Origin of the sequence: Arachidicoccus ginsenosidivorans (assembly GCF_007971385.1) — a bacterium.
Lineage (GTDB): Bacteria > Bacteroidota > Bacteroidia > Chitinophagales > Chitinophagaceae > Arachidicoccus > Arachidicoccus ginsenosidivorans.
Genome location: NZ_CP042434.1, coordinates 3,287,272 through 3,344,942, shown reverse-complemented (window position 1 = coordinate 3,344,942; position 57,671 = coordinate 3,287,272). Strand labels below are relative to the sequence as shown.

The 57,671-nt window shown below is 41.0% G+C and carries 41 protein-coding genes and 2 pseudogenes (2 of these 43 only partly in view); 15 read left to right on the top strand and 28 right to left on the bottom strand.

Features of this window, described 5'->3' with window-relative positions; all coding sequences use genetic code 11:
• A protein-coding gene (locus FSB73_RS13360; RefSeq protein ID WP_158639547.1) for a VanZ family protein crosses the window boundary here: on the top strand, nt 1-233 show its 3' portion. 187 nt of this gene lie to the left of the window's left edge; 233 of the gene's 420 nt are visible here — the last part of the coding sequence; the start codon falls outside the window, past its left edge; its stop codon occupies nt 231-233.
• 395 nt (nt 234-628) lie between these two features.
• Nucleotides 629-1,396 (top strand): lipoprotein signal peptidase, encoded by a 768-nt coding sequence (locus FSB73_RS13355; RefSeq protein WP_146783059.1) that lies wholly within the window; start codon nt 629-631, stop codon nt 1,394-1,396.
• Between the two features lie 119 nt (nt 1,397-1,515).
• Here the strand turns inward: FSB73_RS13355 and fumC are convergent, their stop codons facing one another.
• On the bottom strand, nt 1,516-2,916 hold the full coding sequence (gene fumC / locus FSB73_RS13350; protein ID WP_146783056.1) for a class II fumarate hydratase: 1,401 nt from the start codon (nt 2,914-2,916) through the stop codon (nt 1,516-1,518).
• A gap of 455 nt (nt 2,917-3,371) precedes the next feature.
• Between fumC and FSB73_RS13345 the strand changes: the two genes are divergently transcribed.
• The 5 genes from FSB73_RS13345 to FSB73_RS13330 all read left to right on the top strand — a co-directional run bounded on the left by FSB73_RS13345 (nt 3,372) and on the right by FSB73_RS13330 (nt 10,622).
• A complete protein-coding gene (locus tag FSB73_RS13345) occupies nt 3,372-3,794 on the top strand; it encodes a hypothetical protein (RefSeq protein WP_146783053.1) in 423 nt (140 codons plus the stop codon).
• Nucleotides 3,795-3,814: 20 nt separating this feature from the next.
• The gene (locus FSB73_RS23310; RefSeq protein WP_158639546.1) at nt 3,815-3,967 is read left to right on the top strand and encodes a hypothetical protein; all 153 of its coding nucleotides are present in this window, start codon (nt 3,815-3,817) and stop codon (nt 3,965-3,967) included.
• A 74-nt stretch (nt 3,968-4,041) separates the two neighbouring features.
• Nucleotides 4,042-5,175, top strand: coding sequence for a hypothetical protein (locus tag FSB73_RS13340; protein WP_158639545.1), 1,134 nt, complete (start codon nt 4,042-4,044; stop codon nt 5,173-5,175).
• A 12-nt stretch (nt 5,176-5,187) separates the two neighbouring features.
• A complete protein-coding gene (locus FSB73_RS13335; RefSeq protein ID WP_146783047.1) occupies nt 5,188-9,750 on the top strand; it encodes a DUF6443 domain-containing protein in 4,563 nt (1,520 codons plus the stop codon).
• A 614-nt stretch (nt 9,751-10,364) separates the two neighbouring features.
• Nucleotides 10,365-10,622 carry a hypothetical protein gene (locus FSB73_RS13330; RefSeq protein ID WP_146783044.1) on the top strand — a complete coding sequence of 86 codons (258 nt, stop codon included), beginning with the start codon at nt 10,365-10,367 and terminating at the stop codon, nt 10,620-10,622.
• 1,624 nt (nt 10,623-12,246) lie between these two features.
• Here the strand turns inward: FSB73_RS13330 and hutG are convergent.
• From hutG to FSB73_RS13305, 5 genes and pseudogenes are all read right to left on the bottom strand, one after another.
• Nucleotides 12,247-13,269 (bottom strand): formimidoylglutamase, encoded by a 1,023-nt coding sequence (hutG, locus tag FSB73_RS13325; protein ID WP_146783041.1) that lies wholly within the window; start codon nt 13,267-13,269, stop codon nt 12,247-12,249.
• On the bottom strand, nt 13,259-14,572 hold the full coding sequence (gene hutI, locus FSB73_RS13320) for an imidazolonepropionase (protein ID WP_225973994.1): 1,314 nt from the start codon (nt 14,570-14,572) through the stop codon (nt 13,259-13,261). The genes hutG and hutI overlap by 11 nt, the downstream gene beginning before the upstream one ends.
• A gap of 49 nt (nt 14,573-14,621) precedes the next feature.
• Nucleotides 14,622-16,183, bottom strand: a pseudogene (hutU, locus tag FSB73_RS13315) (urocanate hydratase).
• An 85-nt stretch (nt 16,184-16,268) separates the two neighbouring features.
• Nucleotides 16,269-17,849, bottom strand: a complete 1,581-nt coding sequence (gene hutH / locus FSB73_RS13310) for a histidine ammonia-lyase (protein ID WP_146783038.1) — start codon at nt 17,847-17,849, stop codon at nt 16,269-16,271.
• Nucleotides 17,850-18,082: 233 nt separating this feature from the next.
• On the bottom strand, nt 18,083-18,568 hold the full coding sequence (locus FSB73_RS13305) for a MarR family winged helix-turn-helix transcriptional regulator (protein WP_158639544.1): 486 nt from the start codon (nt 18,566-18,568) through the stop codon (nt 18,083-18,085).
• A 342-nt stretch (nt 18,569-18,910) separates the two neighbouring features.
• Between FSB73_RS13305 and FSB73_RS13300 the strand changes: the two genes are divergently transcribed.
• Nucleotides 18,911-19,765, top strand: coding sequence for an NAD(P)-dependent oxidoreductase (locus tag FSB73_RS13300; protein ID WP_146783032.1), 855 nt, complete (start codon nt 18,911-18,913; stop codon nt 19,763-19,765).
• A 35-nt stretch (nt 19,766-19,800) separates the two neighbouring features.
• On the opposite strand, the gene FSB73_RS13295 is transcribed toward FSB73_RS13300, so the two are convergent.
• The 4 genes and pseudogenes from FSB73_RS13295 to FSB73_RS13280 form a co-directional block, all read right to left on the bottom strand.
• Nucleotides 19,801-20,799, bottom strand: a complete 999-nt coding sequence (locus tag FSB73_RS13295) for a YeiH family protein (protein WP_146783029.1) — start codon at nt 20,797-20,799, stop codon at nt 19,801-19,803.
• 68 nt (nt 20,800-20,867) lie between these two features.
• Nucleotides 20,868-21,767 (bottom strand): LysR family transcriptional regulator, encoded by a 900-nt coding sequence (locus tag FSB73_RS13290; protein WP_146783026.1) that lies wholly within the window; start codon nt 21,765-21,767, stop codon nt 20,868-20,870.
• A gap of 83 nt (nt 21,768-21,850) precedes the next feature.
• Nucleotides 21,851-23,286: pseudogene (locus FSB73_RS13285) on the bottom strand (glycoside hydrolase family 125 protein).
• Nucleotides 23,287-23,719: 433 nt separating this feature from the next.
• Nucleotides 23,720-24,346: a WbqC family protein gene (locus FSB73_RS13280; RefSeq protein WP_146783023.1), complete on the bottom strand. Its 627-nt coding sequence runs from the start codon at nt 24,344-24,346 to the stop codon at nt 23,720-23,722.
• A gap of 260 nt (nt 24,347-24,606) precedes the next feature.
• On the opposite strand from FSB73_RS13280, the gene FSB73_RS13275 reads away from it, so the two are divergent.
• The 3 genes from FSB73_RS13275 (at nt 24,607) to FSB73_RS13265 (ending at nt 29,413) form a co-directional block, all read left to right on the top strand.
• A complete protein-coding gene (locus tag FSB73_RS13275) occupies nt 24,607-25,050 on the top strand; it encodes an NDR1/HIN1-like protein (protein WP_158639543.1) in 444 nt (147 codons plus the stop codon).
• A gap of 1,382 nt (nt 25,051-26,432) precedes the next feature.
• The gene (locus tag FSB73_RS13270) at nt 26,433-27,926 is read left to right on the top strand and encodes a magnesium chelatase (protein ID WP_146783017.1); all 1,494 of its coding nucleotides are present in this window, start codon (nt 26,433-26,435) and stop codon (nt 27,924-27,926) included.
• A 128-nt stretch (nt 27,927-28,054) separates the two neighbouring features.
• Nucleotides 28,055-29,413 (top strand): alpha-amylase family glycosyl hydrolase, encoded by a 1,359-nt coding sequence (locus FSB73_RS13265; protein ID WP_146783014.1) that lies wholly within the window; start codon nt 28,055-28,057, stop codon nt 29,411-29,413.
• 184 nt (nt 29,414-29,597) lie between these two features.
• Here the strand turns inward: FSB73_RS13265 and FSB73_RS25005 are convergent, their stop codons facing one another.
• On the bottom strand, nt 29,598-33,002 hold the full coding sequence (locus tag FSB73_RS25005) for a glycosyltransferase family 117 protein (RefSeq protein ID WP_225973993.1): 3,405 nt from the start codon (nt 33,000-33,002) through the stop codon (nt 29,598-29,600).
• A gap of 679 nt (nt 33,003-33,681) precedes the next feature.
• Between FSB73_RS25005 and FSB73_RS13255 the strand changes: the two genes are divergently transcribed.
• Together FSB73_RS13255 and FSB73_RS25000 are read left to right on the top strand one after the other, a co-directional pair.
• On the top strand, nt 33,682-34,545 hold the full coding sequence (locus FSB73_RS13255; protein ID WP_146783011.1) for an SPFH domain-containing protein: 864 nt from the start codon (nt 33,682-33,684) through the stop codon (nt 34,543-34,545).
• A 48-nt stretch (nt 34,546-34,593) separates the two neighbouring features.
• A complete protein-coding gene (locus FSB73_RS25000; RefSeq protein WP_225973992.1) occupies nt 34,594-34,872 on the top strand; it encodes a hypothetical protein in 279 nt (92 codons plus the stop codon).
• A gap of 36 nt (nt 34,873-34,908) precedes the next feature.
• Here the strand turns inward: FSB73_RS25000 and FSB73_RS13245 are convergent, their stop codons facing one another.
• From FSB73_RS13245 to FSB73_RS13170, 16 genes are all read right to left on the bottom strand, one after another.
• Complete coding sequence (locus FSB73_RS13245; RefSeq protein ID WP_146783008.1) at nt 34,909-36,633, bottom strand: sodium:solute symporter; 1,725 nt, start codon at nt 36,631-36,633, stop codon at nt 34,909-34,911.
• Nucleotides 36,633-36,824 carry a hypothetical protein gene (locus tag FSB73_RS13240; protein WP_146783005.1) on the bottom strand — a complete coding sequence of 64 codons (192 nt, stop codon included), beginning with the start codon at nt 36,822-36,824 and terminating at the stop codon, nt 36,633-36,635. Before FSB73_RS13240 ends, FSB73_RS13245 begins: the two co-directional genes overlap by 1 nt.
• 172 nt (nt 36,825-36,996) lie before the next feature.
• Nucleotides 36,997-37,308 (bottom strand): hypothetical protein, encoded by a 312-nt coding sequence (locus FSB73_RS13235; RefSeq protein ID WP_146783002.1) that lies wholly within the window; start codon nt 37,306-37,308, stop codon nt 36,997-36,999.
• Nucleotides 37,305-39,494, bottom strand: a complete 2,190-nt coding sequence (locus FSB73_RS13230) for a PIG-L family deacetylase (RefSeq protein WP_158639542.1) — start codon at nt 39,492-39,494, stop codon at nt 37,305-37,307. Before FSB73_RS13230 ends, FSB73_RS13235 begins: the two co-directional genes overlap by 4 nt.
• Before the next feature lie 283 nt (nt 39,495-39,777).
• Nucleotides 39,778-40,677 carry an alpha/beta hydrolase gene (locus tag FSB73_RS13225; protein ID WP_146782995.1) on the bottom strand — a complete coding sequence of 300 codons (900 nt, stop codon included), beginning with the start codon at nt 40,675-40,677 and terminating at the stop codon, nt 39,778-39,780.
• A 671-nt stretch (nt 40,678-41,348) separates the two neighbouring features.
• Nucleotides 41,349-42,107: a LytR/AlgR family response regulator transcription factor gene (locus tag FSB73_RS13220; RefSeq protein ID WP_146782992.1), complete on the bottom strand. Its 759-nt coding sequence runs from the start codon at nt 42,105-42,107 to the stop codon at nt 41,349-41,351.
• Nucleotides 42,088-43,119: a sensor histidine kinase gene (locus FSB73_RS13215; protein ID WP_146782989.1), complete on the bottom strand. Its 1,032-nt coding sequence runs from the start codon at nt 43,117-43,119 to the stop codon at nt 42,088-42,090. Before FSB73_RS13215 ends, FSB73_RS13220 begins: the two co-directional genes overlap by 20 nt.
• 9 nt (nt 43,120-43,128) lie before the next feature.
• Nucleotides 43,129-43,647: a hypothetical protein gene (locus tag FSB73_RS13210; RefSeq protein ID WP_146782986.1), complete on the bottom strand. Its 519-nt coding sequence runs from the start codon at nt 43,645-43,647 to the stop codon at nt 43,129-43,131.
• A gap of 5 nt (nt 43,648-43,652) precedes the next feature.
• Nucleotides 43,653-43,991 (bottom strand): cytochrome P460 family protein, encoded by a 339-nt coding sequence (locus FSB73_RS13205; protein ID WP_262712639.1) that lies wholly within the window; start codon nt 43,989-43,991, stop codon nt 43,653-43,655.
• A 32-nt stretch (nt 43,992-44,023) separates the two neighbouring features.
• On the bottom strand, nt 44,024-44,824 hold the full coding sequence (locus FSB73_RS13200) for a heme-binding domain-containing protein (RefSeq protein ID WP_146782981.1): 801 nt from the start codon (nt 44,822-44,824) through the stop codon (nt 44,024-44,026).
• A 160-nt stretch (nt 44,825-44,984) separates the two neighbouring features.
• A complete protein-coding gene (locus tag FSB73_RS13195) occupies nt 44,985-48,875 on the bottom strand; it encodes a TIM-barrel domain-containing protein (RefSeq protein ID WP_146782978.1) in 3,891 nt (1,296 codons plus the stop codon).
• Between the two features lie 620 nt (nt 48,876-49,495).
• Nucleotides 49,496-50,314, bottom strand: coding sequence for an ATP-binding protein (locus FSB73_RS13190; RefSeq protein ID WP_146782975.1), 819 nt, complete (start codon nt 50,312-50,314; stop codon nt 49,496-49,498).
• Nucleotides 50,315-50,361: 47 nt separating this feature from the next.
• Nucleotides 50,362-50,784, bottom strand: coding sequence for an AAA family ATPase (locus FSB73_RS13185; protein WP_225973991.1), 423 nt, complete (start codon nt 50,782-50,784; stop codon nt 50,362-50,364).
• Nucleotides 50,785-51,297: 513 nt separating this feature from the next.
• Nucleotides 51,298-51,795 (bottom strand): NADPH-dependent FMN reductase, encoded by a 498-nt coding sequence (locus FSB73_RS13180; RefSeq protein ID WP_146782970.1) that lies wholly within the window; start codon nt 51,793-51,795, stop codon nt 51,298-51,300.
• A gap of 94 nt (nt 51,796-51,889) precedes the next feature.
• Nucleotides 51,890-53,059, bottom strand: a complete 1,170-nt coding sequence (locus FSB73_RS13175; RefSeq protein WP_146782967.1) for an L-dopachrome tautomerase-related protein — start codon at nt 53,057-53,059, stop codon at nt 51,890-51,892.
• A gap of 149 nt (nt 53,060-53,208) precedes the next feature.
• Nucleotides 53,209-53,670 (bottom strand): Lrp/AsnC family transcriptional regulator, encoded by a 462-nt coding sequence (locus FSB73_RS13170; RefSeq protein ID WP_146782964.1) that lies wholly within the window; start codon nt 53,668-53,670, stop codon nt 53,209-53,211.
• Between the two features lie 241 nt (nt 53,671-53,911).
• Between FSB73_RS13170 and metE the strand changes: the two genes are divergently transcribed.
• Complete coding sequence (gene metE, locus FSB73_RS13165) at nt 53,912-56,218, top strand: 5-methyltetrahydropteroyltriglutamate--homocysteine S-methyltransferase (RefSeq protein WP_146782961.1); 2,307 nt, start codon at nt 53,912-53,914, stop codon at nt 56,216-56,218.
• A 101-nt stretch (nt 56,219-56,319) separates the two neighbouring features.
• Entirely contained in the window at nt 56,320-57,294 is a 975-nt protein-coding gene (locus FSB73_RS13160; RefSeq protein WP_225973990.1) for a methylenetetrahydrofolate reductase, read from the top strand.
• Between the two features lie 110 nt (nt 57,295-57,404).
• Here the strand turns inward: FSB73_RS13160 and FSB73_RS13155 are convergent, their stop codons facing one another.
• On the bottom strand, nt 57,405-57,671 hold the final stretch of the coding sequence (locus FSB73_RS13155; protein WP_146782958.1) for a class I SAM-dependent methyltransferase. The gene runs 513 nt beyond the window's last position; 267 of the gene's 780 nt are visible here — the last part of the coding sequence; its start codon lies beyond the right edge, outside the window; it ends in the stop codon at nt 57,405-57,407.

Sequence of the window (57,671 nt, the reverse complement as noted above, 5' to 3'; positions counted from 1 at the left end):
TTGGACTCGCCTATCGTAAACTTCCTTTCACCTTTGTAAAGACCAGACTTGTTTTTATGGTACTGATTGCCACGGCTTATGGTATCATTATGGAGTTTATTCAGAAATATTGCACCAATCACTCCAGGTCATTTTCCTATGAAGATATGTTAGCCGATGGCCTGGGTGCCATTATCGGCTACTTTTTGATCCGCTATATTATTCTTAAACTTAATGCCAAAATGCTAAAATAAGCCCTTGATAAGCTTGTTTATCTATTTGAATGAAGCGTGCCTAATTTAAGCATGTCTGTTTTTTGGGCAAAAAAAGCACAGGGATAACAGATAATTTTATTGTCCAACATTCCAATCTGTGCGTTTAAGCCAGCCAATCTTTACGCCATTTGCAATAAATGGCTGGTTAGCATGCTAGTTCGTTTGGTCCAATAATCTCGTAATAGCTATTTTTTAACGTCTTTGGACAGTTTTTTTTGTAAATTCACGCAGAGTAATACCGTAGACATATAGCAGGGTGGTTATCAAAAGGCAACCAAAGGCGCCTACTTAGCCAAAAATAAATGGACAGCAGGTGTGGGCAGCTGAATTTCTATTAACTTTGCGGTAATTTTAAGTGCATTAAAAAATTAACATTGAAATCGTCGACCATCAAGGGGAAACATATTGCAGGACTCATTATACTGTTACTCTTTATTGACCAGGCTTTTAAGATTTATATCAAAACACATTATTATCTGGGCGAAGAGCATAAGATACTGGGTGACTGGTTTCGGCTCCATTTTGTTGAAAACGAGGGCATGGCCTGGGGACTTCAATTTGGCGGTTCTTTTGGCAAAATTGCGCTGACGCTTTTCAGATTGGTAGCTGTAATCTGGGGTACGTTTTACATCCGTAATCTGATTCGGAAAAAAGCCCATAAAGGATTTATTATCTGTGTTAGCCTAATATACGCAGGTGCCGCAGGCAATCTGATTGATAGTATGTTCTATGGCTTGATTTTCAATGCCAGTCACCTGGGCAGTCATCATGTAGCGCAGCTGTTCCCTCCAAGTGGCGGATATGCCCACTTTTTACATGGCCGCGTGGTAGATATGCTGTATTTCCCGATGATTGATACGGTGCTTCCAAACTGGGTGCCTTTTTGGGGCGGTAAGGAATTTACTTTTTTTGATCCTGTCTTTAACCTGGCAGATTTCTATATCTCCTTTAGCTTTTTTATGCTGCTGCTATTCCAGCGTAAATTCTTTCCGGATATGGGTAAAAAAGAGCACGGGCAGCCTTCAGATCAAAAGGCTGACTTACCGCAGGAGTTAAATCCAACGCTCAATATCCAACAGGAAAACAATACGGGCGATGAACCGCATAGCACCAGTACGGTGAATATCAAATCCATGCCATAAACAAAATGGCTGAGCCTTTTATTTAACTCAACCAATAAAAAAGCGCGATCTAAAATCGGGCATACCTGCCTAATTAGATCGCGCTTTTTTTCTATGCGGTGTATGGTCTTGAAACCGTGTTAGTCAATATCACCACACATGTTTACCGGTACCACCCACTCATCGAACTGTTCAGGGGTCAGATAGCCAAGTGCTACTGCTGTTTCCTTGAGTGTGGAACCATTTTTATGGGCAGTTTGGGCGATTTCTGCGGCTTTGTAATAACCTATTTTAGGGTTGAGCGCTGTAACCAGCATCAGGGAATTATCCACATGCTTTTTAATATTGGCTTCTATGGGCTCAATTCCAACAGCACATTTATCATTAAAGCTCTTGCAGCCATCGCCAATCAATCGTGCACTATGCAGGAAGTTATAGATCATCATCGGTTTAAACACATTGAGTTCAAAATGACCGGTCGCGCCACCAATATTTATCGCCACATCATTACCTAAGACTTGTGCAGCAATCATGGTTAATGCTTCGCACTGGGTAGGATTCACTTTGCCCGGCATAATAGAGGAACCAGGTTCATTATCCGGAATATGAATCTCTCCGATACCGCTTCTAGGTCCACTGGACAACATCCGGATATCATTGCCAATTTTCATCAGACTCACAGCCACTGTTTTTAAGGCACCATGGGCTTCCACGATGGCGTCATGTGCTGCCAGGGCTTCAAATTTGTTATTTGCGGTAATAAATGGCAGGCCTGTAAGTTCTGCAATTTTTTCTGCTACCAGTTTAGCGTAGCCTTTAGGCGTATTGATACCGGTTCCTACCGCGGTTCCGCCCAGTGCCAGTTCACTTAAATGCGCCAGTGTATTTTGAATGGCTTTCAGGCCATGTGTCAGCTGGGCTGCATAGCCGCTGAACTCCTGTCCAAGCGTAAGTGGGGTGGCATCCATAAAATGGGTTCTGCCGATTTTAACTACTTTTTTAAAGTCTTCCGCTTTTTTCTTCAAGGTGTCACGCAACTCGGTGAGGTGCGGGATGGTATTTTCAATCAGGATCTTATAAGCAGCGATATGCATCGCTGTTGGGAAAGTATCGTTAGAGGACTGACTCTTATTGACATCATCATTGGGATGTAAGAACTTTTCTTTATCGGTCAGCTGACCACCATGAAGTACATGAGCTCTGTAGGCGATGACCTCATTGGCGTTCATATTACTCTGCGTACCACTGCCGGTCTGCCAGACAACAAGTGGAAATTGATCCAGGAGCTGCCCCGCCAGCACTTCATCGGCGACCTGAGCGATCAAATCTGCTTTTTCTTTAGGTAATACGCCCAGCTGCTCATTGGTCAATGCGGCTGCTTTTTTCAGATAAGCAAATGCAGCAATAATTTCTTTTGGCATCTTATTGATGTCTGCCGCTATTTTAAAATTATCGATACTGCGCTGTGTCTGCGCACCCCAATACGCCTGGGCCGGCACTTTCACCTCGCCCATCGTATCCTTTTCAATCCTGTATTCCATACTGTAATGTTATTTAAAATGTTGACTTTAGAAGTGCAAATATACTGGGTTATTTGCAACTGACCCCTATATTCTACCAATCGTTAGCTATTTGGCAGTAAATCTGCAGATATTTTTTGGCAAGCGTCTTAATTGCTGCATGGGTAAAAAAGTCAATAAAAAGTACCCGTGCAAGACCAAAATTTAGCCTTAAAGACCCGCCTTCGTACAAACGCCCCCTTATTAAGTATATAAAATAATAATGAGTAAGTCATCACGGACGAAAATGACCAGGGAGTCCAAAATGCAGCCCAAAATAACCCCTTATATACCGATTAGCTGGTAGGCAGATAAAACAAATTACCCTTAAACAGCATCTGACTACTGATTTAAGTGTTACACCACCCTTTATAACTTCCTCCTAATATAATATTTACTGCAAGCGATTTTTTCTGGATTCTTTGACGATCCATGGTATGGATGGTAATGGACCTGCGCTACGCTACGGATTTACCTACAATACAGATGACTTGGGTGTTTATAGCGGCTACAATACGGATTACTGGGACTACCGCAAAGATTACAGAGGAGATCTGAATGTACCCAGGGTTCCTAATAAAATTGACAGCTACAGATGGTTCACTGGATCGCCTACTGCAGATCCAGATGATAGTATAATCGGAACTGCAGATGTAACCCCCATATGGATGGCCCAGGGTAGCTATCAGGAAGATACCAGCCAATCCACCGAGGCTTTAAAAGGCCTCATCTCAACCATCAGTTATCCTACAGGTGGAAAAGCCCATTTCGAATTTGAACAGAACCGGTATGAGTCATTCGTCACACCGGATAAGATAATAGGGGCGGAGGAGTACGCATTAAAACCATTCATTATATAACAGCAGCAGGACAGGACTCCTTGATTAAAAAGTATACCTATGGAACGGGGGGAGAGAATGGTTACGGTGTTACCAAAAATAATCAGGCAGATTATAATTTTATGTACCAGCAATATATAAATACGGCAGGTATTGATCAGCCCAACGACACCTTAGAAAAATTACCTATCTGAATGCCAAGCCTTTTCTAAACAATGCATATAGTAATGGCGCAGCTGTGCTCTACCCTACCGTAACAGAATATAGCTTGTCTGGTAAAAACAAACTTCCTTTAGGCAAGACCATCTATTCTTATAATATAAATTCTAATACAGTTTCTCCAGGAGTGGCGATGACGCCACTCGTTGCCGATGGCAGAGATGCCTGGAGGAATATAAAACTTTATTCAATCTCAGTTTATAAATACCAGACAGGCAGTTACATCCCTGTTAAAAGTCAACATTTTGAATACAGTGCCTTTATTACCAATCACATACCGGCTGCACAAACTTATCTGAACTGGTATTCCCCCATTGAATCCCAGCTGTTAAATCTACAACTGCCGGTGAATGGCCAGGACAAATTTCCGCATGTAAGCTTTACGATTATCTGTGGTGGACTTAAACTAATCAAAGAAACAGATACCCTATATGATGATCAATACACCTCCAGAAAGGTAATTACCTCTACTACTTACCAATATGAGGGACAGCACCTCCAGCCCTCCAGTTCAACAACCATTGACAGCAGGGGACTTAATCAAACCAGGCATTTTTGGTACCCCTTTCAAAGTGGTTTGCCTGGCTATGATGCAACCCAATCTTCGATGCTTTCCACACTTACCAGCAACAATAGAATAGGTTTTCCCGTAGAACAAAAAGACAGCACGGATGGCGTTCTTATGCATACCGCCCGTCAGGAATTTCGCTACCTGGGATCTTATCCATTGCCTGGTGCCATTTACTTCGCTCACAGAGCGGGAGCTGACTTTAAAAAGACAGAAGTACTCGCCTATGACAATCATGGTCATATCACAGAACAAAAAGGAGATGATGGCGTGCTCACTTCTTATCTCTGGGGGTATAACGGTCTTTACCCGGTAGCCAAAATAATAGGAGCCAGTTATCAGTCCGCATTTCAACTAGTCAGTGACGCTGCTTTAAATAACAGTAGTATATCCGATCAAAGCATGCGCGGCGCGTTAGACGCATTGAGAACAGGCTTACCCGGTGCCCGGATTTGGACTTATACCTATTTACCAGGCATTGGCGTTACCAGTGAACAGGGACCTGACGGAACCTTGCAATATTACTCGTACGATTCATTAGGACGCCTGATCTCCATAAGAGATAATGAGGGCAATATTTTGGAGACACACTCCTATCATAATGTAAACCCATAAACTGTCTGCCTTATGAATGATATATTTAATTTTAAAGAACTCCTTAAGTTTAATAGATGCATTTTAAATATTTTTGGAAGGTTTCTCTTGTCAGTACTCTTTATTGGGCTTAGCTGTTGCTGCTTCGGGCAGACCATTAATGGCGAATCGGAGCCTGTAGCCGGTCTGGATTATGTCTATACGTTAAATACTAATATTTCTAATGCCGTATGGAATGTCACAGGTGGTACTGTATTATCCTCTTCCTCCACCCAGGCTACCATTCGTTTCAACCAGCCACTAGATGGACCGGAGTCTTTCGGAACTGCATATATTGAGGTCACAGGCACCTACCTTTCTGCTGAATTGGATGTCATGGTGACTGCAGGCCTTAGTGCTGCATCATTAGATGGCTATCCCAGCAGCATTACTCCTGGCAACACGGTAGAGCTTTATGCAGACATTGTATATGGCGCTGCACAATATGCCTTTAGCTATCAATGGCAGGTTTCTTATAATGAGGGCTATACCTGGTCGACCTTTGCAAGTAATTCAAGTCCATCGCACACCTCACCAAGCCTCACAGAAAGTGCATTATTTAGGGTAATTGTCGATGGAGGTATCAATGTTATCACCACCAATACCTTTGCCGTTGAAGTGGCACCTCCTATTATACCTGGAGCCATGGAACCAGATGTTTCTCTTGCGCCATATGGAGGCAACTCCATGGACACCCTAAAAGCACAACCATCTACCGGTGGAAGCGGTACCATTACTTATCAGTGGCAGGACAGCTCCGCTGCCACTAATAGCGAATGGGTTGATATTGCAGGTGCCACCATCTTAAAATATTTACCGGTGAATATTACCCGTAATCACTGGTATAGGCTAAAATCAACCAGTGGAGCTCAATCTGCTTATTCCATTACTTCACATATAGATGTCATTCCGGCAGAACCCTCTAATATTAGCTCCGCTTATAATTATATCATTACGCAAAAGGGGCTAGCCCCAGAGAGCGATTCAGCAGTTTTCACTACACGACCTCTCAGTGATGCGCCGATGACGATCCAGTATTTTGACGGACTGGGCAGACCAACTCAGACCATACAGAAGAAAAGCTCATTGAATAGCCGAACGGGAACTACAGGTGACATCGTCAGTCTCCACCTCTATGACGGCTATGGAAGAGATAGCGCAGCCCTTTTGCCTTATGTAGCAACGACAAAAGATGGCAGCTACAAAATAGATGCCCTATCGAAGCAACCAGCTTTTTACAACAGCATCAATAGCCCCGACTCTGGACAAGGCGAAAACGGTTTAAACGCCCGTAGTATCCCTTTATATGAACAGTCTCCACTAAGCAGGACATTAGAGTCATTTGCGCCAGGAGACAGCTGGGCAGGAACTGCTGGACAAGCCTCCCCTGCCGCCAGACACTCCGTTAAACACCATTACGCTGTAAATACAGTAAAGGATTCTGTCAGAATATGGCAGATTGGATTTCAGTCCACTCCGGGAGCTGGGCTCAGCACGCCAACCAGCACCGGATATTACTCAGCGGGAACCCTTTATAAAACAGTCCTATTAGATGAGGCAGGTCACCAGGAGATAGAATACAAAAATAAATCAGGGCAGGTCATCTTAAAAAAAGTACAGCTTACAGCTGCATCTGATGACGGTTCCGGTAGCACACCTGCTTATGAAGGCTGGCTTTGTACTTATTACATATTTGATAACCTGGGTGACCTACGCTGTGTCATTCAACCGGATGGGGTTGCTGCCATGGCACATGGCAGCTGGGTGCTCTCCTCCACACTGCTAGCTCAGCAGTGCTTCAGGTATGAATATGACAGCAAGGGAAGAATGGTCATCAAACAGCTCCCTGGTGCCGGTGCCGTTTATATGGCCTACGATGCCAGAAATAGACTGGTTATAAATCAAGACGCAGATATGCGGCCCAGCAGCCTCTGGATTGGCACTAAATATGACAACTTTAACCGGATCGACTCTACCTGGCTGGACAGCCTGCCAGGTGTGACCTTCACCTCCATTTTGTCTGCAGCATCGAGTAGTGAAAGTTACAGAACAGCAGATATTACAGCAGCGAACCTACTGACAGCAACACATTATGATGACTACTCTGGTATAGCGATGCCAACAGGCTTATCGGCCTCCTACAAAAGCACCTGGACCAGCTATTTAATGCCAGCCTCTAACAACACGTTCCCTTATGCCCAATTACCGCAGCAGATTACCGCCACCACACCTGTAAACACCAAAGGGAAAGTTACCTGGACCAGAACTAAAGTACTGGATGTCAGCCCACTGACCTTTATTACCACAATCAATATCTATGATAAAAAAGGCCGGGTCATACAGACGCAGAAGAGCAATATTACTGGCGGCCTTACTATTTACTCCACACAATATAGCTGGTCTGGTCAGCCCCTGGTCAGCATAAACTGGCAATCTAAATTGGGCACCAGACCCGACACGGCGGTTTTAGTGACCAAAATATCCTATGATAAGCTTTGGCGGCCTATAAAAACGGAGGTAAAGCAAACCGACAGCAGATGGGGCGCCAAAACCATGCCCTCCAGCTATACAACACTCTCTACGCAGCAGTATGGAAGCCTCGGCCAACTGAAGAAGCTTTATTTAGGACATAGAAGATCTTCTGCCACCACCTACAGCACCACACCGCTGGAATCCCAGTATTACGAATACAATGCAAGAGGATGGCTATTAGGTATTAACAGACCCTATGTCAGGGATGCTGGCTCCATGGATAGTACCACCACTACCATATCCGCTCTGACGGTCTCAGGAGAGATGTTCACGGAGAGCTCCATGGATGTGCAGAGTGTTAGCTTTCCGGCGACCCATTACTTTGGTTTTGACCTGGGCTATGATAAGGTAAATAATAACCTGATCCAGGGCAAAAGCTATCTGGCCGCTCAGTATACGGGCAATATCACAGGCATGGTCTGGAAAACAGCAAATGACCAAAAGGTCAGAAAATATGATTTTACCTATGATAAAGCCAACAGATTGACGACAGCGGCCTTTGGACAGTATAAGGCTGGTGGGTTCTCTACGGCCAATGTCAATTATAGCGTCTCTAACCTGAGCTATGACCATAATGGCAATATGCTGACAATGAATCAGTATGGTTTAAAATCAGGAAGTACTTCAGCCTTGATTGACCAACTAACTTATCATTACAACACCAGCAGCAATCAGCTTAAAAATGTAGTGGACGCGTCTAATGACGCCTCCACTACCCTGGGCGATTTTCACTATACAGGTACGAAAGCAGCCTCGGCAACTGATTATACCTATGATGCCAATGGCAATTTAATCTCAGATGCAAATAAAAAGATTTCCGGGATTGTCTATAATATTTTAAATTTACCTCAGCGTATTACCCTAACAGGTAAAGGTACAATCAGCTATATCTATGATGCAGCTGGTAATAAATTGCAGAAAAAGACACTACAAGGTGGGGTAACTATCACAACCACCTATCTGGAGTCTTCCATTTACCAAAATGATACGCTGAAGTTCTTTGGCACACCACAAGGAAGGGTACGACCAGTAGGAAGTAGCTTTGTTTATGATTATTACCTAAAGGACCATCTAGGTAATACACGTATGGTTATTACGGATGATTATAACGTAGCAAGTCCAATACTAGAAGTAAACAGCTATTATCCCTTTGGACTGGAGCAGAAAGCAATCGGTGTTACAAATTATGGTTCATTGCACAATAAGTATCTCTTTAATGACGGTTCTGAATTACAGGAAGATTTAGAATTAAACTATTATTCCACACAGTTTAGAACTTACGATCCGCAAATAGGGAGATTTATACAACAAGATCCACTTGGAAATTTATCAAATAATCTCTCTCCCTATGACTTTGCCACTAACAACCCTATATTATTCAACGATTTTTTAGGCTTAGACACCGTTATTACAACGTCTCCAGAAAAAACACCTGGCTTTAATCTTGATAACCCAAATGAGTTACCAGATGTAACGATAAACGTCAATGTGGCAAACACATCATTACAAGGAGGCTTTTACAATGGCTTATATTATTACCAAATACAAGAAAAAAGTTATGCTTCTATGGGGCACTCTAGTAATACGACAAAAAGAATAGTACCCAATAGTCAATTAGAGCAGGAATTCCAAAGGATGATGGATAATCTTGAGAGTCTAAAGAATTATTATTCAGCAATAACTGATCTAACTGGCGAATCTATTCTAACCCTAAAATCAATCAAAGAATACAAAGATTTGCTCAAAATACTTTTCAAACATAGAAAAATGAATCTTTCAACAGCAACAGCCATTGCAACTATATTACAATTACGATCAATTCAATTTACAAGTCAAATAAATGATTTAGCGAAAATTCTATCAAATTATCATATTATTCATACAAATGATATTGGCAAAGGAATTTATATTATCAAGCATACAGAAAGCACAGGAACAATGGGCGGCCAAGGAGCAATTGAAAATACCGAATATTATGATGTTTCAACAAAAAAATATTTAGGAGGTGCAAATGAAAGCTATTAAAAGAAAAGAAATATGGATAATAATTGTATGCGCTACTGGAATGTTTATTTGGTTGCAAGTTCAAGGATCGTTAGAGTATCAGCAAATAAGTGCAATCAATAAATTTATGGGACACGGCATTACACTTAATAAATTATATAATTATTTCCTGTTAGCAAATTTTATAATACTTATTCTAAAAAAAAATATATCAATAGTGTTAACTATTGTATTCGAGATCGTATTATTAATCCCTATATGTTGGCTTGTATATTTTTTCTTAAAATAGCCAATTAGCGTAGGCCAAAATATACAATTTTAACCCAAATGAGTCACAAGATATAACGATAAACGTCAATAGCGCAAACACATCATTACAAAGACTTTTACAATTGCATAAATTATTATCAAATACAAGAAAAAAGTTATGCTTCGATGGGGCACTCAAGTAATACGACAAAAAGAATTGTACCCAACAGTCAATTGGAGCAGTAATTCCAAAGGATGACAAATGATCTTGAGAGTTTAAAAGATTATTATTCAGCAATAACTAATCTGACTGGCGGATCTATCCTTACTCTAAAATCAATCAAAGAATACAAAGATTTTCTCAAAATACTTTTCAATCATAAAAAATGAATCTTTCAACAGCAACAGCCATTACAACTATACTACAATTACGATCAATTCAATTTGCAAGTCAAATAAAAGATTTAGCGAAAATTCTATCAAATTATCATATCATTCATCCAAATGATATTGGCAAAGGAATTAATATTATCAAGCGTACAGAAAGCACAGCAACAATAGGCGGCCAAGGAACATTTGAAACTACAGAATATTATGACATTTCAACAAAAACATTTATAGGAGGAACAAATGAAAGATTCTAAAAAGCAATTGCTTCCATTTTTATGTATAAGTGCAATTGGATGTATTATTTGGATTATTGTAAGTAGTTATTTTACCATCCAACAAATTAAAAATATAAATACATTTTTAGGCAATGGAATCCTAAATTTTAATAATTTAATTAATTATTTCACTGTATTCAACTGCATATTAATAATTTTACGAGGAAATATAAGCATCAAGGTAGCAATTATAATAGAACTAATTTTATTATTGCCACTAGGGTTGCTAGTTTATTATTTTATGAGATAAGCACAAACTCTCATTTTCAAATATTGTCAACACTGAATCGTACATAAACAACAACATACAATCTAATATAGAGTGTTATTAAAAAAGGAATTAATACAACAATGCATTTTAAATAGACCCAAAAGCCTTGAGAGAATTTCCCTGCAAAAAAATTGTGCGACTAAGCCGGCCTGGAGGGAGTTACCCTTTAAAATATCACCATGTATATCTTCCTTATTAATTATTCTGACTATAGCATAGGTTAAACTGAATAACATACAAAATATTACATATGCGCATTTATTATATATACATAATTATGACCGCTTTTTTAATTTCTTTTGCGAGTTGTTTATCCAACAAGAAGAAAGATTGCATAGGACATTTAAGGTATGCGCAGAGCGTATACAATAAACATTTGTTGAATAATGATACTTCTAAAAAGGACCTCTTAAATATTTTAGTACAAACCAATTCTGCCTTAGAATGTCCCAGCACAAGAATAGGAGCAGTGGAACTAAAAATCTCAATCCTTTTAAATTTAAAATATTATAAAAGGGGCTACGATTTCGTAAATAGCTTAAATATTTATGATTTTAAATATTCATATAAAAAGCAAATGTGGAGGTCATTTTTTAAGGCAAAATCTTATGAAAAGAAAGGCGACTACTTAAATCAAAAAATAAATTTTCATAAAGCTGCAAATTCTGTAAAAACTATATCAAGTCAAATAATATTGCCCCTGATAATAATGGAGAGGATATTTATTATGATTTTTACGAATTAAAAAGTAAAATTTCGAGTAAGGAGGAAGTTATCACAGAATTAAAAAATTAAAAAATACTTATCCATCTAATGCCCAATTTATTGATGCATTGATACAGACGATAATTTATAAAGGTGATAAAAGCACAACAGCGACACAAAATGAATAGAAAAAAAATGCAATGTGATAGATATCCTTCTCCTGCAGAGTTATACTTCTCTAACAATTCTTTTCAATGCAAATGCCATCTTTTACTTAAATTTAGTTCCATAAGGTTTACTCTTTCCTTCCCGATTGGAAACACTTACGAGTGTCTGTTCATCTAACTACAGTATCTTCAAAACAGTTAAACTTACAAGACTGGGGATTTTATAATAGCGAACCTTTGGACACCCTCGACATCAATTTACAAACGATTTTTTCCAAAAAAAGTAAGCAGCTCCCAATTGGTTCCACTCAACAATAAAAGGTTTTGCAATCATAAATAACAATAAGCCATTCTGAGAATCTTGCCATAACACAAGAATGACTAAAATCAGTTTTAAATTTAAGTTTTCGGTCAAAAATAATCTGAAATTAAATATTAGCAACTGAAGCATATTCCATCGTTAGCTATTTGGGCCACTCATGCTGTCCGTTGCACTATAGGTTTCATCCAGTGCCAGTAAGCTATCAAAGATGATCTGTGCCCCTAACTTGGCCGTTCTGTTGTCCAGATCATATACAGGATTCAGCTCAGCAATATCCATGGAAATCACCTTACCACTGTCAAAGCAAGCCTTCAAAAGACGTCTGAAGTTACCATCGTAGAAGATGCCTGTAGCACTAGGCGCACTAACACCAGGAGCAATGGCGCTGACAAATACATCCAGATCAAAACTCAGATAAAGTGCATCCACCCCTGCGGCAAAATCATCGATTTGTTGCTGGGCCTCAGTAATCTGCTCCGAATTGATCTGTTCTACGGCAATAAATCTGGTTCCTGTTTGCCCTGCCCATTCAAAAAGTTTTTTGCTATTGGCAGAACGCTGAATGCCAATAGCTAAATAATTGAAGGGTTCCGAATCCTTTTTGCACTGCTCAGCAATCTCATAAAAGGAAGTCCCGGAATTAGGGCCATGCTCAGCTGGCGCCCGTAAATCAAAATGTGCATCAAAATTAATAATGCCTATTTTTTTCCCGGGAAGTTTTGCTTTAAGACCTGCGTAATGTCCCTGGACGATCGCGTGACCGCCGCCCAAAAGTATAGGGAAGCCTTCATTTTCAATAATTAAGGAGACCGCCTGTGCCAGATATTTGCGTGCTTCTTCCAATCTGCCGTTGATGGTGGCAATATTGCCCGTATCTAACAAATGGAGCTTTTCACTATAATGGACGGGAAGATTACTGCAGGCCTTTCGAAGTAAGTAAGGGCCGGTTGCCGCGCCGGGTCGTCCCTGGTTTCTGCGCACCCCTTCATCAGAGGCAAATCCCAAAAAAATAACATTACGAACACCTGGTGTTGGTTTAAGTGCGTTGATTTCGATGATCTGCACCTGTTGATGCAGGCGGATCAAACCTCGCTCGTCTCCATCAATACGTCCCTGCCACCAGCTTTTCTGGGGCAGCTCATAGAAAATATTACTGATCATAAGATATAGATTTTTTCCAAATTATGGCGGGTCTTAACTGACCCTGGTAATATAAAATATCTCTGTAATCTCCTGTAGGATAAGCCTGCATATCAGCTAGGCTCCCCACTTTTAGCCGGCCACGATCTGTAAGGCCCAGGGCTTTGGCGGCCCTGAAAGTGATCCCAGCCAGGGCTTCGGCCAAATGTAGCTTCTCATAGACGGATATTAATGCTGTTGAAGTTAATAGATCCCCCATGGGGGCTGATCCTGGATTCCAGTCGCTGGCAATGGCCACGGCAGCACCTGCGTCCAATAATCTTCTTGCAGGAGCAAAAGGTATACCCAGCCCTAAACTGGCGCCTGGCAAAACGGTAGCAACCGTCTCACTCGCAGCCAATAACTGAATGTCTCTATCCGTACTGGCTTCCAGATGATCCGCCGAACAGGCCCCCAGCTGAGCAGCAAGCCGGGCGCCTCCAGGGGTAAACTGATCGGCATGCACCGTAATATCAAAACCAGCCTGCTTGGCGGCCGTCAAATACCCCTTCGCCTCCGCTACGTTAAAGGCGGAGTCTTCTACGAAAATATCGATTCTTTTGGCTAACTGATCCGCCTTTATTAATGGTAATAATTTATGTTGCAATGCTGCTAAATAGTCACTATTCATACCTGGATAATCAGGCGGCTTCATATGTGCGGCCAGACAAGTAGGGATAACATCAATAATGGAAGTTTGCTGCAGACGCTTCAGTATCTTCAGTAACCGCCATTCCTGATTTATATTTAGTCCATACCCTGACTTGACCTCTGCTGTTGTTACCCCACTGAAAAGCATCTTTTGTAACCGCTTTTGCATACTTTGCATAAGGTTTTCATCCGAAGCGGATCTAGTGGCCAAAACCGTATCCATGATGCCCCCGCCCTCCTGGGCAATTTCCAGGTAAGTTTTGCCTTCCAGTCGCATACTATAATCTCTGGCTCTGGTGCCTCCAAAAAGTATATGGGTGTGGGCATCAACAAAGCCCGGCAGCAAAACCATTTCCCCCTCAATAGGAAAATAACGACAGTCCTTTTTAAGATATTGTTGTTTTAAAGAGGCAAAATCCCCCACTGCCACAATGGTTCCATCTATACTTACCACAATGCCACCATACTTTATCAGGCTCAGATCCTTTTCACTTAAAGGTCCTTTTAATGGCGCATCCTTAAAAGTCAAGACCTCACTAAAAGGACCTATCAACGTATAATCCTTCGAGTCTGTTGACGTTGCTGCATGCATCTTTCCCTTTTGAGCTATTTGTATAGGATCTGGTTGGATCATATTGCATTAAGTTTTTTTTCAGTACGATAAATAAACTTTGTCCGTTTGCTTAAATTTTTATCCCAAACTGCTCAGCGACCTCAGTGGCCTTTGTGTAACCGGCGTCATGGTGGCGGTAAATGCCCATGGCGGGGTCATTAAACAATACTCTTTTAATGCAGGTCGCCGCCCGATCAGTTCCATCCGCCAGGATTACCATACCAGCATGCTGCGAGTAACCCATACCTACGCCGCCGCCATGATGGAAAGAAACCCAGGTGGCACCGCCGGCTGTATTACTCATCAGGTTTAGCAACGGCCAATCAGACACCGCATCGCTTCCATCCAGCATAGACTCCGTTTCTCTATTGGGTGAGGCGACCGATCCGCAATCCAGATGATCTCTGCCAATGACAATCGGGGCTTTTACTTTACCTGTTTTGACCAGGTCATTAAAAATAAGGCCTGCTTTTTCCCTTTCACCCATACCCAGCCAACAGATCCTGGCGGGCAAGCCCTGAAAGGCAATCCGCTCGCCTGCCATTTTTAACCAGTCAACTAAATGCTTATTTTCGGGGAAAGCTTCTATTAAAGCCTGGTCAGTTGTATAAATATCACCAGGATCTCCAGATAATGCCACCCACCTGAAAGGTCCTTTGCCTTCGCAAAATAAGGGTCTTATAAATTCCGGGGTGAATCCTGGAAAGTCAAATGCACGAGCTTCTCCACCCTGCTCAGCAAAGGCGCGCAGGTTATTGCCATAATCAAACGTTACGGCTCCTTTATGCATTAATTCCAGCATAAAATGCACGTGGCGCGCCATGCTCTTAATGGATTTTTCTCTGTAAGTATCAGGATCCTGTTTTCTAAGTATTGCCGCTTCCTCTAAGGAATAGCCATTGGGTATATAGCCATTTATCGGATCATGAGCGGAGGTCTGATCGGTTAAAATATCAGGGGTAATACCCACTTCCAATAACCTTTCCAGCATATCACCAGCGTCCATTACCAGCCCAACAGACAAGGGCTTTTTCGCTGCCTGGGCCTGCCGTACCCACTGGATGGCCTGATCAAAATCAGTGGTCATTTTATCTATGTAGCGGGTATCCAGACGTTTTTGAATCCTGGTAGCGTCTACGTCTGCCCCCAGCAAAACAGCTCCTGACATGGTAGCTGCCAGCGGCTGCGCACCGCCCATGCCGCCTAATCCTGCCGTTACAACCAGTTTTCCCAAAAGATCGCCATTAAAATATTTTCTGCCGCAAGCGGCGAAGGTCTCATATGTGCCTTGAACAATGCCCTGTGTACCAATATAAATCCAACTGCCTGCAGTCATCTGACCAAACATCATAAGCCCCTTGCTTCTAAGCGCATTAAAATGATCCCAGCTCGCCCACTTGGGCACGAGATTACTATTGGCCAGCAAAACTCTTGGCGCCTCAGGATGCGAACGAATAATCCCTACTGGTTTACCTGATTGGATCAATAAAGAATGATCCTCATCAAGGGTTAATAATTGTTCAATAATTTTTGCAAAGCTTCTTTGCTTCTGGCTGCCTGACCGATACCACCATATACAACCAACTGCTCAGGATTTTCTGCCACCTCCTGGTCCAGGTTATTGAGCAGCATTCTTAAAGCAGCTTCTGTCTGCCAGCTTTTTGCATGCAGCTGATTGCCTCTGGGTGCCTTATAATGTGGATGCTGGGCATATTTACTAGTAAATTCCAAATGTTCCATATTGCGTATTATTTTTAAGTGTTAATTGATTGGACGGTGCCTTACCTGTAGTAGCCTGATTTACACACTGAGTAAGGCGCCCTAGATCAATCATATCATGCAGCGCCTTAATATCCAGGCCAAAGACCCGGTCTTTATCTGCAAAGGGGACGACAGTTCTAACCAGGTCATGTACGGCTTCTAAGGCCACTGAACTTTTTAATGGCCTTCTAAAATCTACTGCCTGTGCGCCGTATAATAGTTCAACAGCCAGAATATTTTTAAGATTTTGGATAACCTGGTTCATTTTTCTGGACCCAATGGATCCCATGGAGACATGGTCTTCCTGTCCCAGCGAAGTAGGTATGCTGTCTGCACTGGCTGGAAAGCAAAGTGATTTATTCTCTGAAACCAGCGCAGCTGCCGTATACTGTGGAATCATAAAGCCTGAGTTTAGCCCTGCGTCCTGAATCAGTAGTTTAGGTAATCCGTACCGACCTTCAATAATCAGGTAACTACGCCTTTCTGATATACTGCCCAGTTCATGGATGGCCACAGTTGCGTAATCCAGCGCAATGGCCAAAGGTTCACCATGGAAATTACCCCCACTGATGGTATCCAGTGACCCTAAGATAATGGGATTGTCCGTAACCGAATTTATCTCAATATGCGTCAGTTCTTTTAAATGCCGAAAGGCGGTTCTGCTAGCTCCATGCACCTGGGGCATACAACGCAGTGAATAGGGATCCTGCACCCTGTTACAATTTAAGTGAGCACTATGTATCCCGGATCCTTCTAAAAGTGTCCTGAGACGGGCTGCCACTAACTGATTGCCCTCAAATGGGCGAATCGCATGTAGTCTCGGGTCAAAAGGTTTTATGGAACCCATCAATCCATCAAGAGACAATGCGCCAATGATATCTGCGGACTCCAGCAGGTTATGCCACTGATAGAGCCCCCATACGCTATGCGCCGCAATAAACTGTGTTCCATTAATGAGCGCCAGACCTTCTTTCGCATTGAGGGATAAAGGTTCCAGCCCTGCCGCCTGCAAGGCCATCAGGGAAGAAGTCTTTTTAATTTTATAATAAACTTCCCCTTCTCCGATCAGGGGTAAAAATAAATGCGCTAAAGGTGCCAGATCACCAGAAGCACCTACAGATCCCTGTTCAGGAACAACGGGAATCATGTCCTGTTCAATCATCCAAAAAATCCGCTCCACTGTTTGCAACTGAATGCCTGAATAGCCCTGGCATAAAGCATGCAATTTCAAAATCAACATGAGTTTAGCAATAACCAGTTCAATGGGTCTGCCAACACCAACACTATGACTTTTTAATAAATTATGCTGTAAGGTTTTGGTCTGTTCTTTAGAAATCAAGGTATCGCATAGCGGTCCAAACCCTGTATTGATGCCATAGACAACCGCCTGTTCTTCTACGATTTGCTGCACCCAGCCACTGCTACGGTTAATCTTTTCTATTACTTCTGTTGTTAACTGACCCTTGATCCGTCCCTGGCTTAAGTCCATGGCCAGTCCCACTGTCAGCGCGTCTTCTCCGTATTTAAAAACTTGCATAAATTATTTTCTTCTAATTGGGTTATTCTTTGATTATTACGTTGTCTTTATTTTACTGCTTGTAGGTTCTTTGTCGGTTCTCTATTTATTCTTTATAGGCAGCTATAATCCACTGAACGGCTATTGCAAAAATTATTTACAGCTATTTTATCAAACTCCTTATACCCCGCTGCACGCATTTCTATTTATTATATTTTCTTTATTTTACTTCTTATTTTTAAATCTTTTTCCTTCTACTTACGTCCATTTACTTTTGCCTTTTTCGTCACCGTTGTCAATGCGGCACCCTTTTTATTCCCTTTGTCCTTCTCGACTTCATCTACAATGATAGATGATAAGGATTGCGCCTCAAAATGCTGTTCTAGTTTTGCGATTGCTGGCAGAAAATGGGCAACTTCGGGATAAGAAGCTTCCATAACCTGCATGCTTTTGGAAATACCATCCCAAATTGGTAAGAGTTTATTTTTTAATTGCGTACCTTTTGTTGTAAGGGTAATCATCTGTACCCGTTTATCCTTTGCATCCGCAAAGGATTTAATCAATCCTTTTTCTTTTAACTTAGTCACCAACTGACTGATGGCAGAATGTGAGGTCATTAACTCATCGGCTACCTGGCGGATGCTGCGCTCTTTTTCCTTTGCCAGCAGGTAAAACAAAGGGAACCAGCTAGCTTCAAAGGGTAGTTCAAGATGCTGATATACGCTATTGACTTCCGCCAAAAATATTCGCTCATCCGGCGTAGCCGACTACCCAGGATTAAAAAACCCAAATCTTCATAAATGGATGCCATATTATATTATATAAGTACTTATACAATATTAGGCAAGATTAAACTAACACCAAAAGTTTATTGTTTTTTTATGATTTGATTTTTAATTTGACCTTTAATAAAATGCGCTGCTTCACTTATGGTAATTCTTTCGCTACCCCATTCCCACCTGATCTTAGTTTCAATTTATGATTAAAATCAGCATTCTACCTTATGCGGGTACACGAACTTTAGGTTTTTTTCATTAATTTGGTGGCCTATTGAAAAATACCTATTTATAAAAATTATTAACATGCAATCAGAAAAACTTGGCTTTATTGGTTTGGGCAATATGGGGTTTCCTATGGCCCGAAACCTGCAAAAGGCTAAATTTCCCTTATTTGTTTATAACAGAACAGCTGAAAAGGCAGCAGGGTTCCTTGACAGCAAGGATGCAACGGTTTGTCACTCAATTCAGGAATTGGTGGAAAATGCAGATATCATTTTTACCATGCTGACTAATGACAATGCAGTTAAGGCTGTTTACCAAGAGATCATCAAGGAAAATATCCAGGGTAAACTACTATGTGATCTAAGTACTATTTCTGTGGCAACTTCCCTGGAGATTTGCGCTACAATAAAGCATAAAGGCGGTCATTTTATCGATGCACCGGTTGCTGGCAGCACAGGGCCGGCAGCTGATGGCACGCTGATTATAATGGTAGGGGGAGATAACAGTGCGGTCAAGCGCGCAGGTCCATATTTGGAGAAAATGGGCAAACTGGTGAAACACCTGGGAGAAAACGGCAAAGGCCTGGCCACTAAGATCGCAGTCAATTCTTATTTAGCTACTATATATGCCTCGCTTGCTGAAACCATGTTACTGGCAGATAAATCAGGCGTTGACCGCAAAGATATACTGGAGATTATCAATCAAAGTGCCTGCGGTAGCGGTGCCACCAGGATTAAAACCCCTATGTTAATTAGTGAGCAGTATCCACCAGCCTTTGCCCTGGATCTGATGTTAAAAGATATCCTGCTGGCCAAAGCTGCCGGAGCGGACTACCCGGTGGCTAATGCGACTATTGACAGCTACCAAAAGGCACAGGAGGCGGGCCTGGGCAGCCAGGATGTTATTGGCATTATTAATTACTTGAAGCAATTGTAAGGTGTTACTTAAATATTATTTGTTCAAAAGATACTCTAAAAACCGTGCATCAAAAATAGTAAGGACAATGTAGCTATAAAAATCCAAAGTAGTACGCCGAGCACCATGGGGCGTACCCCTACTTTTTTAATAGCCTTTCTGGTAAAACCAGTCCCTATAAAAAACAGGGTCAGAGAGAGTAGTTTTTCGGCAACCGGCAAAGCAACTTTGCCCATGTGATGCATTATGGGTAAATAAGCCCCCAGTACAATGACCAGCAAAAAAAGGAATATAAACCAGGGAATGCGGATCTGTGGCCGGCTTTGTGTTGCAACATGATTATCTGTGGCTGGCTGTTTGTTGCCTTCTTTTTTAAGCAGCCCCAGGCAGATCAGCGAAACCGGTATAATCCAAAGTGCTCTTTCCAGTTTGACCGTTGTGGCGATTTTTAAGGCAGTATTGCCATAACTTGCAGCTGCTGCTACAACGGAACTGGTGTCCTGAATGGCAATAGCGGACCAGAGACCAAATTGGTGCTGGCTTAAATGTAAATGGCCGCCCAACCAGGGAAATATAAAAAGCGCCAGCGCGTTGAGTAAAAATATGATGCCTAAGGACACCGAGATCTCTTCTTTTTTCGCGGCAAGTAGCGGCGCCAAGGCAGCGATGGCGCTTCCTCCACAAATAGCCGTCCCGGCCGCAATCAAAATGGTAGTACGAGTGGTTAGCCTTAGTCTTCGTCCCAGTAAAATGCCCAGGCTAAGTGTAATAAAGATGGAACAAAAGGTTAGCAGAAATCCCTCCTTGCCGGCACGGAGCGCCTGCTGTAAATTAATCCCAAAACCAAGGCCCACAACGGCCACTTGCAAACTATACCTGATAAAAGTGCCACTATATTTTTCCAGGGGAACAGTACCCAGCCAGGCCATTATGATCCCCAAAAACAAAGCCATACCGGCACTGACCCAGGGGGTCAGACACCCCAGCATGACCGTTAAAAAAACACTCCATTTTACAAATTTAACCTGACTAGCTTTTACTTTTCTTTGTACCATCTTCGCTGTTATTAGGAGGCAAAGATGCGGCTACAGGTCGGTTTTCTGTTATGGCAAATATTGATATGCTATAACCTTTGGTTATAGGTATGCCTGGCAAAATGCATAAAAGAAGCGCTTAGTCCATCGGCAATGCCAACCGGATGGACAAAATAAAAGGAACGTAAAATTTCCATTTCCGGGATTTCAATAATCTTAAATTCTCCCCGGCTGACAGATTCGGCCACTGCCGCAATAGACACAAATCCGATACAGTCATAATTTTCCAGAAAGGATTTAATGGCTTCCGTACTGCCCAGCATCATCTCTACTTTAAGATCGCTTAGGCTCAGATTTTTTTCTGCCAGAGCAGCTTCTAATACCTCCAGACTACCTGAGCCCTTTTCACGGCAAACGACTGGGATTTCCTCCAACTGCTGCAATGACAAATGACTTTGATTTCCGTATTTTCTATCCTTATGGGCAATGGCTATAATCTCATCCTGAATAAAGGGCAGGTAACTAAGCAAGGGGTGATGCTTTTTTCCTTCTACGACCCCTAAGCTGATTTCCCCGGTTAGGATGGCCTGTTCAATTATTTCTGTATTGGCATTTTGCATACTCAATTTAACCTCAGGAAAAGCCCTATGGTAACGAGCCAGGATTTCCGGGAGCACATATTGTCCGACCGTTGTACTGGCTCCCAGTTTAAGTACCCCACCAAACTGATTTTTCAATACATTAATATCAAATTCCAGCTGTCCATAAAGTTCCATCACTTTATCGGCGGTACCTTGCACTGTTTTACCGGCAGCAGTCAGCACCACCTTGCCGGCTTTTCTATCAAAGAGCCGGATACCTAATTGGGCCTCCATTTCCTTTATATTTTTGGTTACTGCCGGCTGGCTAATGGAAAGCTCCTCTGCCGCCTTGGTAAAATTTAAAAGATGCGCCACCGTGTGGAAAACCTTTAATCTAAAATCCAACATCCTGACTATTTATTTAAAAGGGCACCTACTTCATGAGGCGCCCTTAGAATATGCATTTGAATAAAATTAAAATCAACTAAATCTTAGAAAATCTTCCAGCGACTCTTTTGTTTGCTGGGAGGTGTTGCCGCAACGGCCGGTGCCGGAGCTTTTAACAGATCTGGATGCTCTCTGTATATTTTCCAGATATATTCTCCAAAAAGCGTATTTGACCAGGCAAACCATTTCCTGGTAAACTTAATGGGTGCACTGGGATCGAAAGATTCATGCATAAAGCCGGTGCCTGCATGTGTGGAACGAAGCATCTCCAGACACTCTGCCATCTCCTTCGTATCGGTGGATGTAAGTCCCCGCATAGAAATGCCGATATGCCAGATCATATTAAGCCCCGTATGCGGGCTTCCTACTCCTTCCGCCACTGTTCCCTTAAAGAAAAATGGATTGTCTTCGGACAAAATAAAGCGACGGGTGTTCAGATAGGTAGCATTATTGGGGAAAACGGCTTCTAAATAAGGTAAGCCTAATAAAGAGGGGACATTGGCATCATCCATCAGATTAATACTGCCATACCCATTTACTTCAAAAGGAAATATCTTGCCGTATTTAGGATGCATGACCGTCACCTGCTGCAAGGCTACATAAACCTCTTTGGCCAAATCTCTGGCCTCTTTAGCTTTATCGGCATCTTTGCCTATTTTCTCCCACATTTCTGCCAACTGCCCCAGGGATTTAACCGCAAAGTAATTACTTGGGATCAGGTAAGGGAATATAGTAGCATCGTCACTGGGTCTGAACATTGAACAAATGAGCCCATTAGGTTTACCCGGGTATCCAAATCCTCCGAGGGGAACACTATCTGTCGCAAAAGAGGTTTCCCTGGTAAAACTATAGGGCCCTCTGCCATCCACTCGTTGTTGTTCCTTGAATGTTTTAACGACCAGGGTCATGGCTTCTTTCCAATGCTCATCAAATGGAGCCGTATCACCAGTATCCTTCCAGAAATTATAGGCCAGGCGAATCGGATAACAAAGACTGTCAATTTCCCATTTCCTTTCATGGACACCTGGTTTCATATCCGTATGGTCCGTCTTTTTCCATTCACTCACTTTTGAGTCGTCTTTATAAAAGGCGTTCGCATATGGATCAATAATAATACATTTATTTTGTCGGCGGATGACCCCTTCAATCATCTGCTGCAATTTTTTATCTTTTTTGCATAGTGGCAAATAAGGCGTGACTTGTGCCGTACTGTCACGTAACCACATCGCATCAATATCCCCGTAATAACAAATGTATCTGGTTTGCCACCTATCAAAGAATAATCCACCGTCGTGTCCAGGGTATTAGGGAAACAATTATTAAACAACCAGGCAATTTCTTTATTGCCTATTTTTTGGTTCACTTCAGTAATTAATGCCTCTACGGCATCACTTCTAAATTTACGTTGGCCGGCAGGAATTCTTACTACCGGAAAATCGTCAAATTTAGTTAACCTGGAAAATCCGGATTTTGCCACCATCACTCCGGCCCCAGCCATAGCAGTTTGTTGTAAAAATTTTCTACGATGCATTGCATGAAAAATTTAATGAAAAAATAGTTGGCTAAAAATAAGGCAATTCTTTTGAAGCAACTCAGGATTTAAGCAAAACTGAAATCTAATAACAGTTTTTACAAATTATTAAATATTGAGCAAAACAGTGCAAAATAAAATCAGGTATATTATATTTTTCATAATTTATATTATTTTACTATATGAAAGCAAGATTTTAAAAATGAATTTTAATATTATTAATTTTAGTTATATATTAAAATACACAGTTTAAATAATATACTAACTACATCAATAACAGTAACATTACTTATTATAGTTAAATTTGATAAAAAAATTTATGAAAAGAGAAATGCAGAGAATATATAATATTTTATATTATTCTGTTTATTAATTATTTATATTATTTACTTAATAAAAATTTTGCTTCAGGTCCTTCCATAAATAGTAAATCCAGTATACTCAAGTTAGGTTGAAAACCATGACGATCACTAAACATTTGGTGATAGGTAATCGGACTCGGTAGTGCCTGGCTGTTCTTAGGTAATAAATAATGCTCCAAAGAATCAATCTTAGTCATTTTATTTCCATCAATTACTCTAATCACTTTACTATCATAAAGATATTTAAAACAAAGTGATATCAATTCCATATTAAGATCCATTAGAAAGGTATGCTTTTTCATTAAGGTCTCTTGCAATTCATCCTTATAAAACTCAAAAAACGGTGCCCTGTTATAGCAAGAAACAATGGTTCTCCAAAATTTAAGCTGCCAATTTTCCAAATAAGAAATTTTGATATCCCTAAATAATGCTTTCTGATCTCGACCTTTTTCGACGGGCACAGAGAGCTGAATCAGCCCACCACCCCCGAGTAGGGTACAACGGTTGCCAAAACTCATTTTTTTCCATCTTTCATATATATCAAAATTTATATATTTTTGATCAATTGAAATTTTAAACCAGTTAATACATGGTAAAAATTGACAATCAATAATATATTCATGTATTTCAGTGTTTTCATAGTCCATTTCTATAAGGAGTTTTTATGTTTAAATTTTAACGAAAAATGAGGCATTTTATTTTATTATTTTTATTTAATTTATTATTATAATTACCTATTATTCAGTTAATTATAATATTTTTGTTTAACTAATTAAATTAGATAATGACTAATACCCATTCACTTTATAAAATGCTAATTTCTATAGTCATCAAAGATACAACAAAAAAATTGATATATGTTCGATTACGGGCTTATTTTGTATTTTGCAACATAAGTATACTCAAAATGAAAAAGACAGCCTCTATCCTACTCTTTTGCCTTCTTTTATGGGGGTGTAAAAAGCCAGCCGGAATCGAATTTCGGGGCATAAAAAACATAAAACTGATGGATCTCTCCGGGGATACCGCCACGGTTTTTGGTACCTTCAGTTTCTTCAATCCGAATAAATATCCCATCCAACTCAAAAAAATAGACGCAGACGTCTATGCCAACAATCAGTTGTTAACACATTATAATTTAGATACATTTATGGTTATTCCAGCAGATACTACCTTTTTCTTTAGTACTAGCCTACATTTTAATCGTAGTATAATTTTTAATAATATATCGGATGCTTTTTTGAAAAGGGAAATTTTGTTGCAGGTAAAAGGCAAAACCAAGGTTGGCAGGTCTGGAATTTTCGTGGCTGTCCCTTTTGACGTTTCTACCAAACAAGCCATTAAATTCTAATTTTGACCATTTTCCCGGATTTTATCCAATATTAAAATTTCCTCCTGCGAGCAATTTTTCTGTCCGCAGGAGGAAATTTTGCATCAATTGATATTTGGCGGACGCAGTTTTTCTGGCCGTTCAAAAAGGATTTTTTGAAGGTTTTTAATGGTTTTTGCCGCTATTTTGTTTTTTGCCATCCTGGTGTTTGCTTCGATTTTTTTTGATTTTTCCCAAAAATCACCGGCCATTTTCAGGTTTTCTGGCAATTGATTTTTTTACCTTTTTAGGATCCAGTAAGTGGATTTTTGATTTTTGAGCCTTTGTTTAGCCCTCCCCTGGGGTAATGTTTATTTAGTTTTTTGGTTATTTTATTGCCCCAGATTCATTGCAACTCTCTGGTTGGAGCAGACATTTTGTCATCCAAGTCACATTTTTTCATTTTGCTGGCCCCGAGATTATTTGATCATCGGGTCATTTTTAAAGGAAGTATCATGCAATTTTTGGGTTCATTTTCTACTTTTGTAGCGACTTGATTTTCCTTAGTAATCTCACTTTTTGCCCTGGCATCCTCCAATTACAGGTTTTTCTGATTAGCCCCCTACTTAAATTCTATACTGAGATTAACTAAATTAATGTGTTAACAAAATATAAATGACACACTTTATTAGTAATTATTTATTTTGCTGTTCGAAGATTTGTGCTGATTTTAGGCCATAAAGCTGTGTATTTTCTAATTATTTTTTAGGATGGTTCCAAAATTCGGCACACTGTCAGGGACATATTTGTTCATTTTTAAAGCAATTTATTTAAGCAAATACGTGCTTGCTTGCTTGCTTTCTTTCATTATTTCCTTTTAAGCCCAGTTCAATTGGCTTATGACTTCTGCTTTTGGTATAGAAAATTTTAATTGTTGCCTGTAAACCCCAGCTATTTTTTTAAATCGATACAGCAAGCTATCTCCCAAATATGGTTTTCTCCACTGAAATTCCACAAAGTCCTCCTGGGTCAACTTCATATTGAATTTTACCAGCTTTCACGAACAATTTTCATTCAATCCTGACCGTGTTTATGGGACCTATATATATAGCATACCTCTTCTAATCGAAGTAACCATTATAAAAACAAGGCATTTTATTACCTTTCAATAAAATAACAAACTAATAATCAAACACTTACATGCATACAAATTGCCCCCCTTAATCTTTAAACAGCTAAGCCAACATTTGGTTAGCCGGCTTTGATTTTCTATGACTATGCTTTTACTATTATTTCTTAGATTGGTTACCTATAATATAGCACCACAATTGGGTGGATTTTAGCAGTTGGTTGCTTAAAATCAGCTAACTTAGATGTGATTTTATACCTGCAATGATGCAATCAACGAAAAGCACGTTAGTAACATGGATATTTCACGAATTAAAACACTGGGGCAGCTAAAAAAAGCTGGTTATCAGTCAATTACAATAAAAGAAGAAATTAGAAAAAACCTTATTAGTCGTTTACAGTCAGGCGCTCCCAGATTTGAAGGAATCTTAGGATATGATGATACCGTATTAAAAGACATAGAAACCGCTATTTTAAGTCGGCATAATATATTACTGTTAGGATTACGTGGTCAGGCAAAAACCAGGATCGCCAGACAAATGGTGGATTTACTAGATGAGTATATACCTATTATAGAAGGCAGTGAGATCAATGATGATCCTTTGGCTCCTGTCAGTAAATATGGAAACCAACAAATTGAGCGGCATGGAGATAATACGCCTATCAGCTGGTTACACAAATCTGAACGCTTCGGTGAAAAGCTGGCTACCCCTGATGTAAGTGTGGCTGATCTGATTGGCGATATTGACCCTATTAAAGCAGCCAACCTGCGCCTTAGTTTTTCCGACGAAGAGGTCATCCATTATGGTATTATCCCAAGATGTAATCGTAGTATCTTTGTAATCAATGAATTACCAGATCTTCAGGCAAGAATTCAGGTGGCCTTATTTAATATATTACAAGAAGGAGATATTCAGATCCGGGGTTTTAAACTGCGACTGAATCTGGATATTTTATTTGTATTTACCGCTAACCCTGAGGATTATACCAGCAGGGGCAGCATTGTAACCCCACTAAAAGACCGTATTGAAAGTCAAATACTTACACACTACCCTAAGGATCTAAACACCGCACTTCTGATTACGGAACAGGAAGCACTTATTTTGGATGACCAAAAAGAGCGGATTGACACGCCGGAACTGGTTAAAAAAATCGTCGAACAAATTGCTTTTGAGGCCAGAAAAAGTGAATATGTGGACAGCAAAAGTGGAGTCAGCGCAAGGCTGACCATTGCTGCACTGGAGAATCTGGTCAGTGCGGCCGAAAGAAGGCTCCTTGTGAACAAGGAAAAACACACCTCTGTCTGGCTCAGTGATTTAATGGGCATTATCCCAGCTATTACTGGAAAAATAGAATTAGTCTATGAAGGTGAACAGGAAGGTCCTTTTCAGGTAGCACTCCACTTATTGGAAAAAGCCATCCGCAGCCAGTTTGTGCTATATTTTCCCGTTCCTGCCAAAAGAACACCGACCGGAAAGACTTCCATGGAAGGCAGAGAACTAAACCCTTACCGCCAAATTATCAGCTGGTTTGATCAGGGGGGCAATGTAGATATCCTGGTTGATATGAAGGACAAAGACCGTCAGAAATTGTTGGAACAGGTAACAGGCCTCTCTAAAATTGTACGCGATCACTACCCGGATCTGTCCCAAAATGAGCATACCCTGATGATGGAATTTGTATTGCACGGCCTGTCTGCCTATTCGCTGATCAGCAAAAAAATAGTCGAAGGACAGATTCATTTCAATGATTTGATCGGAAGTATGATGGATTTTAACGAGGATGAATAGACATAACTTCTGATTTGCAACAACCTAAAAATTTGCAGGCATTATAACCCAGGGTTATTACTTGGCTTTTTTTTGCAAAGGAAATTTCACCGTGGGTTACATGAAACCCTAAGCGTCAAATACGATATATGAGTACCCGATTTAAATGTGTAGACTGGCTCAGTGGTGCCAGTATTTATGAAGTCAATATCAGACAATATACCCCGGAAGGCACAATTAAAGCCTTTGAGCAACACCTCCCCAGACTGCGCAAAATGGGGGTGGATATACTCTGGTTTATGCCGCTCACTCCGATTAGTGTTCAGGGTAGAAAAGGAAGCGTTGGCAGTTATTACAGCTGTAGTAATTATATGGAAATCAACCCCGAATTTGGTACGGCAGCTGATTTTAAAGAACTAGTACACCAGGCGCATCAGCAAGGTTTTAAGGTAATCATTGACTGGGTAGCCAACCATACCGGCTGGGATCATATCTGGACCAAGCATCCCGACTGGTACCTTAGGGATGCTGAGGGCAATTTTACTGAGACCCACGGATGGGAAGATGTCATTGACCTTAATTATCAGAATGCAGATATGCAGTCTGCCATGATTCATGCCATGAAATATTGGATCGGGATGTTTGATATTGACGGTTTCCGTTGTGATATGGCACATCTGGTTCCCCTATCCTTTTGGCAAAAGGCCAGAACGGCCTGTGAAAAGTTAAAACAATTATTTTTTCTGGGTGAATGTGACCAGGACAGTTACAGTAGTGTATTTGACGCTACCTACGCCTGGCGCTGGATGCACGCAAGTGAAAAGCTGCTTCACCAGGAGTCGCTGCCTGCTACTATTGCTGAGTTTCAAGCTACATTACAGCATTATAATAGCTTGCCGGTGGGCGCAGAAAAATTATATTTCACCAGTAATCATGATGAGAATAGCTGGAATGGAACGGAATTTGAAAAATACGGTAACCTTGCCCCTGTTTTGGCAGCCTTCAGCTTTTTATATCCAGCTGTGCCACTGATCTATAGCGGCCAGGAAATCCCTAATACCAAAAGGCTTAAATTCTTTGATAAGGATCAGTTAGATTGGCCCCGGCCGCCTCATAAGCCTCAATTGGCGACTTTTTATAAGACACTCACAGACCTTCACAAACAACCTGCCTTTGGTCTTTCAGCCAGGGTGCAATGGCTGTCCACGAAAGTGGCAGACGACCAGACGCGCTCTACTGTGCTAGCTTATTATTTACAGGTAGACAATGAGGAAGAAAAAAACAAACCGGGAGGTAAAGCACTTGTTCTACTTAACTTTTCCTTAGATCATAGTCAGTTATTTGATTTAGCGGGAGGGCTACAACAAGATCAGTTAGCGGGCACATTTGCCCATCTGGATCAAAGGATGATACCGGAATCGGGTGCGGTTTTACAGACAAATCAAACCTGGGTACTTCCTCCGGCCAGCTTCAGTGTTTACGTGCTGGAAAGCCCTCCTAACCTGTAGCCCATTACAATTCTTTATTTTATTATTGTTTAATATTCGCTTTATTTGCCCTTACGTTTTTACCCTTATTTATCATGGGCAAAAAATAGCCGCACAGAGCAGTTTTTTTTACTCGATGCGGCTATTTTATTTTGCTTCAGCCAGTTTTTACCCGCTAAAACTTATCTTAACATCTTTACAATTTTTATTTCCCCTGAACTGAACCTGTATCGCTACCAGTACTCACTCCGGCACCAGCACCAGCACCACCGCTGTCCATTGTTCTTAAAGAATCTGCTTTCTCCAGGTTATTTAATGGGGAAGCAGGATGGGCGTCTTTAGCGAGTTCATCCATCATGATGAGATACTGCGGATAACTGGTGGCTTCCCAATAGTAATTGCCGACCTTATCTTGTGGCAGGGAGTTAAAATAAGTCACTTCCTGCTGGATATCGGTTCTAAGCGATTTATCTACTTTTTTAGCCAGTGCATCATCCCCTGCCATATAAGCGGCCATTAGGAACTTCAGACTGGTCTGGTTATGCATACCCATTCTGGATGGCATACCATAAGGGAAGTTTTGTTCCAGCATCATTTTATCGGCCCTTTCCAGCAGTTTTTTAGCCTCTGCATGCTTGCCGGTTTTCACCATAGCAATAGCGGCATCTGCAAATGCTTCTCTGATCGTAATCAAATGACGTCTGTTTTCTTCATCAAAATACACACCTGGCAGATCTGCATTGCCAAAGACAAACTTTTTCATGAGTTTTTCATACATCCAGTCTGCATTGACGTTTTCTTTGAGCAGCCCCATAATTGAACCGTATTTGGCGCTAAAACGGTTGTAGGTAGAATCCGTACTTGTATTCACCGGTGCTACTGGCACCAGTCGGTAGCTCAACCCGTCTTTACGTAGGTAATTATCAAAGCCCAAACCGATCCCCTGATTCATGGTAAAATAAATCGGTCGTTTCCATTTATTGGAGGCAATGATATTTAAAATTGCCAGATCATTTTTAAACAAATTGTCTTTCGGAATGGTGAACTGCAATGCACTAAGAACGCTATCTGTCGGATTTACGGTACCGTTTTTCTCTACTTCGGCTTTATTGACTGGTAAGAATACATTTTTCACCGGGAAGGTGCTGTAGAAATTACCATCATTCATCTGCACCTGTTTCGTACGATCCTCACTGCCCACATAGTTTTTCATCATGTCATACAGATCATAATACCGGTCCTGCGGAAAATTCTTGGGTACAAAGACCACCTGGTTGCGGTTATCACCCTCAATTTGCTTTTTAGTCAGGATGACATCCACAGAATCGCTCTGGTTGACTTTGACGCGCAAGTCGTTGATATACCAGTCAATACCCAGTAAACTGGTATTGACTACACGGATATCCGGTCTGACGCCTTCTACCTCCTGTGCAAACCAAAGCGGATAGGTATCATTATCACCAAAAGTAAACAAGATGGCATTCGGTGCACAACTTTCCAGATAATCCTTAGCCAGATCTGGCGCCAGCGCTTTATTGCTGCGGTCATGATCATCCCATTCCTGGGCGGCCATCAGTGCTGGCACCGCCAGCAGACAGACAAGGCCTGCCAGTGTAGTGGCCACTTTTTGATTAGAAATCTTCTGGAACCAGTCTCGGACTTTAAAAACGCCAATACCAATCCATATCGCAAAAGCATAGGTGGATCCCGCATAGGCATAGTCTCGCTCTCTGGGTTCATTCCCCGCCTGATTCAGGTACATCACGATCGCAAAACCAGTCATAAAAAACAGCAGGAATGTAATGAGTCCATCGTCTCCCTTGCGCTTAAACTGGTAGAACATACCAATCAGTCCCAAAATCAGTGGGAGGGCAAACAGTACATTATGCGCCTTATTGATTTTGAGCGTCTCAGGCATCAGGGATTGATCCCCGTACATAAAATTATCTATAAAAGGAATACCCGTAATCCAGTTGCCGTCTCTGACATCGGAGATATTGTTTCCCTGCAGATCATTCTGACGACCGCTATAGTTCCAAAGGAAATACCTGAGGTACATATAATATACCTGATAGCCCAAAAAGAATTTAATGTTGTCTATAAAATTCGGGGCACGTTCGTAATGACCCTGTTGATCCTTGCCAATACCCAGGAAGTTCGCATAATAATCTGTTTGTCTTCTGTCTTTGCTGGTATTCCAGACGCGCGGAAAGACCATCTCATCATCCGGGCTATAGATAAAGGAGAATTTTTTGCCGGTAGGAATGTATTTAATTTTACCATTTTCATCTACACCCTTTTGATACTGCTGCGCTCCATAATAAGGTGCAATGGGCTGCGCCGTGAATTTCTGGCCGTATAACAAGGGGAAGTCTCCATACTGGTCACGCCCTAAATAGCCTTCCAGACTCATCGGATTATCCACATTATACATATCAATGGAAGGATTGGCGGTACTTCTGATCATAGTGGTCAGATAGGAGCTAAAGCCAATGAGCAAAAACACAATAGACCAGACAGCCAGTTTAACAAACTGCCAGTTTCTTTTTTTAGCAATCCTTAAGGCGAAAAACAGCACAACTGCCACGATCACAAAAAAGGTGATAAAACCGGAGAAAATAGGCAGGTTCAATGAATTAACAAAAAAGATATCCATGTGACCTGCCAGTTTAATGGAGGTCTGGATAACACCTATCTGGACAAATCCCAGAATAATAATACTGATCACAAAAAACATAAAGGCACCACCATATAATTCTTTCTTATCCTGATTGATTTTTTCAATACCAGGGACAAGTAATGCACATATAATGGCCCCAAATAGTATAAGCATCGCTACGGTCGCATCCATGGAAACGCCGGCGCTGCTGGCCACCGCACTGGCACTGATGAGCGCTGCGATAAAGCCCAGGCCGCCTCCGATCAGAATAATCCGGATAAAATATTTTCTGATTAACTTATAATTGAACTGATGTCTTTTCCTGAAATAAAAGATCATGACCACCGCTGGAATGGTGAGTAAATTCAGCAGGTGCACCCCTACGGCGAGCCCCATCATAAAGAAGATAAAGATAATCCACTTGTCAGATCCGGGTTCATCGGCTTTGTGCTCCCATTTGAGCATTGCCCAGAACACCAGTGCGGTGAAAAAAGCAGATAAAGCATATACTTCACCTTCAACTGCACTATACCAGTAAGAATCAGAAAAAGTATAGCCAAGTGCTCCTACAGCACCAGCCAGCATAATCATAATGACCTCATTTTGGGTCAGATCTGCCAATTTTCTGGTACCTTGTACAATTCTGCGGGCAAAGTGGGTAATGGTCCAAAACAAAAATAAGATGGCAAAACCACTGGCCAGCGCACTCATAACGTTTACCGCTTTGGCTGCATTTTCGGGATGATCCCCAAACAGCACAATAAAGAAACGTCCGATCAATACAAATAACGGGGCGCCTGGTGGATGGGGAATCTGCAGTTTATAGCAACTGCTTACAAATTCACCGCAGTCCCAGAAACTACCGCCTAATTCCGTGGTCAATATATAGGTTGCACAGGCTATCAGGCACACTGCCCAACCCACAAGGTTGTTCCATTTCTTAAAATTCATCTGAAATTAATTATACTGCTAATAATAAAATTATAAATGGTTATAAAATAACTGATTTTGGATTGACAGCAAACCTAAGGGAAAGTATTGATATTACAAGATAGCCCTATTAATATTTTTGTTAGAATTTCAAAAGAAATCCCCTGGTTTTCTGCTTTATGGAATAAAAAGGAGGTTATTGTATGTACTCACCCAAAATAGTTTGTAAGGCTATAATAATCAAGTTGTCCGTAGTTATAGCTGGCCCCATCCTTTTTTCTGATTTTTCGCCGCTGCTTTTTCCTTTTGTTTAGAGACAGTACTATTCTGGCAGTCTTGGTGCAACGCGTGATTGGCATGCCAGCCATTTATTAGCTTTTAGTTACTACTTTATTCATTACCAGGCCATTTGCCCGCTAGCGCCCATTAATAAATATTACTACCGTTAGTTTTATATATTATTATTACCAATAATTTGACTATAATAATAAAATTCGAGTATTTAAATCTACCCTCAGGGCACTGCCTTAAAGGAATATTATATCTATGCTTCATGGACCTCAATTATAGGGACCTACAGGCAATCATTTACAATCGACAAAAGCCGCCCAGCAAGTTTTATTAGCCCACGATATTTTTTTAGGTGGATTTAAACAAAATGATATATCTTTAATATCATTTTAATATCAAATTAATAATTATGGAAAAACTAGTCAAACCCATGTCGGGCTTTCTGGCCCTGCTGCTGGCCATTTTATTTTTTGCAGCCGGCATATTGCTTTTCATATATGCACCTGACCAAGTACTTTTGATGATCTGTGGCTTTATTTGTATGGTCGTCTTTATCTTTCTTATGAAAGGGCTGATGGTGATTAGCCCTAACCACTCCCGGGTATTAAATTTCTTTGGTAAGTATGTGGCTTCGGTAAAGGAAAACGGCCTGTTTTTCGTCAACCCTTTGTATTCAACCCAGAAAATCAGCCTTAGATCCAACAACCTGCAAGGCCAGATTCTAAAAGTCAACGATAAAATGGGCAATCCCATTGAGATTGGCGCCGTCATTGTCTGGCAGGTAGGCGACACTTATAAAGCTGCATACGAAGTCCAGGACTATGAAGGGTATGTCAAAATCCAGAGCGAGGCTGCGGTTCGTATGCTGACCGGAAGTTTTGCTTATGACAATCTGGAGGATGAACATGCAAGTATTACTTTAAGAGAAGGGGGTCATCAGGTCAATGAGATCCTGGAAAAGGAGCTCGCTGACCGGTTGGCACCGGCCGGCATCCGGATTATTGAAGCCAGGATCAGTCACCTGGCCTATGCCTCTGAAATCGCCGGCGCCATGCTGCAACGCCAACAGGCTACCGCCATTGTGGCTGCCCGCGCCAAAATCGTGGAAGGTGCCGTAGGGATGGTAGAAATGGCCCTGCAAAGACTCTCCGAAAGAAATGTGGTGGAACTCGATGATGACAAAAAAGCGGCGATGGTCAGTAACCTGATGGTGGTGCTTTGTGGTGAAAAGGCGGCCTCACCTGTCGTCAACGCAGGCACGCTTTATCAGTAAGGCGGGGTCTGTGCTAATTTATTTTATTCAATTTCAAAAGCGGTGGTAATGCCCGAGAAAAAGAATTTTGTATTAAGACTGAACAAGGCTACCTATAGCGCACTGGAAAAATGGGCAGCAGATGAGTTCAGAAGTGTCAATGGGCAAATTGAGTTTATCTTGAATGCGGCATTAAGGGAACAGTTTGGTAAAAATTACCCTGATAATTTTCGTAGACTAGAGCTAAGTAAGCCACCTGCTAAAGAGGATGAGCAGGTAAGGCAGACACAGACTGGCACTGAGACTAGGTCAGATAAAGAAGCTTCATCCAACAGTGGGGATAAGTAATATCACCAATTAATCTGATGTGTAATTTTTATTGCCTTAATTGTCAATTACTACTTGGGATTTTTTGGGCAGGAGCCATTCAAACACATATCCAAATAACATGGTCAGCAGGCAGCCAATGGCATTCAGCCAGAGAAAGGACACGATATCCAGGTTATAAATGAGTATAATAATGGCCTCCGTCAGGATGGCGGCCCAAAAGGCCGCCGCCCCTTTGACGGATTTCATAAAAAAGGCGATCATAAAGATACCCAGAATGGTCCCATAGAATAAAGACCCCAGCACATTGACCGCTTCAATCAGACTGCCGAGTTTATTGGCAAACTGGGCTATAATAATACAAAAGACGCCCCAGAAAAGTGTCATCCACCTGGAAGCTTTCAGGTAATGCGCCTCAGAGGCCAAAGGCTTTATGGATCTTTTATAAATATCAATGACGGTAGTAGAAGATAGAGAGTTCAGTGCTGCAGCGATAGATCCCCAGGCCGCCAGAAAGATAATCGCAAATAATAATCCGATCAATCCTCTGGGCAGATAATGGATGACAAAATTCAAAAAGATATAATTGGTATCATTGGTATCTGCTGCCGGATCAGCTTCTTTGATCAAGGTTTTAGCCTGCTCCCTTAACTGATCTGTCTTTTGCTGCAAATCGTTTAGCTTTTCTCTGGAACTAGCTACCTGAATCTTATCGCCCTTATGCAGCTGACCAACCAATGTAAGGGTTACTGCATGCTTCTGCCCGCTAATAGAATCAAATCGGCTTTGCAGACCATGCAATTGATGACTGATGACCGGATCTTCCACCTTTTGGAGCTGCATCTCATTAAAAGAAAGCGGGGCCGGCTGAAACTGGTAAAACGCGAATAATAAGGCACCGATTAGCAAAATCAGAAATTGCATAGGCACTTTGACCAGCCCGTTTAAAAGTAGCCCCATCCTGCTTTCCCTAATAGAACGCGCGGTTAAATAACGACCTACCTGGCTTTGATCCGTCCCAAAATAAGAGAGTGCCAGAAAAAAACCGCCGATCAGTCCACTCCATAAGGTATACTTATCCTGCCAGAAGCTATGATCCTGCACATTGGTCGGTGTTGTAATAACATTCAGCTTACCGGATTTGCCAGCAATATGCAGGGCATCTGAAAAACTAACGCCCTCTGGCAACAAATGAACGACCATATACCCTGCCAGTGCCATACCCGCAATAATAATAAAGAGTTGAAGTTTCTGTGTATGCGCGACAGCTTTCGTGCCCCCTAAAACGGTATAAATAATTAAAAAGCCACCCATAAAAATATTGGTCCAGTAAATGTTCCAGCCCAATATGGAGGATACAATAATAGCGGGTGCATAAATACTGATCCCTGTTGACATGCCTCTTTGTAGCAAAAATAAAAAAGCGGTCAGCGACCTGGTTTTCAGATCAAACCTGTTTTCAAGGAACTGATAAGCTGTATATACTTTCAATTTATGAAATAAAGGCACAAAGGCGATACAGATGACAATCATGGCAATGGGCAGGCCAAAGTAATATTGGACAAATCGCATCCCATCGGTAAAGGCCTGGCCTGGAGCAGATAAGAAGGTCACGGCACTGGCCTGTGTGCCGATAATGGAAAACAAAATCAAATACCAGGGCATAGATTTATTGTCCAGAAAATAGCTGTCTACATTACGCTGTCCCCGGCTCTTGTATACCCCATAAGAAATGATGACCAAAAAGGTCAAACACATGACCCACCAGTCCAGATTACTCATTAATCATAACGGTTCGTGAATAAATAAAATAACAGAATTAGTAAGGCCAGCACGCCAATCACCAATACATACCAGCTACGCCACCGCTTAAATAATGGCGGCCGGTTTTCGGGCGCGTCTAAGGGCTGCTTCGTGGGCGGCATTTTCGGTACCTGCGTTTTTTGTTCCGCTCCTATGGAATGCTCCTGCATACGTAATTACATTGTTGCATGAACCTGTAAAGCTTTTAACTGAAGGTTCATTCGTGTTTTTACTGTTATTTAGACCTTATTACATTTTTATATCATACATCATATCATTAATCATTTATCTTTATATTCTTTTTGTATAACCCGACCAGATTGCTGCGCCTTTTGGACTCAATTATTTGTCAGCTGTGGCGGGTTTGGCCAGTAAATTGACAAATAATCTGAAGGCGCCCGGAACGCCGGCAGGTAATTCCCTGAAAAAGTCCAGGCTGCTGTATACATATTTGCCTTTACCATAATCACAGACAATGGTAGAGCCGTCGAGCGGTCCACTGCCCTTGTCGTGCATCTCAAACAGCTTGCGGTAATGTGAATCCACATCTCCCGTAAAATAAAGACCCCGCTCCTGAATCCAACCGTCAAAATCTAAAGGCGTCAGCTTATTGGGATATTGCATGGATGGGTCACCTGGGAGCAACCACTTCACGGGGCATCTTCCTCAGTTACTCTATCACCAGTCACTGTAAAGGGATAAGGCCCCAGCTGATCGGTTACCATGCGTCCATTTTTATTATATTGGGTCACTAGTACACCACCTGCTTTAACATAATCCAATAGTTTACTTTGAAGCGCATGTAATAAAGGATTGATATTATAGGCCCTGATCCCTGTAATGATTGCATCAAATTTTGCCAGCTGCTGGCTGGAAATAGCAGCAGAAGTAATCGGTGTTATTTGATAGCCCAGCTGCTCCAATGCCTGCGGGACTAAATCTCCTGCCCCTTCTATATAAGCAATGTTTTTACCGGTGGTTTTAATATCCAACCCTACCAAACGGGCGCTCGCCTCAGGAAATAAGGTAATGGTTGGGATATGACTGTGTTCAATTACTTTAATCCCCCTGTTATATGATTTTCCCTCAACGGTCGCTGTAAATTTTGCGTCCAGACTGACCGAGTTTGTAAGTCCTGGTTTTAACTGCACCGTATACACCAGATCCCGGCTATCGCCTGCTTTTGCCAGCTCAAATGGCAAATCATTTTGCCGGACTTCAAACTGATCGGGTACCTGCAAATGTAAGCTCCCCGACTGCTGATCCTTAAAGGCTTTGATTTCTGTACGGATAATCTTTACGGGTTGCTCCTGACTGCATACCACTACCGGGTCTTCTATATTGATCGTCACCGGTGGTGCAATGACCAGCGGTTGGTATAACTCTCCTTTTACAGCGTCCGTATGGCGGTAACTGACCGGTAGATTAAGACTTAAGTCTGTACCTGCTATTTGTAGTTGTAGGTTAGCCGTATAAGCTGGTGGGTTCATGGGTCTTGAGATCAGCTGCAAACTGTCTGGGCCGCTTACGCTATAATAACCCGGAGGATGTGGCTGTTTTAACCAGTAAGGCTGGGTAATAGGCGCGTCATTGGGTACACGCAGCGGCACATTTTTGGTGTAATCTTCTCCAGTCTTGAGTATTTGATTGATCGCTATTGACTGATTTGCTAACTGCAGGCTTTTTAGTTCAACAGGTATATTTGCCCGGTTAATCGCCCTGATTTGAATCGTATTGGTTGTTCCTTCGGCCAGCACGGCTTCATTGGTGGTGGCATCTGCAAATAAGCCGAGGCAGGCAAAAATCAGTTGTTTTGCCTCTGCCATTTTAACATTTTTCCAGTGACTGTCGGGTAATGCTTTTATCGCAGTATAGATTTTGATCAGCGTTTGTACGCTGGACGCAGGCACTGCTGGTTTAAACTGCTCATTGGCTTGTTGAATTAACTCGGCGATCTTTTCCCCTCCGGCTATTCTACCCCAATTCGTCTCAACGCCGTCTAACAGGGAATTTTTAGGTGCTGCACCTTCGATGGTTTTAAAATACTCCACACGTTTACCCATATAGGGAGCTACACCAAAACCTTGACTTTTGTGCATACTTCGGCTTGCCGCTGCAATCTCACCATAGCTTTGACCAAGTAAGGCGTTATACCCGCCGGTAGCAATATGAAACTGATCCGGCCGAGTTGTATTTGCATGTCCAAAATTAAAGGTATTCCATAGTAACCTTTTAGCCTGCCAGGGTTTTACATATTGCAGTTGCTGCTTAAACTCATTGGGATCAGCCGCTGCTTTAAAGGCCTCGTGCGCCAAAATTGCGGAAGTCCAGTGATGACCGTGACCTGCCCTGGCGTCTTCTGGAAAGCGGGTAATGATAATATCCGGCTGAAATTTGCGGATCACCCAGACGACGTTTGCCAGGACTTTGTCATGTCCCCAGAATTTCAGGGTCTCTGTTGCACTTTTGGAGAATCCGAAGTCGTTGGCTGTCGTAAAAAATTGCCGGCCACCATCAATACTTCTGGCTCCCAGCAGTTCTTCTGTGCGGATCAGCCCCAGTTCACTCCCCTGTTCGCTGCCAATTAGATTCTGACCTCCATCTCCCCGGGTACAGGACAGATAAGCCGTCTCATACATTTTCCCTTTAGAGAGATAGGCGATTAACATGGTATTTTCGTCGTCAGGATGAGCGGCCAGATAAAGTACCCTTCCCAGTACGCCTAATTTTTCCAGATGAAATTTAATCGTAGCTGCATCCCACTGAGGCGGTTTCTGTGCCTGACAAAGCGTGGAAATGCAACCTATAAGTAGTAATAACCCTATTCTTACATATCTCATGTGCTGTCTTTCTTTGTGTTTAAATTTTAAGCAGGTCGCCTCCTGGCTATTCATACACATAACGTCCCCCTGCCTAGCAGAAACTCGCCCAAATTAGTCAATATTTGGTGTTAATGATGCGTTTTAAAGCCTAAAAACATTTAAAATATTAAAATCAGCAAATGATTTTTGTACAAACAGGCCTATTTTTTAGAAATTATGCTAAAAAATAGGCCTGTTTGTTTAATTACTTAGAATGTCACACCCGCTCTTGCTATCAGCTGGAAAGCTGTTTAGAAAAGTGTTATTTGATCCACCCCTTGAACCGAAGCCAATCTGCTGCATAATCGAACCAGTGACTGTTTGCCGGTTCTTCGGGAAAACCATGCCCTCCCTTGTCAAATAAATGCATGGCAGCGGACACATGGTGTTTTAGAAGCGCCTGATAAAAAAGCAAGCTATTTTGAACCGGTACCAAGCCGTCATCGGTCGCCTGTAAAAGCAAGGTGGGTGGTGTATACTTTGACACCTGCATATCACTGGAAAAATAATCTTTCATCTTTTGCGAAGGGTGTTTGCCTAATAATGCATTACGAGACCCCATATGGGTTACGCTGTCCTGCATACTGATCACCGGATAGACCAGAATCATAAAATCTGGGCGTAATGAACTATGACTTGGATTGGCGATAATGGCAGTATCAAAATGGGTGCCCAGCGAAGAGGCCAGGTGGCCCCCGGCAGAAAAACCAATCACACCAATTTTTGCCGGATCTACCTTAAATTTTACAGCATTTTCTCGAACGAGCTGAATCGCTCTTTGAGCATCCTGCAGTGGGCCAAAACGCTTATCCAACATTGTTCTATCATCAGGCATGCGGTATTTGAGCACAAAGGCTGTTATGCCAATCGAATTTAATTTTTCAGCGACCGACGAGCCTTCATGCACCATCCAAAGGCCTTCATAACCGCCTCCGGGGCAGATAATAACAGCGGTTCCATTTGCTTTACCCGCAGCGGGCGTATATATGATCAGTTGGGGTTCACTGACCTTATGGTGAACCTGCTGATTTTCTACATACTCCAGGTTTTGCGCAGGCTTGCTGCCAGGTACAGTCCCAGTGTAAAGATTCATGGTACTTTGTGAATAGGCAAGGCTAGTCACTGCTAAAAAACTGCATAATAATAAAAAGCGATTTTTCATGGATCTTAAATTATAAGTGATCGTTAATCCAAAGATACAATTTGCCCTTCAAACAGTATCTGACAATCATTTTGAATAGCGTATCTAAAGCTTATTGAAGAAAATCACACCATGCAGCGACAATCGAGGCTGAGTTTTTGTGTAGTTCCCATTGCTTAAGAGCCACTTCAAAAAATGCTGCTATTATCCTTTTTTGCCAACTATGCTGATTTTAAATTGTGCATGATCCTTTTTTGTGATCATCATAAATGGGCAATAACAAATACCCACCCCGAAAACCGTATAAATGGATTGAATATCTGGATAAAAGGCAATAGCCAATCTTACCAAATTTGGTTTTCTTTGCGTCTTTTCAATAAGCCGCTACTGGACGGCCCCAAAAAGAAATTATCCGCTGTTTTACTTCTATTGGCAAAATAGAATTTATAAATTTTTACATCATAATTTAGCAGTCCGGTTTGCCGGTTTACTACATTAAGGCAATATCAATTTTACTTAAAGTAGTAGCCGTTTCAATCTTATAATTGCCGCATAAAATTAAAAGTAGTCTCCGTACAATTAATTCTATTGGATAATCTTCACCTAGCTACAATACAATTTTAGCCCTAAATACCACAAAAAAGCTAAAGAGAGCGCTGCATTTAATAAAACAATCCTCAGCTTTATAAAATTCAATTAAGCCCCTTAAACCAATTCAGAAATTCTGTCTTTTTATTTTTATTGACCATCAGTCTTTCTTTCACCGGCACCTTCAATCTGACTTCCAGATTGCGTAAATAAGAAGGGACAATTTGAAAAATAACCTCTTTTTGTATGATATATTGGCGATTGATTTTATAAAATAATTCATTAGGAATTACAGACATAAGTGCAGTAAGGGACTGGTCTGAAAAGATGGTTTGACCGTCCATTGTTTTTATTGCAGGTAGGCCGCCAACTAAATAAAAATAGGCTATTTGTTTAAAAGGCAACATCTGGTAACAGTTTTTATCGAAGACCAGCATTCCATTATTTCGGCTCGCAATTACTTTTTTGTCGGTGCTTCCTCTGTTAGCTGTCTCACCTACGAAATGGCTTTTCAATTTCCCCCATTTACCCAGCGCCTGGGTCAGTGATGCCTTATTAATCGGCTTGAGTATATAATCAATACCATTCACCTTAAATGCTTCAGTCATATAATCATTATAAGCAGTACAAAATATAATTGGGTGCGTTATATCAATCTCTTCAAAGATATCAAAACAATGGCCGTCTGATAACAATATATCCATAAATATCAAATCTACCTCAGTGTCTTTATTGAAATAATCAATCGCCTCGCGCACGGAAGATAAAATTCCCAGAATTTTAATATCGGGATCAATTTCTAATAAAATAGAGGCCAAGGCCCTAGCTGTCCTTAATTCATCTTCAATGATTATTATATTCATGGATAATAGGCAATTTTATGGTAAAGTATGATGGCGAGCTCTCCACCTCAATGGAGGCTTTAAATAAGTTCTGATATCTTTCCCGGATATTATTTAGGCCAATATGGGCGGAAGCCTCCACGGATCGTCTAGGCATAACCGGGTTTTGAACGATCAAATAATCCTCCTCAATATAAATTTTTACAATTAAAGGATTATTCACCACAATTGTATTGTGCTTGACGGCATTTTCAACCAGCAATTGCAAGGTAAAGGGCGGTATAATCGTTTCGTGATATGTATCAGCAATCATTAATTGGACATTCAAACCTTGTCCATACCTCGTTTTTAACAAATAAATATAGCTGTTCAACAATTCTAATTCTTGTCTCAATCTTGTAAGATTGGGGTGTGTATCTTCCAGAGAATACCGATAAAAGCAGGACAACTGATCAATAAATTCTGAAGCCTGCTTTTCACCTGCATCGACCATCGACTTTAAGGTACTGAGGCTATTGAATAGAAAGTGAGGATTAACCTGCTGCTTTAGTAATTCAAAACGAGCATTTAAGTGATCCATTTTTATAGTTTCCAATTTTGCAGATATCATGCCGGTTACATGGCTTTGGTAGAAATAATAAAGAAACAAGCCAATGGTGATATTTATAATAAGCCCTCTGAATTCATACATCCCCATCATAGATGCCAGTGGATATTTAGGTAACAGTAATTGGTGGATCGTAACAAATAACGCCATTACGACGGATCCAAAAAGTATGGTTTGCACAAACTTTTTATAAATCCCACTAATTTGGTAATGGTCGTCACTTGGCGTCGGAAGCGTTTTAAGGTTAAAATACCAGACGTACAGGGTAAATCCGGTAAAAATAGAAATATCTATGACCAATTCCCCCAACAACATATGTAACCGGAAAAGCTTAGGAATAGAGGATAAAATGCCAATGCAAATTGAACTAATTACAATCACTAAATCCGCTTTCTTCAATAATCGTTTATATTCTTTGCGCTGCATGTTATAAATTTAGTCTGGAAGGTAAGGTCTTCTTAAACTCAGTATAAAATTAGTGGTTTTGTGGACCAAAAGTGTATCTGAGGTCAAGACCTTTTCAAAACCTCTTTTCCTCTTTATAAAAGTAGTGAGGTTGGGCTTAGGACTGTTTTTACCATCTGTAGCAAAACTGACTTGATCAATTGAAGTAATTTCTCCAGGAATATCGGCTCCAAACCAGTGAATATCAGGCTTTCCTAACCAATGCACCAAAGCAAGGATCGCACCCGCCTCATAATGGACTACTCCTTGCTTTACCGCCTTAAAGGCCTGATCATTCGCATATAACACTAAAATCTGTTTCGTTTTATTATCCTTAAGCAAGGTCACCATATGCCAGTTTAAAACGGCACCTATTGTAGTAGACCCGATTTCAGCGTCCCTACTAGCAGTTGCATTAAATAATTGACCTTCTATAGCGCTATTTGAATTACATCCAACTAGAAAGGATAGTAAAATACTGAATAACACCGTTAATTTATAGTGCTTCATGATGGTTATTTTTTCAATTTTAAGGGCATTGTATAAACATAATCAAGAGCCTTAACCGGGCTGTGACAGTTGGTGCAGGTTGCTGTAAATGCGGGCGTTTTACCGAAAGGTTTGAGCTCCTTACCCACCCATCTTGCCCACCCCCATCCATCAGTGGTGGCATACTTAACCTTATTTTTGATCATAAATTCAGCATGTATAAAGTCTCCCGCAACAATCAGGTCATTTTGACCTTCCACTCTTTTCCATAATACTTTGGCCAGAATGGCGCCATCCGGCCACGGTTGAATATTATTATCCTGTATGGCTTTAACGGCCACATCATTACCAAATATGGCCCGGATGGTATTATTATCAAAGCGATCTGTTGTGCTGATTAATCGCCAATTGCCATACCCGCGGGATATTCTATACCATTGACAGCGGGCAGGACAGTTTTTGGCAACTCGTCTCCCCCTGTCGCAGCTTGCAAAAGCGCTTCATTTAATTGTCCATTAATAGTGGTTGATCCCGCTGCCTGTAGATTTTTTTGTCCACTGGTTTCTTGGATTCTCGCCGTTTCACATACAGCATATTGCTTTAATATATTAAGTTCTGCCATCGATACTTTCGCCTTAGGATGCAAACGCAAATAATTTGGCAATGGCATTGATCCAAGCATGATAAAGTTAACAATATTGAATAGAGCACCCGATTTTTGTTTATCGGATAGTTTACCCCACTCAGAAAAATTTAAAACTTTTCTGCCTTTTTTCACATCTTTACTGACCAACCAGGAGGCAGGCGCTAACCGATCATACCAAACCAGTTTTGTTTGATTTGAATGACAATCATAACAAGACCTGCGCAAAATGTTCATTACTTCCGTCGGAGCCTGTAATGGCTCATCTGAAGGAGGATGCGTGTTCTGGCTTGTTGTAAATTGTAACAACCCAAAACCCATTAACAAGATCAATAACGTTGTCCAGATCTTTTTTTGCTTTTTAATATACCCTGCCATTTTCTGCTTATTTGTAATACAAAGGAACCCTAATCCTTTATATAAGCATAATAAATCAGGCTCAATGTGGCAATCTGGTAATTGATCGTGGCATTTATAGCCGACTCTATAAAAATAAGGTAATCGATATCTGCAGTAAACTACTTGAGCCTCGGATGCAATTAAAAGCTTTAACACTATATCTTATAATCCACACACCGTAAAATCTTTAAGCTTCCATCTTATTTACCAAAAAAATGAGCCCACAAGTATAACACTTACTTGCAGGCTCATCATCCATTATTGCAAAACACTCAATTATAAAATCAACTCAATCAAAAATGACTTTTCTTTATTTTTATTGACCCAGCTGGATTTTATAATGACCAGGTTGTTGCGTAAAGTTTAAGTCTTGATCCACCAGTGTGATATTGGTGCATTGCAGATCAAGCTTCACGCTGCGCTTAGCTTTTAACTTGATCAAAAAGAGGTCTTCACTACCATTTAATGTTGCTTGCTGACCGATATTTACAAAGGTAGGATAGAGTACTTTATTGCCATCTGTATGTAAGCGGTCATTGGTCAGGTTTTCCATCTTTCCCGTATGCAGCGACTGGACACTTTCATAATCAAAGTCCTCTGCATTATAAGGGATAGCAAAACTTAGCGCATTTACATTTTTAAGGTCTTTGCCTTTTACCAGCATCTCAACGGTTTCTCCCTTCTTGAAATTTTGTTTGTTAGCAGTAATTTCCAGCGTCCCTTCAAGCAAGGCGGGTTTTCTGCTGCGCTTTACGCCTCCGTCTAACTTTGTAGCCACCACAGAAATATCATAAGCATCGATCAGGCCGTTTTTATTGATATCCCCTTTACTGATATACCCTTCAAAATCACCATCACCTTGTCTGAGCCCTGTATAGTTCATATAAGAGGTTAAATCGTTTCCGTCTATCTTATGATCATTGTTGATATCTCCGGGCAGGTAACTTTCTGAACCCGGTACTTTAAAGATATATAACTCACGGCCAGATCCAAAGTCACCAGCTGCTGCTAAAACAGCAATCTTGACATAACGGGCTGAAGGATGATTTTGGAAAGAAAACGCCTTGGTCTGATTATCCATTTTCCAGTTAATATCTCCCGCCTCAGTCCAGTTATGCTTGTCCAGACTATAATATACTTTACCTTTTGTGATGATTCCATTTCTACCGGATAAGCGAGGCAGATACTGGAATTTATCCAATACATTTATACTTTGCAGATCCATTACGATATCAAATGGAACAGCCTTGGCATCATAATCAGTATGCCAATCGTCACTTTCATCAAAATCAAACATTTTCTGGATTCGCATGCCACCTTGTGAAGCAGCCGTACATGTTGCAGCAATATGACCTATGGCAAATTCCAGCGGATTTTTACCGGTCTTTTCGCCAAGTGCAACCCAATCAGAAGCGCCCTGTTTGTTTACGGCTCTAAGCTTGAAGTTATAAGTCGTTTCAGGACTTAACTGATCAAATAAGAAATGTGGCCCTTTAATGTGGGTATAACGCATCTGGTTATATTCAATCTCATAATAATCTGCGTTAGGCACCTCTTGCCAGGTTAGGTTTAGGCTATAGGCCGTTTTATTACTATCCAATACAGCAAGACCAGCTGGCGCGGTTAAACTGCCTGTATTTACCTTGGTCAGATCTGCCGGATCAAATGCATATCCTTTTATATCTAACTGCACCTCATTTTTCGTAATATCTGTACCGTCCACTTTTACCCATATTTGTGGATTTTTAATCATCTTCACCTTGGCAAAATCGCTGCCTTTTGTGGAAAACTCATTGAGATCAGGGGCTGCATTATAATAATAAACATTTTTCCCATTATTAAAGGCCTGCAGAGAATTTACTTCCGCTAGCTTGAGTTTTGATCCACCTTGTTTTACAGCGACCATTTTAGGCCTAGCAGTCACATTCACCTTAAAAGTAGTCGCTTTTGTTTTCACGAAGCCTTTATAGTCACCTTTAGTAGCATGAACTGTAATCACTGCATGATCACCGCTTTGACTGGATTCGATTAAGGTAGTAGCCCCTTCATTATTTTTATAGGCCTGGGTGGTACCATCATCATTATACGCTTCAAATGAGGTATTTCCATAAGGGTATAGCTCATAAATCCGCTGACTTTTATCGATCTGCTGTACATTGTTATTTGGATTGGCCATGGGTATGATGGCGCCTCTTTTGACAAATACGGGCAATTTCCAGATTGGGGCATCAAAACTATTTAATACAACATTACCGCTGTATTGCTGACCAGTAAAATAATCTACCCACTCACCTGCTGGTAAATAAATATTATTTCGGATATCATTTCCTGCCTCATCCATCTGGGTGGACTGATAAATCGGTGCGACTAAAAAGTAGGGGCCATACATAAATTGATACTCAGTGGCCTTGCCATGGGTATAATTATTGGGATATTCTAAGAACATAGCCCTTACAATGGGAAGCCCTGTAAGTGCGTTGTGGGCAATGGTATAGGTATATGGAATCAGTTCCGATTTTAGTTTTAAGTAAGTTCGGTTAATGGAAGTAGTGGGCTCGCCCATGGCTTCCGGATATTTTTCATTGGCGCCCCAACCATCCATATTGAGTTGCATGGGAGTGAATGTCTTCCATTCAAAGCCTCTGGCATTTATAACCGGATTTTTGCCTCCGAAAATACCATCCATGTCAGAGGTTATATTAGGCTGACCGGAGAGACCCGATCCAATAAAAGTCGGGATATGAAAACGAATATACTCCCATTTACCTCCCGTCTGGTCTCCTGACCAGACACCGGCATAACGTTGGGTGCCGGCCCAACCATCCAGAGAAATAATAAAAGGGCGGGCCGCATGACCGTAATAGGGGACAATATGTCCCACATCTGACACACCGTGCAATCCAAATGAATAACCGGCTCCCACCCAGGCAACGTCTGTTTTAAGTACGCGAACACCAGCATCACGGACTTCTTTTACGATATCTCTTTGCAAAAGTGCACTGACGCCGGCTTTGGGATGTAAATCAGATTGTGTCCAAAGTCCAATTTGTACCCCTTTACTGCGGGCATAATCCCCCAAGGACTTCAAATTAGCGATATTACTGTCCAAGGTGCTGGTCTGACCGTATCCAGCACCATAGCCATCGTTAGGCAGTAGCCAACCCAGTGGCATATCATGACTGGCATATCTGTCGATAACGGCTCTTGCCGAGAACTGATAATTCCCTTTTTCTCCATTCAGCGATTCTTTTATCCCACCATTATCTTTTTGGCTCTCCTTATAGCGTTTACCATCTTCAAATAATATTCCTTTGGGGTCTTCTTTCCAAAAGTCCCGATTATAGGCATTTAAATGGCCCTCATAAAACGCAAATTTAGGCAGTAAAACAGGATGACCGGTTAACTGATAAAAGTCCTGTAATAATTTAGTGGCACCATCATCTACCATAAAAAAGGCATCAAAATAGTCACTTTCATGGGTCAATGTAACGACTCCTTGTTTTTTTGCACCAAAATCATAACTGCCTTTCTTAAAGGTATAGAACATCACACCATAGCCTCCAGTAGACCAATAAAAAGGCGTTGGGGAGGCGACTCCGCCATCTGTCCAACTGTTTTGGTTTTCTATGGCAATCCGGTGGCCTTTATGAGAAAAGCGGCCATTTTGTACGCCACCACCATAATAATACTCATCCGAGTTTTCTTTAAGAGAGAGACTTACTTCATTACCCCCGAAGTCGATGGGTGCCAGTGATGTAATGACTACCTTGCCAGTGACCTTATTGGTTACGGTAAAAACTGTATTATTTTTATTAAAGGACAGGGACACTTCCTGTGTACTAATAGTCACCATCCCATTTTTATCTTCTATCGTCAGTTTTCCTGGGTTCATCCTGGGATTGTCCACCAATATCTGCGCCTGAGGCTTTGCCTCAGGGTCACGAATAATACCGCCTTTAATATCTTCAAAGACCCGAAATATATTTTTCCCATAAAAATCAACGGTTAACCGGTGATTGTCTGTAAAAATAAGTTGTACGGTGGTGGGATTGATCTGTTGGGCACCTGCTATTTGGTTAGACACGCTGTCTGCCACTGCTGTATACATGGCAGAAGGGTTGACAGTCGCCTTGGCATTCAGACTGCCGCCTGCCAAACATAAAAAAAGTGTACTGGATAAAATAAAATTCTGGGTTCGCCTATTCATCGCTGTTAATATGATGTTTGAATTACATAATAAAAGCATGTCTTAAAAACACATGCAAAGCCGCTCTTGGGTAAAAATAAAAAAGACGCAGGATAAAATAACAGATATTAGCAAAATACTACACATTCGTTTGCGTAAAACCAATTAATAATCAATTGATTGAGGAAAAGCATATCTTAATTTGCCCATAAAAAGGCCATTTTGGTGCAATGCTCATCAAATAATCGTTCAAATTTGACAGTAATTGTGGGATTACCCAGGGAAATCTGCCCGGCTGATACCAATTAGAAAGGAAAGTTGACCCTACACTTACTTAAGCTTGCGCAACCAAAATAGGATTAAACTAGTAGGAGTCATTTGGGTTGCCGCCCTTTTACAGCAATATTCAAGTGGAAAAGTAGCAATGGAAAAATTAATATTCAGAAAAATCAGGGCAATTTCAACAGAAAATTGAACAGAAAAAAAACTCAATCAAAACCCTTCAACAACAACTATTGCTCGCCAAAAGTGGCTAAAAAAAATCAGTTTTGGCGAGTAATATTTTTATTGCTCGCCAAAAGTACCTAATAAAACCCAGTTTTGGCGGGTAATAATAGTAAGAAATCCGTTGTAAAAATTAGCTATTCGAACAAAATGTCCATTTTAAAAGCAGCATCAACCAACATATCTTTATATTGATTTTCTTTCACACCAAAAGTCGTAATAAAATTAAGAAACACCGTCATTCTAGGAGAAATCTCAGCTCTTAAGGAAGCGATTTTATTCTCTAAAGACTTTGCATATCTTTTATTAATAACATACTCCTCATTACTGAATTTAACTTCTATAACATTTATTGCTAAATCCCCCCTACTTATCAATAAGTCTATCTGACTACCTTCTGTCGAAGCGCTACCTGGCTTAAACCATGAGCCATTAAATGTTCCAATTCCACTTATACCTAACGCCTTTTTTATCAGATCTATATGACGAATACAAATATTTTCAAAAGCATAACCTTGCCACGATAAATACTTACTTGCTCTACTAATCTCAGACCAATGTCCAGGCGCCCTAACACCTTGCATAAAATTTAAATAAAATAAACAGAACTCATCAATTAGGCGATAAAGCGTGTCCTTTTTCTTATTACTGTAAGGAATCAGCTGTTCAATAAATCCACATTCGGTCAGATCTTCCAATAGCGTAGTTAAACCTCCTCCAGTGTGAACATCAGATAAATCAAGTAATTCTTTTCTTGTTAATCCTTTATCTTTTTTTGCTAATGCGTAAATTACCTGAAGGTATTTTTGATAATTATCAAACAAAGAGGAAAATAAATTAGTAAATTCTCCTTTCAAAAATGCATTTGGGGAAAAACACAATTCTTCAATTTGTTGATTTAAACTATATCCTCTGCGTAGGTGCTTCAAATAAGCAGGTACACCACCCGTCACCATATATAATTGCAAAATTTGGTAATCAGGTAAATTGATACGATTAAAAATTAAAAATCTTTTGTTTCCTTTAAAGAAAAAGGAAGAAGGCGCATTTTTTGCGTAATTCTATTATGCAATCCACCTTTATTATAAACAATTTTCTTAATCATCCAGGATGCTGAAGATCCACAAACAACTACAAGAAATTGCTTATTCTTTGACAAATACATATTCCAGAAATATCCAAATGCAGACAAAAAACCCGATTTATGTGTTTCTAACCATGGTATTTCATCAAAGAAAAGAACCATTTTTTTCTTTGTAGATAAAGTGTTCAAACACTCCCTAAGGACAACAAATGCTTCTTGCCATGATTTTGGCACTTGGATTACTTTTTGTTCAGGAAACCACACTCTTATTCGATCTGCAAAATTAGCAAGTTGCGTCTGTGTATTCCCTTTTGCATTCTCCCCGCTACAATAGAAAACCAAATGTTCTGAAAAAAGTTCTCCAACAAATAAGTTTTCCCTATGCGTCTTCGACCATAAACAGCCAATAATTCAGCCGAATTACTAACCAACAACCTTTTTAGAATTAGTTGTTCCGAAATTCTACCAATAATTTTCTCAGCCATATACAATCATTTTTAGTCTAACCACCATAGAAAAAACTCGCTTTTAATATCTGGTATGCCATATAATCGTTTAGCAAAATAAGAAAAATATAGATTTCTGGCGAGTAATATTTTTATTACTCGCCAAAAGTGGCTAAAAAAACATAGTTTTGGCGAGTAATATTTTTATTGCTCGCCAAAACTGCCTTAAAAAACCGAGTTTTGGCGAGCAATAATGTTTAAAACGACTGTGGTCAAATGGATTTCCAAAACCACATTTGACCACAATTACATCATTTATAAAACAAAGATAACTGTTAATCAAGTAATTAGGAAGCAACAGTTTTAACCCATTTTTCAAATGCCCTTACAAAGTTTACCAGCGTATCCTTCAGTCTATCTGTAGTAATCTCCCCTGCTCATTAATGGACGTATTTACATTTGCCAAATAGCTCTCCGGTTGCTGCATTGGATAAACATCAAGAAAAACCAAGGATTGGCGCAGATGATGATTGGCGCCAAAACCACCATAGATTCCAGGGGAACAACTAATAACGCCTCCAGGTTTGCCAGACCAGACGCTATGTCCATAAGGGCGACTACCGACATCCAATGCATTTTTCAGTACCGCTGGAATAGACCTATTATATTCAGGCGTTATGAAAATAAAACCATTCAATGGTTTTACTGCTTCCCTGAATTTGACATAAGCTTCAGGCACCGGTCCATGATCATCAAAATCTTGATTATATAATGGAAGCTCCGCTATATCCACCATGCTGTAACTAAACTCATCAGAAGATAGTCCTTCTATAAACCGACCTAGGACTTTTGAGTAAGAGGCCTTTCTTAAACTACCTACGAATAATCCAATCTGTTTTTTGCTCATCTTATTTAAATTTTATGTTTTATGCTTTATGCTTCGGGTTAACTAATGCCTAGCCACCCCAATTATTATTATCATTCAGCCCTTTTGCTGATTTTTAATTTAAGGGTAATTTTACCCGATATGCCTTATAAGGATACTCTGTTCTGTCTTGCCCATGATTCCAAGTGGGTAATCTTTGCAATTGTGAGCAGGATATATACAGGTACCCATCTGCGCCTATACCCATAGAATCGGGCCAAAGTAAATTTTTATCCTTTACCAAAACCTTTAACTGACCTTCCGGTGTGAGATAGGAGATAGAGTAGCCCTCTGAGGTCGTCAAATAAATATTGCCGGCCTTATCTGCAATCAAGCCATGCGTAATCCCTACGCGTCCGGCAATTTCCACTTTTGACGCCAGCTCCTGTTCAGTCAATGCTGTATCTCTCAAAAATCTGGTTTCAATTCTAAAGAGGTTTTCCTTATTAATGGGTTTAAAATTTAGGTATTTACCATCATGGGTCATAGCGATACCGTTTACATTTGAGCTAAATGGATGTCCTTTCTGATCAACCATTTTTTGTCCGTCATAAGCGAGCGTGATTTTGTCAGCCAATGTAAAACCTGACCTTGAAAGTACTGTTCTTGATCTTCCTGTAACTAGATCTAGAATAACAAGGGCTGCCTGTCCGGGATCTGAAAGATAAGCCACTTGTTTATCAGGATCTACCCGCACATCATTTAGAGCGGAAACGGACTTATTCAAATCCGGAAAATCATAGACCCTTTCTACCTTATTTGTTGTTGTATTGATTTTAATTAAGGCGAAGATCCCACGCTTTCGTTTTGAAGTACCACTTTTGAATATATCCCCTGCTGGAGCAGGTTTTGAATCCAGTACCCATAAAAAATCCTGACTATCACAGTATAAATCCTGAATACGCAAAAAATGACTTAAATCTTGGTCTCCATTTTCTTGTACTGGAGATTTTTTATTCCAACTGAGATCCGGATAAGCTCTAAGTTTACCTTGTATCACCTCTGCCAATGCGTACTTCCCATCTCCATTATAGTTCGGAAAAGATACAAAAACCCTGTTATTGGTGTTTACACTAAGGCCTATGGCCATGCTTTTACCAAAAGCAGCCACTGGCTGCAGCTTAGAAGAATGCTGAGATTGCCCAAGTAGTGTGGCACAGCTGCTTAAAACAGCCATTATACAAACCATCAATACCAGCAGGGGTGAATTTGAGTATTGTATGTTGAAACAACTTTTGTCTTTCATGGTTAATCTGTTTGAATTGACCTTTCCAGCTAAAGTTACTGTAAAAATTCCAAGTGCCCTTGACCCAAAATTAATGACAGGGATCTTACTGATCCAGGTTAACCTCCTCCGTGTGACAACGATGAGAAACAAGTATTGGCAAAACTCAACTAAAAATGGATGTTATGCGTGTTTTTAATCTCCGACATCACAAAAGTGCTGTGGGTACTGCCAATGCTGGTTACTGACCCCAGTTTATTGAAAACAAAATCCTGGTAATGTTTCATATCACGGGCATAGACTTTTAATATGAAGTCATAATCTCCCGAGATGTTATAACATTCAACCACTTCCTCAATCTCCATAATATCCGCCACAAAATGGTGTCCGATGTCTTTGTTATGTTGTTTGAGTTTGATATTGCAAAACACAATAAATCCCTGGTTGAACTTCTCTGCATCCAGTATAGCGATATACTTTTTAATAAAACCCTGACTTTCCAATCTTTTTATACGTTCAAATACGGGTGAAGGCGAAAGATTAACCATCTGCGCCAGCTCCTTATTGGTAAATTTTGCATTGCTAGCCAGTATCCGTAAAAGGTTCAAATCTGTTTCATCAAGCTCATTCATAGAAAATTATTCTTTTAACTACTCAAATCTACGAACGATACAGCACAAATGACTTATTTCAAATAATTTTTAAGAATAATTATCTTTATTTTAATTTATATACAAATAAAATATCTGCATAATTACCTTTACACAGTTTTAGAAATCAAATTACCGATGCGCTGAATCCTTGACATCTGAGCGGCAAAGATGTAGCAACAAAGCGTATAACACACTGATTACCTATAAATAACGATAAATAATGCTAACACAAAATCTAGGCTATCCCAGAATAGGTGGCCAAAGACAATTAAAAAAAGCAGCTGAAAAGTTTTGGGCTGGCAAAATCGCCTTGAGCGAATTAAAAGAAGTAGCCATTGCTATTAGAGAAGCAAACTGGAAAACACAATTAGATGCGGGTATCGATCTGATCCCCTGTAATGATTTTAGCTTTTATGATCAGATGTTGGATACGAGTTTGCTTTTGGGCGCTGTCCCGGAGCGGTACTACCCTTTACTATCCGACACGACTAAGGAAGGTAAAATGGCGCTTTATTTTGCCATGGCCCGTGGTTATCAGAAAAACGGTTTGGACATCACTGCCATGGAAATGACCAAATGGCTGGATACCAACTATCATTATATTGTTCCTGAATTCACCCATGATCAAGTATTTAAAATTGAAGGTGAGCAGCTATTTGAATCATTTGAAAGCGCTAAGGCTCTATTAGGGAACAAGGCTAAACCTGTTTTGATCGGACCTGTCAGTTATTTGTTATTAGGCAAGGAAAAGCAGGCCGGCTTTGAACGCATAGAGCTGATCCAAAAACTGACGACAGTATATATTGACCTCTTAAACCAGCTAAAAGCAGCAGGGGCTTCCTGGATCCAGTTGGATGAGCCTTGTCTGGCACTGGATCTGACGGCAAAAGAAAAAGCCGCCTTTGTATTTGCTTACAATGAAATCGCTAAACAGGCTCCAGGATTACAGATTCTTGTCTCCACCTATTTTGATGCACTTTTAGACAATACTGCTCTGGCAACGCATCTGCCAATCAGTGCATTGCATATCGATTTGGTTCGAGCTCCTGAACAATTGGAAGAAGTATTAACGCAAATACCGGACAAACTTCAATTATCCTTAGGGGTAGTAGATGGCCGCAATGTCTGGAAAAATGATTACGAAAAATCACTTTCCCTGATCCGTAAAGCCGTCGAAAAAATTGGGGCTGACAAAGTAATCATTGCGCCATCTTGCTCACTACTGCATAGCCCCATTGACCTTGATTTGGAAACTGAAATCGATCCAGAAATCAAAAACTGGATGGCATTTGCCAAGCAAAAATTAAGGGAAGTCAAAGAACTACAGGAGATTTTTGCAGGCAACGACGCGCTGTTAACCGCCAACCAAATCGCTATCAGCAGCAGGAAAGCTTCACAAAAAGTACACAAGCAACAGGTAAAAGACCGTCTGAGTGCCATTACAGATGTTGACGCTACGCGCCAGAGCAGTTTCGCAAAGCGTCAGCATTTACATCACGAGCGCTTTAAATTCCCAGCCTTCCCCACAACAACGATTGGCTCCTTTCCGCAAACGGACGATATCCGTCAGTTGCGTTCCCTCTTCAAAAAGGGTTCTTTAACCTTAGACCAATATGAGGCAGCCCTGGAAAAAGCCACCACTGAGGTGATCAAATGGCAGGAGCAGATCGGCCTGGATGTATTGGTGCATGGTGAATATGAGCGCAATGATATGGTGGAATATTTTGGGGAGCAGCTTGAAGGCTTCTTGTTTACCAAAAATGGTTGGGTACAAAGCTACGGCAGCCGCTGTGTAAAACCGCCTGTTATATTTGGGGATGTCAGCCGGCCTAGCGACATGACCGTCCGCTGGATCAGCTTTGCTGCAAAGCAAACACAAAAGCCTATGAAAGGTATGCTAACCGGGCCAGTCACCATATTGCAATGGTCATTTGTAAGAGACGACCAGCCACGGGCCACTACAGCAGGCCAGATTGCGCTGGCGATCCGCGATGAAGTCCTGGCCCTGGAAAAAGCAGGAATAGGTATTATCCAGATCGATGAGGCGGCACTTCGTGAAGGCTTGCCTTTAAGAAAGACAAAGCAGTCTCAGTACCTGAATTGGGCCATTAAAGCCTTCAGGATTACCGCTGGTGGTGTTCAGGACCGCACACAGATACATACCCATATGTGTTATAGTGAGTTTAATAATATCATTGAGCACATTGCTGCCATGGATGCAGATGTGATTACTATAGAAACGTCCAGATCTCAAATGGAACTTTTAGAGGCCTTTGCTGATTTTGCCTATCCCAATGAAATCGGACCGGGTGTTTATGATATCCATTCCCCTCGTGTCCCTACTACTGAGGAAATGACTACACTTTTAAGAAAAGCCGCTAGTCTACTCCCACCGCGCAATCTCTGGGTGAATCCGGATTGCGGTTTAAAAACTAGAAAATGGCCGGAGACTCGTGCCGCTTTAATAAATATGGTTGCAGCAGCCAGACAAATTAGAGAAGAAATTAGTGTCGAAGCTGTCCTATAATTTATATCTTTGGGCATTACAGGGATTTGCTTAAATCCCTGTAATGCACTTTTTTGGTAGCATTGTGACATAATAAATAACACGCATTAGTTTAAGGGTATATGTTTTTAGATAAAATAAAATCAGGCCAGTCAGGCATTTTAACCTACGGAATTACACCTCCCAAAGAAGGCACCTCACCTGAGAAGGTCGCTGAGATCGCACAAAAGACCATGGCGCGCATTATTCCACTGGACATAGATGCCCTCGTCGTGTATGACGTCCAGGATGAATCTGCCCGAACATCTGCCGAACGACCTTTTCCCTTTATGAATGCACTGGATCCCTTTACTTTCTCCAAAGATTATCTGGAAAAGATTCAGGTGCCCAAAATAATTTATAGACCCGCAGGTAAATTTTCCAAGGACGAACTTAGCCAATGGTTGGAAGATATCTATAAGCACCAGTTCTATCCCGTCTTTGTAGGTGTACCAGCAGCTGATTTCCAGGTTAAGGTAACGCTTGAAGAAGCTTATCAGTTATGGCGTAAATACCAGGACAGTTCGGCCATTGGGGCTGTTACCATCCCGGAGAGACATGCGGTATTGCATGATGAAGACAAGCGGATATTAGATAAAGCAGCTGGAGGCGTTTCTTATTTTATCTCTCAGTGTGTTTTTAATCTAGACTATGCTAAAAAGATGGTAGAGGACCTTTGTTTGACCTGTCAACAACAACAACGCACGCCACCAACCCTGATTTTCACTTTAACTGTTTGTGGTTCAGTTAAAACACTTCGTTTTATGGAATGGCTGGGTATCCATATTCCTGAGCAGCTTAAAGAGTCCTTATTGCAGTCGGATAATATGCTGGAGGACTCCTTAAAAGCCTGTCTGGATAACGCAGCAGCGCTTATTGAATTTTGTAAGCAAAGATGTGTGCCGTTTGGCTTTAATATTGAAAGCCTGGCTATCAGAAAAGATGAAATCAACGCATCAATAGATTTGGTAAGCCAAATCAGTGCTATGCTAAATCGTACGCCCATTTCTCAGACAACGGCTAAGGCGCAGGCTGAATCCAATTATCCAAGACCATAAACGCAAAGGCGATCTTTTCCATTGCGGGGTTTGCCCATATTATCAGGTGGGTTATACAATGGCCAATTTATAATCCGCGGATTCCAATAAATAACTATATTGGATTGCTGCTAGTTTTTCCTGGCAATTATTGCCACCGCTTCTATATCATTTTGGTGCCGTCTAAACATCTCTCTGATATGCAAAATTCGTTTGCGCAGTGCCCTATGTGTTAACACGTTGAATACAATCTTTAAGGTACGGACAATGCCTTCATCCTGAATCAAGCGATCAAATTCGAGTAGTGCCATTGGCGTGGTCTCAACACTCAATATCTCAAATCCTTCTTCCTGTAGTAATGATCGCCATGCAGGTATAGTCAAAGGATGTGCATGTAC

Bases quoted from the DNA above. Each gene is read 5' to 3' on its own strand.
- fumC (WP_146783056.1), bottom strand. From the start codon at position 2,916: ATGGAATACAGGATTGAAAAGGATACGATGGGCGAGGTGAAAGTGCCG.
- FSB73_RS13345 (WP_146783053.1), top strand. From the start codon at position 3,372: ATGGATGGTAATGGACCTGCGCTACGCTACGGATTTACCTACAATACA.
- FSB73_RS13335 (WP_146783047.1), top strand. From the start codon at position 5,188: ATGAATGATATATTTAATTTTAAAGAACTCCTTAAGTTTAATAGATGC.
- FSB73_RS13330 (WP_146783044.1), top strand. From the start codon at position 10,365: ATGAATCTTTCAACAGCAACAGCCATTACAACTATACTACAATTACGA.
- hutG (WP_146783041.1), bottom strand. From the start codon at position 13,269: ATGATCAGTAATATTTTCTATGAGCTGCCCCAGAAAAGCTGGTGGCAG.
- hutI (WP_225973994.1), bottom strand. From the start codon at position 14,572: ATGATCCAACCAGATCCTATACAAATAGCTCAAAAGGGAAAGATGCAT.
- hutH (WP_146783038.1), bottom strand. From the start codon at position 17,849: ATGCAAGTTTTTAAATACGGAGAAGACGCGCTGACAGTGGGACTGGCC.
- FSB73_RS13300 (WP_146783032.1), top strand. From the start codon at position 18,911: ATGCAATCAGAAAAACTTGGCTTTATTGGTTTGGGCAATATGGGGTTT.
- FSB73_RS13295 (WP_146783029.1), bottom strand. From the start codon at position 20,799: ATGGTACAAAGAAAAGTAAAAGCTAGTCAGGTTAAATTTGTAAAATGG.
- FSB73_RS13290 (WP_146783026.1), bottom strand. From the start codon at position 21,767: ATGTTGGATTTTAGATTAAAGGTTTTCCACACGGTGGCGCATCTTTTA.
- FSB73_RS13280 (WP_146783023.1), bottom strand. From the start codon at position 24,346: ATGGACTATGAAAACACTGAAATACATGAATATATTATTGATTGTCAA.
- FSB73_RS13275 (WP_158639543.1), top strand. From the start codon at position 24,607: ATGAAAAAGACAGCCTCTATCCTACTCTTTTGCCTTCTTTTATGGGGG.
- FSB73_RS13270 (WP_146783017.1), top strand. From the start codon at position 26,433: ATGGATATTTCACGAATTAAAACACTGGGGCAGCTAAAAAAAGCTGGT.
- FSB73_RS13265 (WP_146783014.1), top strand. From the start codon at position 28,055: ATGAGTACCCGATTTAAATGTGTAGACTGGCTCAGTGGTGCCAGTATT.
- FSB73_RS25005 (WP_225973993.1), bottom strand. From the start codon at position 33,002: ATGAATTTTAAGAAATGGAACAACCTTGTGGGTTGGGCAGTGTGCCTG.
- FSB73_RS13255 (WP_146783011.1), top strand. From the start codon at position 33,682: ATGGAAAAACTAGTCAAACCCATGTCGGGCTTTCTGGCCCTGCTGCTG.
- FSB73_RS25000 (WP_225973992.1), top strand. From the start codon at position 34,594: ATGCCCGAGAAAAAGAATTTTGTATTAAGACTGAACAAGGCTACCTAT.
- FSB73_RS13245 (WP_146783008.1), bottom strand. From the start codon at position 36,633: ATGAGTAATCTGGACTGGTGGGTCATGTGTTTGACCTTTTTGGTCATC.
- FSB73_RS13240 (WP_146783005.1), bottom strand. From the start codon at position 36,824: ATGCAGGAGCATTCCATAGGAGCGGAACAAAAAACGCAGGTACCGAAA.
- FSB73_RS13230 (WP_158639542.1), bottom strand. From the start codon at position 39,494: ATGAGATATGTAAGAATAGGGTTATTACTACTTATAGGTTGCATTTCC.
- FSB73_RS13225 (WP_146782995.1), bottom strand. From the start codon at position 40,677: ATGAAAAATCGCTTTTTATTATTATGCAGTTTTTTAGCAGTGACTAGC.
- FSB73_RS13220 (WP_146782992.1), bottom strand. From the start codon at position 42,107: ATGAATATAATAATCATTGAAGATGAATTAAGGACAGCTAGGGCCTTG.
- FSB73_RS13215 (WP_146782989.1), bottom strand. From the start codon at position 43,119: ATGCAGCGCAAAGAATATAAACGATTATTGAAGAAAGCGGATTTAGTG.
- FSB73_RS13210 (WP_146782986.1), bottom strand. From the start codon at position 43,647: ATGAAGCACTATAAATTAACGGTGTTATTCAGTATTTTACTATCCTTT.
- FSB73_RS13195 (WP_146782978.1), bottom strand. From the start codon at position 48,875: ATGAATAGGCGAACCCAGAATTTTATTTTATCCAGTACACTTTTTTTA.
- FSB73_RS13190 (WP_146782975.1), bottom strand. From the start codon at position 50,314: ATGGTGACGGGTGGTGTACCTGCTTATTTGAAGCACCTACGCAGAGGA.
- FSB73_RS13180 (WP_146782970.1), bottom strand. From the start codon at position 51,795: ATGAGCAAAAAACAGATTGGATTATTCGTAGGTAGTTTAAGAAAGGCC.
- FSB73_RS13175 (WP_146782967.1), bottom strand. From the start codon at position 53,059: ATGAAAGACAAAAGTTGTTTCAACATACAATACTCAAATTCACCCCTG.
- FSB73_RS13170 (WP_146782964.1), bottom strand. From the start codon at position 53,670: ATGAATGAGCTTGATGAAACAGATTTGAACCTTTTACGGATACTGGCT.
- metE (WP_146782961.1), top strand. From the start codon at position 53,912: ATGCTAACACAAAATCTAGGCTATCCCAGAATAGGTGGCCAAAGACAA.
- FSB73_RS13160 (WP_225973990.1), top strand. From the start codon at position 56,320: ATGTTTTTAGATAAAATAAAATCAGGCCAGTCAGGCATTTTAACCTAC.